The sequence below is a fragment of the Streptomyces sp. TRM70350 genome (assembly GCF_019219825.1).
Taxonomy (GTDB): domain Bacteria; phylum Actinomycetota; class Actinomycetes; order Streptomycetales; family Streptomycetaceae; genus Streptomyces.
In genome coordinates, this window is record NZ_JAHUXH010000004.1 from 345,176 (window position 1) to 386,414 (window position 41,239).

Here is a 41,239-nt window from a genome sequence, read left to right on the forward strand (position 1 = left end):
GACAGGGCGTTGCGGAGCAGGACGTAGAACGGGATCAGGAAGAGGAGGGCGGCGACGCCGGTGGCGATGTACAGGCCGGTGGAGCTCATGACGCCACCGCGGCGCGCGCCGCGTACGGTGCTGCTCGCCTTGACCGCGTTGGAGGTCACTTGGACTCGTCACCCCTTCCGAAACCCATGATCTTGCCCTGGAACAGGGTCACCACGCAGATCAGCAGGGTCAGGATCACCGCGCCCGCACTGCCCGCGCCGTAGTTCTGGTTGTCGCCGAGAGCGGTGTAGTACAGCTCGACCAGCGGCGGCCGACCCCACGTGGTCTTCTGCAGGAGGTTGAAGAACTCGTCGAAGGCTTGATACGCCGCGATGAGCAGCAGCAGGATCACGGCCGTCGACGTGGCCCGCAGCTGCGGCAGCGTGATGTACCGGAAGGTCTGCCAGCCCGGCTTGGCACCGTCGATGGCGGCGGCCTCGTACAGCTCGTCCGGGATGTTCTGCAGCGCGGCCAGGAAGAGGATCATGTAGAAGCCGGACTGCAGCCACAGCCGTGCCGTGACGATGACCAGCCAGTACCACGGCGGGTCGGGGTTGGCGAGCCAGGCGATGTTCTCCACGCCGAACCAGCCGAGGACGGTGTTCGCCAGGCCGAAGCGCACCCCGTTGAAGATGGACATCTTCCAGATCAGGGAGGCGGCGACGTAGCTGCACGCGGTCGGCAGGAAGAACACCGACCGGAAGAACGCCCGCATGAAGCGCAACCGGTTCACCATCAGGGCCAGGCCCAGCGAGAGCGCCCAGGTGGTGGGCACAATGATCGCGGCGAAGACGGTGAAGGTGACGAGGGAGCCGGTGAAGTTGCCGTTCCCCAGCATCTGCCGGTAGTTGTCGAAACCGATGAACTCGTTCGGCGTGACGGTGAAGCGCGCGTCGAAGAAGCTGAGCCAGATGCTCCAGCCGATGGGGACGTAGACGAAGATCAGCAGGCCGATGAGGAACGGCCCGGTGAAGAGCCAGAAGTTGAAGGTGCTGTTGCCCCGCAGCCCCCGCCGCGGCCCTGCCCCGGAGGACTTGGCCGGGGCGGGGCGCGCGAGGTCGCGCGTGGTGGTCGTCGACATGTCGCGGTCCGTCCGGCGGCCTATCCGAAGAGATTCTTCAGCTCGGTGTTGACGGCCTTGTCGCACTTGTCGAGCGCGGCCTCCGGGTCACCGTCCTTGCGCACACAGTCGGCGAACACGTCCTCCGTCGCCTTGATCATGGCCTGGGTCCAGCCGATGTTGTCGAAGTGCCCGTAGTCGGTGAAGAGCTTGACACCCTCCGCCGGCAGCCCCGACTTCAGCTTGTCGGCGCTCTCGGCGATCGACGTGCGTGGCGGGATGTGGAAGCCGTAGGACAGGGCCCAGTCCTCCTGGTACTCCTTCTGGTCGATCCACAGCCACTTCACGTACTCCTTGGCCTCGTCGGCCTTGTCGCTCTGGGCGTTGACGAACATCGACCAGCCGCCGTTGTAGACCGAGGGCTTCCCGGCGTCGTTGACCTTGGGGAACGGGAAGATCCCGAGGTCGTCGCCGAGCGTCTGCTGCATCGCCGGCATCGCCCACATGCCGCAGAACTGGATCGCGGTGAGGCCCTGGTTGAGGGCGGACGGGTCCCAGTAGTCGGCCGGGGCGTCGAGGAGCAGGTCGCCGCTGGTGAACAGCTTGCGCATCTTCTTCAGGCCCTCGACGACCCCGTCCGTGTGGTAGGCGATCCGGTTGTTCTCGTCGAGGGTGTCGGCGCCGGCCGCCCAGATCATCGGGCGGATCACCGCCTGCAGCGTGTTGCCGAGGTACACGCCCTTGACCTTGTCCGTGGTGAGCTTGGCGGCGATCTCGATCAGTTCGTCGAGGGTCTGCGGCACCTCGACGCCGGCCTTCTCGAAGAGCGAGGGGCGGTAGAAGAAGAACTGCGGGTCGTCGATCATGCGGACGCCGTATATCTTGCCGTCCACCGTGTGCGACTGGATGTCGGCCTGGTTGAAGTCGTCCTTGACCGGTTCCACGATGTCGGTCAGATCCAGTACCTGACCGCTCTTGACGAGCTGGATCTGCGGGTGGAACTCGAACAGGTCGGGCGCGTTGTCGGTGAGCAGGCTGGCGAAGAGCTTGCTCTCGAAGTTCGACCCGGTGATCCACTGGGTGGTCACCTCGGCCTTGTCGTAGGCGGCGGCGTACCTCTTGATGGCCTGTTCGGTCCCGGCCTCGCCGTACGCGTGGAAGTACTGCACGAGGCCGTCGCCCGAAGCGCCGCCGCCCCGCCCGTTGTTGCTCCCGCAGGCAGCCAGCCCGCCGGCGGCGGCCAGGCCCATGGCGGCCCGCAGAACGGATCGGCGGTCCCAGTTGCTGTTGCTGAATGCCGACATGGTGACGTCCTTGTCTCTTGTACGGCTTGCGGCTCGGATGCTCAAACAGCTTTGCGGTGCCGGACGTTAACCTTCGGCTAAGGCTTCGGCAAGGGGTCGAACGAAGCCTGTTCGAAACGTTGCGTCACGTTCGAGATGCCGAACGTGACGAAGCGGCGGGCCACCGAAGCGGCGGCCCGCCGAACCGTCCGAAGGGTGAACTACCGCCGGAACCAGGCCTGGTTGGCCCCGCCGGTGCAGCTGTAGAGGATCACCTTGCTGCCGTCGGCGGTCGCCTGACCGCTGACGTCCAGGCACTTCCCGGACGCCTCGCTCACGATCTGCCCGTTGCTGTTGAGCAGCCAGCGCTGGGTGACGTCACCGGTGAACTCGGCTGTGGCCGTCAGGCCCGAACTCCCCGCCGTGAGATAGCCGTCGGCGCCCTTCAGCGCGCCCCTGGCGTCGTACGACCACGACTGCTCGGCGCCGTCCGTGCAGGTGGCGATCGCGGCCCCGGACGCGTCCGCCGTCAGGCACTTGCCCGACTGCTTGCCCTGCCAGGCACCGGTGACGGCCGAACTGCCGTGGCCCTTCTGGCCGAAGACGTACGTCGTGATGGAGCGGGCCGGGAGCGTCGCGGAGACCGTTCCCTTGCGGACCGACGGCTTGGCCACCTTCGCCCAGTCCTCGGTCGCCGACGTACGGACCGCCTTGGTGGCCCGGATTGGCTTGTCGCTGTTGAAGCGCAGGTTCAGCGCCGTGTCGGTGGCGTTGTGGTTGTTGACCACGACCACCCACTTGCCCTTCTGGTCGTAGGCGCTGACCTCGACGCCGTCCGGCGTGCCGGTCACGTTGTGCATGACCGCGCCCGGCTTGACGAACTTGCTGTACTGGCCGAGCGCGTAGTAGCGCTTGGTGAAGTACAGGGTCTGGTTGCCGTTCGTGGCGTAGTTCGGGTCGTAGTAGATCAGGCCGTCGTTCCAGCCCGAGTCGTTCTTCGCGTACGGGTCGGTGCCGATCATCTCCGACAGGGCGACCCACCAGTGGAACGCGGAGTCGTGCGCGGTCGCGAAGTCCTTGTGGACGATCCTCGACAGGTTCAGGCCGCCGTCGATGGTCGGGTCGTACTCCTGCGCCCAGCCCGTACCGCCCTTGCCGAAGCAGCAGATCTCCGTCGACCAGGCCGTCTTGCCGACCGACTTCGCCGTCTCGTAGACCTTCGCGCGGTTGGCGTCGGACGGGTTGTCGTAGGTGTGGTGGGCCAGCTTGTCGACGTACTGGGCCGTGCCCGGCTCCGAGATCCAGCGGGGGACCTCGTCGTTGAACTTCACCGTGCTGGTCGACTCGTCGGCGATGATGCCGGTCCGCTGCTTGCGGGCCTGCTGCTCCTCGCCCAGCGCCCGCACGATGTCGTCGCGCTGCGGCACGTCGACGAGCATGCCCTCCTGGCCGCAGGAGTCGAAGCTGTTCGTCGGCTCGTTGAAGGGGCTGATGTAGTCGAGCCTGACGCCCCGCTCGGCGAAGTGGTCGGTGACGTCCGCGATGTACTTCGCGAAGTCCTTCTCGTGCTCCGTCTTCAGGTGGCCGCCGCAGCTCTTGCCGTTGGTCTTCCACCGGGCGGGCGCGCTGTTGACGAAGCCGATCAGGTCCTCGACGCCGTACTTGGCGGCGTAGTACAGGAACGTCCGGCCCGCCTTGTCCTTGCTCCAGTCGTAGGTGCCGTCGTCGTTCAGGAAGTCCTCCGGCGCGCGGGGAGCGTAGGTCACGCCGGTGCCGCCACCGCCGATGTTGTAGCGGTAGGCGCTGAGGTCGAGGCCGTCCGAGGAGAACAGCAGCTTGGCGACCCGGGCCTGGACCCTGGGGTCGAAGTTCTTCAGGTCGTTGACCCACCAGGCGCCGGACGCGCCGATGTTGTCGATGCGCTGGGCGGCGTGCGGGGAGACCTCGGCGGGTGGGGAGTCGGCGGCGGTCGCGGGGGGTGCGGATATCAGGGCTCCGGCGACAGCCAGTGCGGCCGCGGCTGTCGTGAGGATCGATCTGTTGGTGCGCAACGTGCATCCCTTCCGTCGTCATGAAGGTGGTGCGGTACGGCTCCTTGCGGGGGTGGTGACGCGTCGTGCTGCTTTCCTTGGGGCGCCCACGGACTGCAGGGCCTCTTCGAGCGCGAACGTCGCCGCGCCGAGGGAGACCGGGTCCGTGGGAATCGGGGAGAGGACGATCTCGGTGGCGGCCAGGGGCCGCCGCAGCGCGTGCCGGGAAACGGCTTCGCGCACTTCGGTGAGAAGGGGGTCGCCGAGCGTGGCGGCGACCCAGCTGCTGAGGACGACCACTTCGGGATTGAGGAGATTGACCAGGTCGGCGATCCCGGCGGCGAGGTAACGGGCGGTGTCCCTGACGACCTTGAGGGCCACCGGGTCGTGCGCGGTGACCGCGCGGGCGAGGGCGTCGATGGTGGCCGTCTGGTCCTCGGGGTGGAGCAGCGGACTGCCGGGGCTCAGCTCCCGCAGGTGCTGCATGATTCCGGGAGCGCCCACGTAGGTTTCCACGCAGCCGTGGTTGCCGCAGTGGCACAGCCGCCCGTCCAGGACGAGGGTGGTGTGACCCCACTCGCCGGCGCTGTTGCTGACACCGCGATGCAGACCGCCGCCCAGGACCAGCCCGGCACCCACCCCGGTCCCCAGGTTGACCACCACCGCGTCGCCACGCCCCCGCGCCGCGCCGAACCACAGCTCGGCCACCGCGCAGGCGCGCAACGGATTGTCCAGGTGGAGGGGGTAGGCGATGTGCTCGGAGAGCAGGTCGAGCAGGGGTACGTCGTGCCAGTCCCAGTTGGGCGCGTACTCGGAGAGGCCCGTGTCCCGGTCCACCTGCCCCGGCACGCTCACCCCGACGCCGAGCACGCGCGCGCCCTCGACCCCGGCCTGCGCGACCACCGAGCCGACCGCGGCGGCGACATGGCCGACCACCTGCTCCGGGCGGCTCTCACCGGGGCGCATGTCCTCGTCGGCGCGGGCGAGCACGTTCAGCGCGAGGTCGAACAGCTCGACATGGACGTACGTCTCCGCGATGTCGACGCCGATCAGCGCGCCGCCGGACGCGTTGACGGCCACGAGCCCGCGCGGGCGGCCGCCCGCCGAGTCCTCGAAACCGACCTCGGTGATCATGCCGAGGTCGAGCAGCTCGCCGACCAGCGTGGCGACGGTGGCGAGGCTCAGACCGGTCGCGGCCGCCAGCTCCTGCCGGGACGTGGGAGACTCGGCGATGATCTGGCGCAGCACCTCGTAGCGGTTCGCGGTGCGGATGTCACGTGATGTGCCGCGCTTCATCGAGTTGCCCCCATCCCTTCAGCCGGCCGGGACGACCTCGGCACCGGCGCGGCGCAAGGCTATGGGCTGCGGTTCCTTTCGACAAGGGGTTAGGAAAGGGGCTGTAGAAAGTCTGGGCGGTGGCCGTCCGGGCCGGTCGCCCCGGGCGGCGCAGGCTCAGTCCTCCAAGACGCCCCGCACGAACGCGTTGCTGAACTTCCCCGCCGGATCCAGCTCCTCCGCCAGCCGCCGGAAGTCCGCCAGCCTGGGGAACCGCTTCCGCAGCACCGCCCCCGGCATCGCGAACACCTTTCCCCAGTGCGGCCGCGCGTCGAACGCGTCCAGCGCCTCCTCCACCCGTCGCACCACCGGCAGCACCGCCGCCATGTCCTCGACCCAGGTGAAGTGCACCGCCATGCTGTCCCGCCCGTACGCGGGGCTCAGCCACTGCGCGTCGGCGGCCACCGTGCGCACCTCGCAGGTCTGCACGACCGGCGCCATGACCGTACGGATGGTGTCGAGGGCGTGCAGAACGTCGACGGCGTACGACCGCGGCATCAGGTACTCCGACTGCAACTCCGCACCGCTGCTCGGCGTGAACTCCGCGCGGAAGTGCGGCAGTCGCTCGTGCCATGGCCCGGGGACGCCGAACTGCTCGGTGCAGTTGGCCGCGGGCATCCCCGGCACCGGGTGCAGTGCCTGCGTCGCGGGCGCGGCCCAGGGGAAGCCGGGCATCGGCTGGTCGGTACGGCGCTTGACCCACACCTGCCGGAAACCGGTCTCGCGCCAGTCGGTGAACAGGCTGACGCTGTAGGCCGCCGCCATGACCGTCTCGAAGTCGAGCCCGCTCAGGGGCAGTTCCGTGAACAGGTGCTGCTCGACCTCGAACGCCGGCTCCAGATCGAGGGTGAGAGCGGTGACGACGCCGAGCGCGCCCAGCGAGGTGACCGTGCCGCCGAAGCGCTCCTCGCCGCGGGCGAGGGTGACGGTCGTGCCGTCGCCGGTGACCAGCTCGACCTCGCGCACCGCGGCGGCGAGGGGCGCGTTGCCGACCCCCGAGCCGTGGGTGCCGGTCGCCACCGATCCGGCGACCGAAATGTGCGGCAGGGACGCCATGTTGGCCAGGGCGAGGCCGTGTGCGTGGACCCGGCGGGCGAGTTCGGCATAGCGGACGCCGCCGGAGACCCGTACCGTACGGGCCGTCGTGTCGACGTCGATCTCGGGCGGCAGGGCGTCCAGGGAGAGCAGCAGGCCCTCGGGCCCTGGTTCGGCGATCTCGTTGAACGAGTGCCCACTGCCCAGCACCCGCACCCGCGCGCTGCCCGCGACGAGCGAGCACAGCGCGCCGAGGGTGGAGGGGCGGTGCAGTTCCTTGGCGGCGTACGTGATGTTCCCCGCCCAGTTGGTCACGGTACCGGTCATGCGGTCGCCCCTCCCCGCCGAAAGTTGTCCATGTCGGGTCCAGCAAAGCACCCGCGGTCGACAAGGGCCCGGGACCTGCAAGAACGAGGCGTTATGTCTGTTTCACCCCGTTTCTGGCATGCCTGCCGGACCCGGCTGCACGGCTGCGGCGGCAGTGGGCATACCGTGAGGAGTGGAACATCGCAGCACGCCGTCGCAGGGAGGAACACGAAGATGGGCAGCCGCACCGCGCTCGTCGAGGATCTGATGGAGCGCTTCCCGCAGGTGCCGCGGGAGGCCGTCTTCAAAGAGGACCTGCTCCGGGGCGGTGTCGCCTTCGACCCGTCCGCGCTGAGCGACAACGAGGGTGGTGAGGTCAAGCCGAAGTCGTACTTCATCTTCTCCTTCGACCACGGCACCCTGCCCGAGCTGGGCGAGGCGGCGCTGCGCCGGCCGCCGGAGGAGATCATCCTCACCGGAGGGCCGTACGACCTGCGCCGGACCGTCGTGTCGGTGCGGGTCAACCCGGCCTCGCCGTACCGCGTCGCCGCGGACGAGGAGGGGCAGCTCGGGCTGTACCTCGACGGCAGGCGGATCGCCGACGTGGGGGTGCCGCCGATGCCGGAGTACTACCGGCACACGCTGTCCAACGGGAAGTCGGTGATGGAGGTGGCCCCGACGATTCAGTGGGGGTACCTGATCTACCTGACCGTTTTCCGGGTGTGCCAGTACTTCGGCGCCAAGGAGGAGTGCCAGTACTGCGACATCAATCACAACTGGCGCCAGCACAAGGCGGCCGGGCGGCCGTACACCGGGGTGAAGGACGTCGAGGAGGTCCTGGAGGCCCTGGACATCATCAACCGGTACGACACCGCCAAGGCGTCCACCGCCTACACGCTCACCGGCGGGGCCATCACCAAGACCGTCGCCGGGCGCGACGAAGCCGACTTCTACGGCCACTACGCCAAGGCCATCGAGGAGCGGTTCCCGGGCCGCTGGATCGGCAAGGTGGTGGCCCAGGCGCTGCCGCGCGACGACGTCCAGCGGTTCAAGGACTACGGCGTGCAGATCTACCACCCGAACTACGAGGTGTGGGACCGGCGGCTGTTCGAGCTGTACTGCCCGGGCAAGGAGCGGTACGTCGGCCGGGACGAGTGGCACAAGCGCATCCTCGACTCGGCGGAGGTCTTCGGCGCGCGCAACGTCATCCCCAACTTCGTGGCGGGCGTGGAAATGGCCGAGCCGTTCGGTTTCACCACGGTCGACGAGGCCATCGCCTCGACCACCGAGGGCCTGCGCTTCTTCATGTCGCACGGCATCACGCCCCGCTTCACCACGTGGTGCCCGGAGCCGACCACCCCGCTCGGCAAGGCCAACCCGCAGGGTGCGCCGCTGGAGTACCACATCCGCCTGCTTCAGGCCTACCGCGCCACCATGGACGACTTCGGCCTCACCTCCCCGCCCGGCTACGGCCCCCCCGGCCCCGGCCACGCGGTCTTCTCCGTCAGCTCCTTCATGGACAGCCTGCCCGCACGGGAGGAGGCGCAGGAGCCGCAGGGTTCGTACGAACGGGCGTGATCCACCGTGCTCGCGGCGCACTAGGGGCAGGGGCTGCCCTTCGCCCGGCGCCGCGCCCACGACGCGGAGACCGGACGTGGCGGCCGAGACGTTCCTGGTCGCCTGGCGCCGGTTCGACAAGGTGCGTGGCTGTACGCCGTGGCCCGCCACATCCTCGGGTGCACGTTCGGTGGGCCCTCGCCTCGTCGGCTGCGACGGCCTGGACTCGGCCGCGGCGGCGCGGGTCGCGGGCTACTCGACGCGCACCCTCGCACTCGACGGTGACGCCGTACGCGGAGCGCCACGCGCTGCGGGCGTAGACGTGGGCGTGGCCGCCTTGTCCGGTGCTCCGGCTGGGGGTGGTGGTGTCGTATGTGGAGCGCCGCGTGCCGCGGGTGTGGACCTGGGGGTGGCCGCCTTGTCCGGTGCTCCGGCTGGGGGTGGTGGTGTCGTATGTGGAGCGCCGCGTGCCGCGGGTGTGGACCTGGGGGTGGCCGCCGCGACCGGCGTCCCGGCTGGGGGTGGTGGTGTCGTATGTGGAGCGCCGCGTGCCGCGGGTGTGGACCTGGGGGTGGCCGCCGCGACCGGCGTCCCGGCTGGGGGTGGTGGCGTCGTACGTGAGCGCCACGCGCCGCCGACCTGCACCTCGGCGCGGGCCGTCCCGACCGGCTCCCCGGCTCGTGGCTGGTGACGCCGTACGAGGAGCGCCGCCAGGTGCAGCCACCGCCGCCGACGTACACCTCGCTGCCGACCGCCCCGCCGCGCTCGCCCCGCCCGCCGTCGGCCCCACCCGACACGCCCCCGGTCGCCTGGTTCGGGCCGTCCGGGTTCGCCTCGCTGTGCTCGCCAGTCGGGCGCCGACCCGTTTCCGGTCGCCTCGTTCGCGCCGTCCCGGCCGCCGTCGGCCACCAACCCGCCCCCCAACTGCCGCTGACCGCCCCGGACCGTCGCCCCGCCCCCCGATGACCCCGCAGATTGAATACTCGGCTTGTCAGTTGTGTCGGAACCGTGAAAGGCTCTTGCCCTGCCCCGAGGTTCCCCACAACTCCCCTTGTCCCTACGGTGAGTTGACCTCGCCCGATGCAGGAGACTCATGCCCGACCTGCCGACCCCCCAGGACGCCACCGAGGCGGCGCTGTTCTCCGAGTGCTGGGACACGGTGCTGTCGTACGCCGACCTGTGCACGGCCGGATCCGCGGCCGCGACCCAGCTCGCCCGGGAGGCGTTCGCACACGGTATACGCGAGGCCCGCAGCGCCGAGTCCGAACCGCTCCGGAACCCCGGCCGCCGCCCGCCCCGACTGCCCCGGATACCCCTCCTCCTGACCGCCGTACGCACCAGAGCGGCCGACTGGGAGACGCAGGGCCACGGCCACCGGCTCGACCCCGAACTGCGCCTGTGGCTCAACTCCGACAACGCCGCCCGCTACACCGGCCCCCCACTGCGCCGCCCCCTCGCCCTGCGCGCCCTGCGCGACATGCAGGGACCCGACGCCGAACTGCTGTGGCTCGCCGAGGTGGAGGCCCTGCCGCTCCCCGTGGTCGCCCGCCGTCTCGGCCTCGACCCGGCCGGTGTCGCCGACGAACTCACCGAAGTGCGCGGCCTGTTCCGGGACCGCTGCCTGCGCAACCATCTCGACACGCCGATGGACCCGCAGTGCCGCAGTTACGCCCGCCTGCTCGACGCCGTCACCCGCTCACCGGTCGCCGACACCCCCGACGACCTCTCCCGGCATCTCGCCCGCTGTGTGCAGTGCGCGGAGGCCGCGGCCTGCCTGCGGCTGCACGGCGGCGGCCTGCCCGGCGCCCTCGCCGGCGGCGTCATCGGCTGGGGCGGCCTCGCCTACCTGGAGCGCCGCCGCCGCGCCGCCGAGGTACGGCTCGGCGCCGGCCGCCCCGACGACCCGGACGACGAGGCGGCCGGGACCGGCGCCGACAAGGCGCGTGTGCTGCGCAACGGCCTCCTTGTCGCCGCCGTCCTCGTCTCCCTGCTGGCCTTGGCCGTCACCCTGTTGCCCCAGGGCAGCACCGGCGACGACGTCGCGGCACCCGCCGACACCACCGACCGCCAGCCGGTGGCCGACCCCCGCCCCTCCCCGCCGGTCGCCACCCGCTCCCCCTCCGAGCCGGCGTCCCCCTCCCGGATCTCCCCGAACTCCCCGAAGCCGTCGGACAAGGAGGCGCCCTCCGCCTCGCCGTCCGACCACGAGGGCACCGACCCGGAACCCCAGGGCTCGTCCACCAGCTCGGCGGAGACCAGGCCGACGCCCGGAGCGAGTGAGCAGCCGACCTGCCACGTCACGTACGACCTCGTCGGCCAGTGGCCCGACGGCTTCCAGGCCGCCGTCACCGTCACCACCGAGCACGCCCTCGACAACTGGCGCGTCGCCTGGACCTTCCGGGACGGCCAGCGGGTCGGCCAGATGTGGGACGCGAGCTTCACCCAGAACGGCTCCCGCGTCACCGCCTCCGCCGCCGACTACAACAGGACCGTCCCCGCCGACGGCAGCCTCGCCTTCGGCTTCCTCGCCTCCTGGCGCGGCAAGAACTCACCGGCGTACGACTTCACACTGAACGGGCGGGACTGCGCCCAGGTCTGAGTGCGACGGCGCGAGATCCGACCGGCTCCCGCTACCCGGAGAGGCCGGCCTCGGAGCAGGCGTGCCGGAGCTTGGGGGTGCAGATCTGGTCGATGGTGTACACGCCGTCCTTTATCAGGGTCTGTTCGATGTTGTCGCGGGTCACCGCCCTCGGAGTGAGCAGGATCGACGGGATGTCCTGGGTGGTGGGGCTGTCGGTCGTCGTCGTGGCGATGTCGTCGAGTTTCTCGCCGCGCCCGAGGGCGACGGCCATGGTGGCGGCCGCGTCGGCTTCCGCCTTGAAGGGCTTGTACACCGTCATGTACTGCTCGCCCGTGATGATGCGCCGCACGGCATTGAGGTCGGCATCCTGGCCCGTGACCGGAGGCAGGTCCCGGACACCGGCACTCTTGAGAGCGGCGATGACACCGGCGGCGATCGCGTCGTTGGCCGCCAGGACGCCGTCGATCCGGTCCGGGCCCAGGGCCGAGATGGCAGCGGACATATTGGCGTGGGCGTTGTCCGTGCTCCAATCCTGGGTGGCGTACGACCTGGCGATCTTCACCTTGCCGGCGAGGACGGACATCGCGCCGCTCCGGTACCACGCTGCGTTGGGGCTGGTCGGGTCGCCGTTCATCATGACGACGCTCCCGCGGCTCGCCTTCTCGCCCATGGCCTTCATGAGCCCCTCGGCCTGGAGCCTGCCGACCTGCGTACCGTCGAAACTGACAAAGCCCGAGATCGGGCCTTCGGCGAGCCGGTCATAGGCGACGACGGGGACGCCCGCCCTGTGTGCCTCCTGGATGGCGGAGCGGAGGGCCCTGGTGTCCGCGGCGTCGAGAATCAGGACGCCGACACCCTTGGTGATCATGGAGATCACCTGTTGCTGCTGCCTCCTCGCGTCGCCCTCGGCATTGGCGTACTCCATGGTGCAGCGGCCACACAGCTCCTTCAGCCGCTTCTCGATCAGCGGCTTGTCCGAATGCTCCCAGCGGGGGACCGTTCGGCTCGGGAGCAGCAGGCCCACGGTGAAGCTGTCCGTGTCCGCATCGCCGTCTTCTCCGCAGGCGGCCAGGGACACCGTCATGAGTCCGGCGACGAGCGCGGCGACGACGTGCCGCATACGAGGCCTCATGGCAGACCCCCTCGTTCCGTTCCGGGCGCCGAGGCCGCGGGATCCGTCCCGCCCCGCCGCACAAGGATCTCGCACCACACCTGCTTGCCGCCGGCCACCGGCACCGAGCCGACGGACTCCGACACCGCTTCCACCAGGAGCAGGCCTCGGCCACCGGTCGACTCCCAGTCCACGATCACCGGTTTGGCGGGCGCACGCGGTGATGAGTCGCTCACGGAGACCCGTACCCGGTTCCCGCCGAGCATCAGGTCGAGGCGGACCGGACCCTGGGTGTGCACCAGGGCGTTGGTGACCAGTTCGGACACCACCAGCAGCACCGCGTCGGCTGCTTCTTCGACCTTCCAGCGACGCAGGGTGCGCGCGGTGAACCGGCGGGCGTGCATCACGGCGTCGGGCAGCCGCCACACCACCCAGCCCGCCCGGATCGGCCGGATCTTCATGCCGTCGTAGCGCAGCAGCAACAGCGCCACGTCGTCCTCACGACGGCCGACGTCGCCGAGCAGCGCGTCGGCCATCCGCCCCGGGTCCGCCGGATCGGCCGCAGCGAGCGCGGTGCGCGTTCGGCGCATGCCCTCGTCCAGGGGCAGGTCCGAGGACTCGACCAGCCCGTCGGTGATCAGGGCGAGCACCGTGCCGGGGGCCAGCGCGAGAGCGGTCAGGGGGAACTCCGCGTCCGCGAGGATGCCCAGCGGGGGCCCGCCCTCGGCAAGCACCTCCTCGGTGGTTCCGTCCGGATGGCGCACCAGCGGTGAGAGGTGCCCGGCCCGGACGAACAGGGTGTTGCCCTCCTCCATGTCCAGCTCGGCGTAGCAGCAGGTGGCGAACAGATCGGTCTCCATGCCGACGAGCAGGCGGTTGGCGTGCGAGACCACCACGTCGGGCGGATGACCTTCCACGGCGTACGCCCTGACCGCGGTGCGCATCTGACCCATGATCGTCGCGGCTCCGGCACTGTGTCCCTGCACGTCACCGATGACCAGCGCCACCCTCCTCTCGGAGAGGGCGATGACGTCGTACCAGTCGCCGCCGACCTGCAGTCCCCGCCTGGCGGGCAGATAGCGGGCGACTGCCGTCCCGCCGGGCAGTTCGGGCAGACGCCGGGGCAGCAGACTGCGCTGCAACATCGTTGCGAGCTCCTGCTCGGCGTCGTGTGCGTGCGCGCGCTTGAGTGCCTGCCCGACCAGCGCCGCGGTCGCCGTCAGCAGGAACCGCTCCTCGGGGACGAACTGGTGCGGCTGATCCCAGCCGACCACGCACACGCCGGCGACCCCGCCCTTGGCGGGGAGCGGCAGGACGGCCAGCCCTCCGGTGCCGATGCCCGCGAGTCCGGGTTCGAGGGCTGTGCCGGCGGGCCACAGATCCGTACGCCCGTCCCGCAGCGCCATGCGAAGCGTGGGCAGGGCGCTGACCGGTGCGTCGGGCCACTCCGAACGCCACTGGGAACGCCAGATCTCCGGCCAGGCGTCGGGCCGCGGCGGGTCGAGCATGGTGACCATGAACCGGTCGTCCCGCAGCTCGGCCAGCGCCACCCGGTCGGCGCCCAGCGGTTCACGCAGTGCTGTGACCGCCACTCGACCGACGTCATGGACCGTGGCGGCCTCGTCGAGTGCGGCAGTCAGCCACTGGATCCTGGACACGTCGTCGGGGCTGCGGCGCAGGACCGAGGTCGCAGCCACCACGCCCAGCACCTGCAGCACCTGCTCCGGCCCGCCGTCGGCGTGCGTCACCACCCGGCAACTCAGGCTCAGCCAGCGCACTCCACCAGTGGGGCGGCGGACGCGGAACTCCAGCTCCCGCCGGCCGAACGCCTGGGCGGACGGCTCCAGGACGGACATCAGTGCGTGCATGTCCTCCGGCAGGGCGTGCGAGAGCAGGGTGTCGGCCTTGCCGTCGAAGTCGTCCGGTGTGATGCCGACCAGCTCCAGGAGGGTCTCGTCCGCCTCGATCAGGCCGGTGTCCGGCACCAGGACGAACGAGCCGACACGCAGACTGCGCAGGGCGGAACTCAGCAAGGACGACGGTGCGGGCGGTCCGGTCCCGGCCTGGAGCAGCCCGGCGACCGCGTCGGCGTACCGCTCCAGGAAGCGTCGCTGCTCGGCCTCGAAGCCGTCCGGGGAAGCGCCGACGACGACGAGGCAGCCCAGCCGCCTGCCCGGTGTGCCGAGGGGCAGCGCGCCGAGCGGCGCCTGTGCCTGCGGTGGCATCGGCCCACCCTCGTGGTAGGAGGCGAGCGCCGCCGGATTCAGCCACAGGGGCCCCTCGGCGCGGTAGGCGTGGGCCGCGGGGGAGCCACCGAACAGGGGCAGACGCTCGGGCAGCTCGTACTGATCAGTTGCGCCTCCGGCCGTTTCCACCAGGCGAAGCTCCTGCTGCCCGGACTCGGACACATAGACGGCTGCCAGCGCCGCTCCGGCGAACGTCAGGGCCCGATCCCTCGTGCCGGTCTCGCACAGCGGAGGCGGTGAACGGTCATCAGACATGTCCGCAACCCACCTCCCGTCCGTGCGGGGCACCCCGCTACCAGATTGTCATATGCGAACCAACCGGACAGAATCGTCGATTTATGGAGCAGACCTCACTGAGTTCGCAGATCGCTGCAGCCGGTGTCACACTGACGACGTGGTCGTCCTGCCACTTCCGCGACCTTCCGGGCAGACCGTTGGCGTCGGCATCGCGGCCGTCCGCCGACGGGTGGACCTCTGCCGGGAGGTCTTCCGCATGAAGACCCGCATACGGGACGCGGCCCTCGCGATGACCGCGGTCTCGACGGCCGTCACCCTCGTGGCCTGCGGGCAGGACGCCGGGAACGGCTCCGACGGGGGGAACACGCGCACGATCGGTGTGATGTTGCCGGACACCACCACGGCTCGCTGGGAGACACAGGACAGGCCCCTGATCGAGAGGAAGATCAAGGAGCTGTGCGCCGACTGCACGGTCAGGCACGCCAACGCCAGGGGCGATGTGGCCACCCAACAGCAACAGATGGACTCGCTGATCACCCAGGGGGTCGATGCCATCCTGCTCGTGGCCGTGGACGCCCGATCGCTCCAGCCCGAGGTGAGGATGGCGGACGAAGCAGGTATCCCCGTCATTGCCTACGACCGGCTCGCCGAGGGCCCGATCTCGGGATATGCCTCCTTCGACGCCGAGGAGGTCGGCCGGCTCCAGGGCAGGGCACTGCTGACGGCCATGGGCGACAGGGGGGCCGGCGGCCAGATCGTCATGATGAACGGCGATCTCAGAGACCCCAACGCGGTGTCGTTCAAGGAGGGCGCACTGTCCGTACTGGAGGGACGGGTGAAGATCGGCAAGGCCTACGACACCCGCCAATGGCGGATGGAGAACGCCTACACGAACATGTCCAGCGCCATCTCCGCCCTCGGTGCCGGGAACATCCAGGGGGTCTACGCCGCCAACGACAGCCTCGCCGCCGGCTGCATCGCCGCCCTCAAAGCCAACAAGGTCCGGCCGCTTCCCCCCGTCACCGGGCAGGACGCCGAACTGGCCGCCGTGCGGCGCATCGTCGCAGGCGAGCAGTACATGACCGTCTACAAGCCCTTCGAACCCGAGGCCTCCGCCGGCGCCGCCATGGTCGTGGCCGCGGCCCGCGGTGAGAGCCTCGACCGGATGGCCGGGGACCAGGTGACACCCCCCGGTGGGCACGCGGTACCGGCTGTCCTGCTCAGCCCCGTGTCCGTGACCGTCGACACCATCAAGGACACCGTGGTGAAGGACGGTCTGTACACGATCCAGCAGATCTGCCCCCCTCGGCTCGACGCCGCCTGCAACAGAGCCGGACTCACCTGACAGGCCGGTGCCGACGCAGGACCGGTCACGGGAAGGAGATGGTCCGAGTGCCGACTCCCCCCTTGTTGGCGCTGCACGGCGTGTGCAAGCGCTTCGGCGTCGTCGACGTTCTCATCGACGTCGAGCTCGAAATACGTGGCGGCGAGGTGGTCGCGCTGCTGGGCGACAACGGGGCCGGCAAGTCCACGCTGGTCAAAGTGATCTCCGGCGTCGCTCCCGCGGACAGGGGCGTCATCGAGTGGGAGGGCCGGACGGTCCACATCAGGCGCCCCCACGACGCCCGGGACCTCGGCATCGCCACCGTCTACCAGGACCTCGCGCTGTGCGGGAACCTCGACGTCGTCGGCAACCTGTTCCTCGGCCGGGAAATCCGCAGATTCGGCTTCCTCGACGAGGTCGAGATGGAGCGCCGGACCGGCCACCTCCTGGAACGCCTGACCAAGCGCGTTCCCGATCTGCGTGCCCCCCTGGTCTCACTGTCCAGCGGCCAGCGGCAGACCGTCGCCATCGCTCGTTCGCTCCTGGGCGACCCGCGGCTGCTCCTGCTCGACGAGCCGACCGCAACTCTGGGACTGGAGCAGACCAACGAGGTCCTGGACCTCGTCGACCGGCTGCGTGACCGCGGCCTCGGTGTCCTTCTCATCAGCCACAACATGGGTGATGTCAAGGCTCTCGCGGACCGGGCCGCCGTGCTGCGGCTCGGCCGCAACAACGGCTTCTTCGACGTGAACACCACGTCTCAGGAACAGATCATCTCGTCCATCACCGGCGCCGCGGAAAACGTGCCCCGCCGGATGGCCCACCGGGAGTCAGGGTGGTGAAAGGGATGCTCAACACGGCGGACCGCGGGCGGGTCGTGGCCCGCGCCATGGAAGGCCAGGTCACCGTTCTCCGGCGCAAGCTGGGCGCCGGAGAACTGGGCCTGCTCCCCGTCGTTCTCGTCCTCGCCGTGGTCTGGATCAGCTTCCAGTCCCTCAACGAGAACTTCCTGTCACCCCGGAACCTGTCCAATCTCAGCGTGGACATCGTCGGCACGGGTCTGATCGCTGTCGGGATCGTCTTCGTGCTGCTGCTGGGTGAGCTCGACCTGTCGGTCGGCTCGATCAGCGGCCTCGCGGCGGCCATCTTCGCCGTTCTGAACGTGAACAACGGCGTACCGGAATGGCTCTCCCTCATCATCGCGGTGCTCGCGGGCACGGTGGCGGGAAGCGTCCAGGGCTTCTCGTTCGCCCGGACCCGCGTGCCCGCTTTCGTCGTCACCCTCGCCGGGCTGCTCACCTGGAACGGCCTCATGCTCTACATCCTCGGGACCAGCGGCACCATCAATCTCGACGAGAACGGGCTCGTCGCCAAGCTGACCAGCCATTACTTCACCCACGACGGTGCCGCCTACGGCCTGGCGGCAGTCGGCTCGGGCGCGGTGTTCCTCGTGTCCTACCTGGACAGTCGGCGCCGAAAGGCCGTCGGCATGCGGCACCGCTCCCTCCCCGCGATCGCCGTGCGTACGGGAGCCCTCGCGGTGATCGCGTTCGCCGCCGCGTACGTGCTCAACCAGTTCCAGGGGCTGCCGCTCGCCCTCCTGATCTTCCTCGTGATCGTGGCCGGCCTCGACATCGTTCTCCGCCGCACGCACTACGGGCGGCAGGTCTACGCACTCGGCGGCGGTGTCGAGGCGGCCCGTCGCGCCAGCCTCAGTGTGACGCGGGTGCAGACCGCGGTGCTCGCGGTCTCGGGCACCATGGCCGCCATCGGCGGTCTGTTCCTGGCCTCGCGCATCACCTCGGTGAGCCAGGGTTCAGGCACGGGCGTCCTGCTGCTCAATGCCATCGCGGCAGCTGTCATCGGTGGCACCAGCCTGTTCGGAGGACGCGGAACGACCTGGACCGCGGTGCTCGGCATGCTGGTCATCCAGTCGATCGCCTCGGGCATGGCGATCACGGACACCCCCGTCGCCGTCCAATTCATGATCACAGGCGGCGTGCTCTTCGCCGCGGCGGTCATCGACGCACTGTCGCGGCACTCGCAGGAAGCCCATGGGCGGGCCTGAAAAATCGGTGGCATCCGGGTGCGTGACTCTCTAGCGTGAGGGCTGCTTCGCGCAGCAGCCGTTGGCTGCTGCTGTCGGCCGAGCAGGAACGGGAGGTGTGACCGATGGCTGTCGTTGCGACGGGCGCTGCCCGCATCCAGGAGTTCATCAAGTCCACCTCCGTGGCCACCGGCTGACACACTCCACGCCTGCGCGCGTCGTCGTACGCGCGCCCGCCGGGGCCACCCTTGTGAAGGGTCTCCCTGTTGTCTTCGTTGTCTTCCACCTCTGCTTTCGCCGCGCTCGCTCCCTACGGCTGGGATGATGCGTGGGCGGACGAGTTCACCCCGTACGACGCCGAGGGGCTGCTGCCCGGGCGGGTGGTCCGGGTCGACCGCGGCCAGTGCGACGTGGTCACCGCCGACGGAGTGCTCCGCGCCGACACCGCCTTCGTCACACCGCACGATCCGCTGCGGGTCGTGTGCACCGGCGACTGGGTCGCCGTCGAACCCGCGGGCAACCCCCGCTACGTACGGACGTATCTGCCGCGCCGTACCGCCTTCGTACGCTCCACCTCCTCCAAACGGTCCGAGGGGCAGATCCTCGCCGCCAACGTCGACCACGCGATCGTCGCCGTGTCGCTGGCCGTCGAACTCGACCTCGCCCGCATCGAACGCTTCCTCGCCCTCGCCTGGGAGTCCGGAGCGCAGCCGGTGGTCGTCCTGACCAAGGCCGACCTCGTGCCGGACGCGGTGACGCTCGGGCACCTGGTGCAGGACGTGGAGACCACGGCGCCGGGAGTGCCGGTGCTGGCGGTCAGCGCGGTCAGCGCGGTCGGCGGGGACGGGCTGGACGTCCTCACCGCCGTCGTCTCCGGTGGTACGTCCGTCCTGCTCGGGCAGTCCGGCGCGGGCAAGTCGACGCTCGCCAACGCGCTGCTCGGGGAGGACGTGATGGAGGTGCGGGCCACGCGGGACGTCGACGGGAAGGGGCGGCACACCACCACCACGCGCAACCTGCTGCTGATGCCCGGCGGCGGTGTGCTGATCGACACGCCGGGGCTGCGGGGCGTCGGGCTCTGGGACGCCGGTACCGGGGTCGGGCAGGTGTTCTCCGAGATCGAGGAGCTGGCGGCCGACTGCCGGTTCCACGACTGCGCGCACGCGTCCGAGCCGGAGTGCGCGGTGCGGGCCGCGATCGAGGCGGGTGAGCTGCCGGTACGGCGGCTGGAGAGCTATCGGAAGCTGATCCGGGAGAACCAGCGGATCGTCGCCAAGACCGACGCCCGGGTGCGGGCGGAGATCCGCAAGGACTGGAAGCGGAAGGGGGCCGAGGGGCGCGCCGCCATGGAGGCGAAGCGGCGGGGCCGGCGGTAGGCGAGCCCTGGGTCCACAGCGGGTAGGTGTCCGATTTCCGCCAGCCGTATCCCGCGCGCCGGCGGAGACTGGACAACGTGATGGAAGAGGACACCAGGTACGAAGCCGTGCGCAGCAGGGACGCCCGGTTCGACGGCGAGTTCTTCTTCGCCGTCGAGACCACCGGCATCTACTGCAGGCCCAGCTGCCCCGCCGTCACCCCCAAGCGGCACAACGTACGGTTCTTCGCGACGGCCGCCGCCGCGCAGGGCGCGGGTTTCCGGGCCTGCCGGCGGTGCCGGCCGGACGCGGTGCCGGGGTCGGCCGAGTGGAACGTACGGGCCGACGTCGTGGGCCGGGCGATGCGGCTGATCGGCGACGGGGTCGTGGACCGTGAGGGAGTCGCCGGGCTCGCCGCGCGACTCGGGTACAGCGCGCGGCAGGTGCAGCGGCAGCTGACCGCCGAGCTCGGCGCCGGGCCCGTCGCCCTCGCCCGGGCGCAGCGGGCGCACACCGCGCGCGTGCTGATCCAGACCACCGACCTGCCCATCACGCGGATCGCGTTCGCGGCCGGATTCGCCAGTGTGCGGCAGTTCAACGACACCGTCCGCGAGGTGTACGCATCCACCCCGAGCGACCTGCGGGCCGCCGCGCCCAAGGGCCGTACCGCCCGGCGGGCGGACACGCCGAGCGCCGGGATCCCGCTGCGGCTCGCGTACCGGGGGCCGTATCACGCCGGTGCCGTGTTCGACCTGCTGGCGCGCGAGGCCGTGCCCGGGATCGAGGAGGTGAGCGGGACGCCCGGCCGCCGCACCCACCGGCGTACCCTCCGGCTGCCGTACGGCACCGGAATCGTCGCCGTCGACGAACGGACCGGGAGCTCCGGCACCGCCACCCACCCCGGCGGCTGGCTCGACGCCCGGCTGCACCTCACCGACCAGCGGGACCTCACCACCGCCGTCCAGCGACTGCGGCGGCTGTTCGACCTCGACGCCGATCCGTACGCCGTCGACGAGCGGCTCGGCGCCGATCCGCGGCTCGCCCCGCTGGTCGCCGCGCGGCCGGGGGTGCGGTCGCCCGGCGCCGCCGACCCCGAGGAGCTGGCGGTACGGGCGCTGGTGGGGCGGTCGGCGGCGGAGCGGCTGGTACGGCGGTACGGCAAGGCCCTCGACGCGCCGTGCGGCACCCTCACCCACCTCTTCCCCGAACCGGCCGTCCTCGCCGGGGCCGAGCCCCAGGGCACCCTGGGCGCGCTCACCGCGGCCCTCGCCGACGGCGTCGTACGGCTCGACCCGGGCGCCGACCGGGACGACGCGCAGGCGGCCCTGCTCGCCCTGCCCGGCCTGGACGCCGCCACCGTCGCCGTCATCCGCACCCGCGCCCTCGGCGACCCGGACGTCGCCCCGCCCGGCGTGGACGTCCCCGACAGCTGGCGCCCCTGGCGCTCGTACGCCGTACAACACCTGCGCGCAGCAGGGGAGTTGGAGTTCCCGTGAACACCCCCATGAACACGAGTGTCACCACCCCGACCCACTGGACCACCGCCGACAGCCCCCTCGGCGAGCTGCTCCTCACCGCCGACCCGACCGGCACCCTCACCTCCCTCTCCGTGCCCGGGCAGAAGGGCGGACGGACCGTCCGGGACGGCTGGCGGCACGATCCCGCGCTGTTCCGGGAGGCGACGGAGCAGCTCGCCGCGTACTTCGCCGGGGAGCTGAAGGATTTCCGGCTGCGGTCGCGCTCCGAGGGGACGCCGTTCCGGCAGCGGGTGTGGGCGGCGCTCGACTCGCTGCCGTACGGCGCGACCACCACGTACGGCGAGATCGCCGCACGGATCGGCGCCCCGCGCGCCGCCGTACGGGCCGTCGGTGGCGCGATCGGCGCCAACCCGCTGCTGATCCTGCGCCCCTGCCACCGGGTCGTCGGCGCCGACGGCTCGCTGACCGGCTACGCGGGCGGCCTGGACCGCAAGGTGCGGCTGCTCACGCTGGAGGGCGTGCTGCCTTCCGGAGCCGTCGGATAACCGATTGAACCGCCCGCCGCCCGCGTGATTGCGTGGGCGGCATGGTGCCGACCGATCGACTCGTGGCCTTCGCCGCGATGTCGTTCCTGCTGATCGTGGTTCCCGGACCGAGTGTGCTCTTCGTGATCGGGCGGGCCCTGGCGCAGGGGCGCCGGGCCGCGCTGACCACGGTCGTGGGGAACACCCTGGGCGCGTACGTCCTCGTGGTCGCCGTGGCGTTCGGCGTCGGTGCCGTCGTGGAGCGGTCGGCCGTCGTCTTCATGGCGCTGAAGCTCGCGGGCGCCGCCTACCTGATCCACCTGGGCGTCCGGGCGATACGGCAGCGGCATGCGCTGCGGGCCGCGTTCGGCGGGGCGGAGGTCGCCCACGGGCGGCTGCGCACGCTGTGGGAGGGGTTCGCGGTCGGGGTGACCAACCCGAAGACGATCGTGTTCTTCGCCGCCGTACTGCCCCAGTTCGTCGACCGCGGGCAGGGGCACGTCATCACGCAGATGCTGCTGCTCGGCCTGGTCTTCAACCTCATCGCCGTCGCCTGTGACAGCGTCTGGGGGCTGGCGGCGGCCGGTGCGCGCAGCTGGTTCGCCCGTTCCCCGGGGCGGCTCGCGGCCGTCGGCGGCGCCGGCGGCCTGACCATGATCGGCCTCGGCGTGACGGTCGCGGCGACCGGCCGCGAGGACTAGCCCTGTCGTCACATTCCCGTCTGCCCGGCGACGCCCGGCACGCACGGCCCGGACGCCCGCAAGCACACCCGATCCGCCCTCAGCCCCAGATCACCGCGCCCAGCCACGCGGCCATGATCAGCAGGCAGGTGAACAGCTCCGCGAGCACACCGGAGCCGCCCGAGCGCATCGCCGTGCGCAGGGCGGCGCGGGCCTCGCCGTGGCGGCCGAGACGGAGGCGTTCGCTGAGGTAGATCCCGGCCATGAAGCCGGGGATCGCGCCGAAGACGGGCACGACGACGAAGCCGACGAACGCGCCGAGTCCGGCGTACACCGCCATCCGGGGGGTGGCGCCGCTCTCCTCGAGCCGGCGGGGCGGCAGGGCCCAGCGCACCACCTGCGACAGCAGCAGCGCGACGGTGGCGCCGACCAGCACGAACCAGGCGACCGGCCGTGGATCCTGCAGCGCCCACCACATCACCGCGGCCCACACCAGCCACGAGCCCGGAACACCGGGCACCAGAACTCCGCACAGGCCGAACACCATGACCAGGCCGGCCAGCAGGAGCTGCCACACTCCCATCCGCCCAGCCTGCCGGAGCCCGGGGGAGCTCGCAGGCCGTCAGCGTTTCCGGGCCCGACGGTTCTCCTGCTCGGGGGGAACCGCCCGGCGATCTCCATCGCACGGACGTACGCCTCACCTCGACACCCCGTACGACGGCTCACCGGCACACCGTTCGAACACGGCCGGGCCGCGCCGCATTTTCCGAACGCCCCGTTTTCATCCGGCCCGTGCGGTGGACAATTGGGGGCATGAGCCAGCAGGGGGGAAGGCCCACCGGTCACTCCGACGACTGGTGGGGGCAGCTGTACGACGACACCACCGAGGACACGGGCCCCACGCGCACGCCCGACTCACTCGACGACCGCTTCGCCTCGGCCTCGGGCGCGGTGACGGGACCGCCGGGCGCCTCCGGCGTCCTACCGGCGCCCCGCGACGCCGGAACCACCCCCTCCATACCCACCCCACCCACCCCACCCACGCCCCACGGCCCCACCACCTCCGCCACCGGCACCGCGGCCCCCACCTTCGCGGAGCCACCCCAACCGACCCCACCCCCACCGACCCGCCTGAGCCCCGTCACCCCCACCCCGCTCCACCACGTGGGCTCCGGCCCACCCACCTACGACCCCGAACCCACCGCCCTCCCGCCCGCCGACCCCGACGACCTCGGCAGCCTCGTCGCCGACACCGTGCTGGACGGCGCCCACTACGGGGCCTGCACGCTGCGCGCCGCCTCCGTGCGCGGGGACTCCGCGCGGTACCGGGGCGAACCCCGCCGCGACTCGCTGCTCACCGCGCGGTTCGGCACCGGCGACGACGCCCTCGTGCTGGTCGCGATGGCCACCGGCGCGCGCGCCACCGCCGGGGCGCACCGCGCCGCCGCCGAGGTGTGCCGGTGGATCGGGCGGGCCGTAGGGCGCAGTCATGTGCGGCTCGCCGAGGACATCCGGGCCGGCCGGCGCGGTGACCTGAAGTCCGGCCTGCACCGCCTCACCGACCGCAGCCTCGGCAAACTCCGCGCCGGCGCCGCCGAACAGGGCCTCAGGCCCGACGAGTACGCCGCCACCCTGCGCTGCCTGCTCCTGCCCGCCGACCCCGGATGCCGTACCCGCGTCTTCTTCGGCGTCGGCGCCGGCGGCCTGTTCCGGCTGCGCGACGGCGCCTGGCAGGACATCGAGCCGCAGGTCGGCGAGGTCACCGGCGAACCCGTCCTCGGCTTCGGCTCACCCCCGTCCGAGACCTCCGGCGGCGACCGGCTCACCATGGACCTCGGCATCCCGACCCCGCCGAGCCCCTACGAACCGGCTCCCGAACCGCCCCGCGAGCCCTTCCGCTTCCGCGCCTCCGTCGCGCGGCCGGGCGACACCCTCCTGATGTGCACCGAGGGCCTGGCCGAGCCGCTGCGCGGGGAGCCGGAGCTGCCCGCGCATCTGTGTGAGCGGTGGTCGGCGGCGCAGCCGCCGGGTCTCGCCGCCTTCCTCGCCGACACCCAGGTGCGGGTGAAGGGCTACGCCGACGACCGTACGCTGGCGGCCGTCTGGGAGGCGTGAGCGCGGACCCTGTGGCGGCACGAGGAGACCGCCGCCGTGCCGTACGGATTCGGCCAGTCTTGTCGGCGGCGGTACGGCGGCCCGCCGGTGGATGTCGAGAAGCAGCGGTCACACGGGCGTAGTCGCTACGGCAGGATCGGAAGCCCCGCGTCGGCAGTTGGGGCGATCCGCGAGGGGCCGGGCCGCGCCCGGCGGGCGGGCGGGCGTCGGGTGGGGCGCCCGGGGCGGGCGCGGCCGTGGCCGAACAGCCGGTCGTTGACCATTCCACATGACTGTCCCGGTGCTCATCGGGCAAGGATCCCCGTGAACGTGTTCGAGCAGGAGGGGAACCGACATCGGCACGCGGGCGGGGGACATGAAGAGGCAGGCACGAGGGGGCGGTCCCACGGCGTTCGGGGCCTTCTCGGCAGGGACGGTGGAGGAAGAGACCGACGGCGCCACGGACCAGGCACAGGCGCCGCAACTGAGGCGCAGACTCGGGCGGGCGGACCTGAGGGCGGTCCCGGAGGCCCGCAGACAGCTGCGCGACCTGCTGCGGCACTGGGGACAGCCCGGGCGGGCGGAGATAGCGGAACTGCTCACCAGCGAACTCGTCACCAACGCGATCGTCCACACCGACGACGACGCCGTCCTGACGGCCACCGTCGAGCCCCGTGGACTGCGGGTGGAGGTACGGGACTTCGTGGCCCGCCCGCCGCGACCGCGGATGGCGAACGCCGACGAACACACGCACGGCAGGGGGCTGGTGCTGGTGGAGTCCCTCGCGGACGCGTGGGGCGTACGGCCGCACGGGGTGGGCAAGTCGGTGTGGTTCGAACTCCACGCGGACGCGGACGCCGCCTGAACGGCACGGGGTGCGGCCCGCGTCGGACCGCACCCCCGTCCCGTGCCGTCCGGCACTAGCCGAACTGCTGCTCCAGGTCCTTCAGCTTGCGCTCAAGGGAGTCGAGACGCGGGAGGGCCATGGTGTCGTCCTCCGCGGTGAGGTCGAGGGTGACCGGCTCAGCGCCGCTGCGTACGGGCTGAAGTGAGGGCCGCGCGCGGACGGGCAGTTGCTCCGCCGTGGATATGGCGGGCTCCGCGGAGATGCGTTCGGCGCCCTGCTCCACCGTGGGCAGCTCGACGTGCCGTCCGCCGCCCCGGCCGACGAACCCGCGACCGTGGCCCCGGCTGATCGCCTTGAGCTGCGCGCGCTCCAGCCGCTGCTGCTCGCGCCGCCGCAGCCGGGCCTGCTCCTTCTGCCGCTTGTCCTCGCGCACCTCGTCGACCGCCTCGTCGAGCGTGCGGACGCCTTCCAGGAGCATCAGCGACCAGGCCTTGTACGTCTCACGCGGCGCCCGCAGCCAGCGGACGATGCGGATCTGCGGCAGCGGGCGCGGAATCAGGCCCTGCTCGCGCAGCGCCGCCCGGCGGGTCTGCTTCAGGGCGCGGTCGAAGAGGACCGCCGCCGACAGGGACATGCCCGCGAAGAAGTGGGGGGCGCCGTCGTGGCCGAGGCCGCGGGGGGCGTGCACCCAGTTGAACCAGGCCGCCGCGCCCGCGAACGTCCACACCAGTATCCGCGAGCCGAGCGCCGCGTCGCCGTGGCTGGCCTCGCGCACCGCGAGCACGGAACAGAACATCGCCGCGCCGTCCAGGCCGAACGGCACCAGATACTCCCAGCCGCCGGAGAGGCCGAGGTTCTGCTGGCCGAAGCCGACGAGGCCTTTGAAGGAGAGGGCCGCGGCGACCGCGGCACAGCAGAAGAGGAGCACATAGGAGGCGGTGCCGTAAATGGCCTCCTTGCGCCTGCGGCGTTCCTCCGCGCGCTCCCACGAGTCGTCCGCGCTCGTGTCCTTCCCCGCGGAACGCTTGCCGCGCTGGAGTACCGCAACCGCCGTCAGCATGCCCGCGAGCAGTACGGCGCACGGCAGCAGCCAGTTCAGCGATATGTCGGTCAGTCTCATCTGGGGTCCCTTGCATTGGGATAGGGCGTAACGCCCGCCATGGTGGCCCAAACCCACCGGCCCTCAGGGGGTTTCGGGGCAAGAGGCCGCCAACGAAGTGCAAGGGGATGCCCGGGGCGGCGTTCTGCTCGAACTGCCGCTTGAGGGGCGGGAGTTGAGTTCGAATAAGACTACCCGTACCGGTGGTTCCACGAAAAGTTCCCGCGACACGTGAGGAAGGTGTGAATTCCCTGTCCCTGTGTGGCGCTGCGGGCATGCGGGACGCGGACGATCCTACGGGATGTGGGGGACTCAACCGGCCACAGTGGCCAGGAGTTTGCTGACGCGGTCCGCGTCGCAGGTTCGCGGGCAGGTGGCGCAGGTGTCCTCGGGGCGGAGGGTGTAGAACAGGCAGCAGCTCGCCCGGTCCCGGGTGGGCAGCTTCTCGCCGTTGGGGCCGGTGAGTTCGCGGAAGGCGGCCGAGCCGGCGTACGGCTTGGTCGCGCCCGGCAGCAGCAGCTCCAGTTCGTGGCGGGCGCGGTCCTGCTCGCCGAGGAGGTGGGCGACGTACCACAGGCCCTCGACGATCTCGTCGGTCGCCATGCCCCACAGGGCGCGGCCACGGCGGCGCATCCGCGGGCCGAACGCGGCGAGGACCGGTTCGAGGTGCTCGGCGACCGCCGCGCGCACCTCGGCCCGCAGGGCCTCCTCGTCCGGCACCACCGTGGCGCCGGGCAGGGCGGCGGCGGGGTCGCCGGGGAGGCAGGCGAAGCCGTGCGGGCGGACCGCCAGATGGCCCATGGCCAGGCCGGGGGCCGTGCGGTCGTACGCGACATGCGTCACGGGGTAGCGGGGGACGCGGCGGCTGAGGAACCACGGGACGGTGATCAGGAGGCAGGCCGGCCAGGCGTAGCGGTGCAGGCCGAAGCTGGCGATCACGTCGGGGCGGGCGCGTTGGCCGTAGTCGCGGATGACCTGGGCGTCGTCGTGGGCGAGGAAGTCGTCGAGGGTGGTGCTGTCTGCGGCGAGGGCGGCGCTGGTGATCCATCCGGGGCCGGCGGGGAAGGGCTCGGTGGGGTGCAGTTCCGTGATGCCCAGGCTGGGGACGGCCTCCGCGAGACGGGCGTACGCGTCCGCTGTGGCCGAGGCGGGCGTGGGCATGCGGGGACCACCCAATCGGAGACGTGCGGGGCTGCTTGAAGGTAAGGCTTACCTTAGCTGAAGTGGGTGGGATTTGAACGGGTGGGTTCTGCGCCTAAGGTGCTTGACGGATGAGTAACAAGCCGCCGTAATGACCCCAAGTACTGACACGTCCGGAGGAGGACCCCGTGAAGCGAGGCGCGGTGCCGTACGTGCGGGTGCCGGTGCAGCCCGCGGCTGCGGAGGTGGAACGGGGGCGGGAGCGGGGCGGTGCCGCTGGGGGTGTGCGGGGGGAGCACACGCACAGTGAGCAGCCGGTTCGGGCGGTGGTGCAGCGGGCGTCCGTGCGGGGGCAGATCCTTGACGCGTTGCGTACGGCGTTGGTGACGGGGGAGCTGCGGCCGGGGGAGGTGTACTCGGCGCCGGCGCTGGGGGAGCGGTTCGGGGTGTCCGCGACGCCCGTGCGGGAGGCCATGCAGCAGCTGGCCTTGGAGGGGGCGGTCGAGGTGGTGCCCAACCGGGGGTTTCGGGTGGTCCAGCGGGATGCTGGTGAGCTGGCCGAACTGGCGGAGGTGCGGGGGCTGATCGAGGTTCCTGTCATTCTGCGGCTGGCTCGTACGGTGTCCGCGGAGCGGTGGGCGGAGTTGCGGCCGTTGGCCGAGGCGACGGTGCGGGCGGCTTCGTCCGGGTGCCGGGCGACGTATGCGGAGGCCGATCGGGCCTTTCACCGGGCTGTGCTGGGGCTTGCGGGGAACGCGCAGTTGGTGCGGATCGCTGACGATGTGCACCGGCGGGTGCAGTGGCCGCTGGTGGCGGCTTCGCGTGGGCGTACGGAGCTGATGGCGGATGCCGCTGAGCATGCCGCGCTGCTGGATGCGCTGGTGGTGCGGGATCTGGAGGTGGTGCGGGTGCTGGTGGAGGGGCACTTCGGTGCCTGCGGCGGCCTGCTCGGCTGAGTGGGGGTTGCTGTAGCGCCTACGGTGCGGGGTGTGGGTCGGGGCCGCGCCGGGGGTGTCCGTCCTCGGAACGGCGCGGAATCGGTCACTCACCAACTCGCCCGTGTTGACGCGCCACCGCTGCGGGCGGACACCCCCCGACACGTCCCCTTCCGTGCGTACGCGAGTGCCGCCATCGCCGTGGTGGCGCGCGCGGTCCGCGTCGGCTGCGGGCAGGGCGTGTGCCGCCCAGGCGCGGGCATTCGTGCCTCCTGGCGCGGACGGGTGGGCGCGGGCGGCACCCTGCAGCGCCGGGCCGGGCAGCATCCCCGTCTCGGCCGCAGCGCGGGCGGCTGCGGGCTGTCGTGCCGCTGGGGCGGCACGGGCGGGCGTACGTCGTCCGGGCTGAGGAGCGTTCCGGCCTTGGTGCTACGCCGTTGCCGCTCCCGGTGTCGGGGGTGCCAGTTGGGTTGCGAGCCAGGTGGGGACTCCGCCCAGGAGGCGGTAGAGGCGGCGGGCCTCCTCCCGTAGGCGGGAGGCCTCCGGTTCGGGCTCTGTGTCTGCCAGGGAGGCGAGAGCCGGGGCCGTTCCTACCAGGTAGCCCAACTCCTCGCGGATGCGCAGGGATTCGGCGAAGCCGTGGCGGGCCTCCGCCAGCTCGCCCTCCCTGAGGGCCAGTCCGGCGAGGTGGCGCCAGGTGAAGGAGAGGAGGAGGGCGTTGGCGTGGGCGGTGGCGCCCGCGTGGGCGCGGCGGTAGGCGGCCTGGGCGGCCTGGGGGGAGCGGGCCAGGTTCTCTGCCAAGAGGCCTCGGCGGAAGTCCAGGAGGGGGCGGCCGGGGGCGCCGGGAGGGATCAGGGCCGCCGCCCGGCCGAGGGCCGCTCGGGCCTCGTCGGCGCGGTCGCGGACCGTGTGCAGGGTCGCCGCGTAGGCGAGCTGGCCGCGTTCACAGGCGGCCGCTCCCCGTTCCTCGGCGGTGTGGGCCAGCGCCTCGGCCGTGCGCAGGGCGTCCTCGGCCTCCTCCCAGCCCTGTTCGGTGTACAGGCAGCGTTCGACCAGCAGCGCGGCGCGTTGCAGGGCCGCCGCCGGCGTGGTCGGGGTCAGCAGGGCCGCCGCGTCGGCCCAGCAGGCCCGTGAGCGCAGCCGCCATACCGCGGTCTGGAGGGGATCGTCGTCTGCGGTCGTTCCGGTACCAGACATGGCGGTATGCGCCACGTTGCCCTCCCCGAGCACGCCATCGAGCTGTTGAGTGGTGGCCGCATTCCAGCACCAATTCAGCTGCCCGGCCAAGGGGGTGGGTGAAGGATTTCACAAAGTCGTGGGACTCCGCGGTCCCTCGGGTTTCAGCTCATGCGCAGCGCCAGGAAGAAGTCGAGCTTGTCCTCCAGGCGTGACAGGTCGCGGCTCGTCAACTGCTCGATCCGGCCCACCCGGTAACGGAGGGTGTTGACGTGCAGGTGGAGGCGGGAGGCGCAGCGGGTCCAGGAGCCGTCGCATTCGAGGAACGCTTCGAGCGTGGGGATCAGCTCGGCGCGGTGGCGGCGGTCGTAGTCGCGCAGCGGGTCCAGGAGGCGGGCGGTGAAGGCTCGGCGCACGTCGTCGGGGACGAACGGGAGGAGGAGGACGTGGGAGGCCAGCTCCTGGTGCCCGGCCGCGCAGACGCGGCCGGGGCGGGCCGCCGCCACCCGGCGGGCATGGCGGGCCTCCTCCAGGGCGCCGCGCAGGCCCTCCGCCGAGTGGACCGCCGCGCTGACGCCGAGTGTGACGCGGCCGTCGTCGTCCAGGCCGGACGAGAGGGGGGCCCGGATCGAGGTGAGGAGTGCGTCCGCGAGGACGCCTGCTTCCGAGCCGTCGTGTTCGGTGGAGACGGCCGGGAGGGGAACCAGGGCGATGGCCTCGTCGCCGGTGTGGGCCACGGCGATGCGGTCGGAGGGCTCGGGGCCGGTGGCCAGCGGGTCGACCAGGATCTCCTCCAGCAGGGACTGGGCCACCGGGCCCGCCTCGATCTCGGCGCCGTCCCACTCGACGCGGGCCACCACCACCTGCCAGTGGGGGGCCGCGCCGAGGCCGGGCAGCAGGACCGGGGCGGCGACGCGCAGACGGGCCGCGATCTCGGCGGGGGCGGCGCCCGTCTGGACGAGTTCCAGGACCTCCTGGGCGAGGCGGCGGCGGACCGTGCGGGCCGCGTCGCGGCGGTCGCGTTCGACCGCGATCAGCTGGGTGACGCCGTGCAGCAGGTCCAGGCGCTCCTCCGCCCAGTCCCCGGCGTCCGCCTCGACGGCCAGCAGCCAGTCGGAGAGGACCGTCTCGCGGACGTCCCGGGAGGCCTGCGGGGAGCGGCCGCTGCTGCGGATGGGGAAGAGGGAGTACGTCGTGGTGCCGAGGATCAGGCGGTGCGGGCCGCGTCGGCCGGTGCGGGCGGCCGCCAGGTGTTCGGCCGCCAGCTTCGCGCACGCCTCGGGGGGCAGCGCCGGGCCGCCGACCTTGGGGCCCGCGATGAGGCGGCCGGTGGGGGAGAGGACCCAGGCGCGCAGGTCGAGGTCCGAGCCGAGCAGGTCGAGTACGACGTCCGGGCCGCCGCCCGCCGGGCCCGACGTCATCATGCGGCGGTGCCGGTCGACGACGGCCGCCAGGTCACCGGCGCGCTCGCCGGAGACCTGGCGTACGACGTGCTCGGTGATCGTCGCGAAGGCCACCGACTCGTGCACCGCGAAGAGGGGGAGGCGGTGGCGGGCGCACGCCATGACCAGGTCGTCGGGCACGTCGCCCAGCTCCGCCTCACCGGCGGCGAGGGCCGCCACCCCGGCCTGGACCAGGATCCGTACGAAAGGCTCGGAGTCGGCCGCGTCCCGGCGCCAGGCCAGGCCCGTCAGCACCAGTTCACCGCCGGAGAGGTAGCGGCTGGGATCCCGCAGGTCGGTGGTCATCACGCCCCGCACGGTGCGGTCCAGCTCGTCCTCGCCGCCGAGCAGCTTGAGGCCCAGCGCGTCGGTGTCCAGCAGTGCGCGCAGCCGCATTCTCGTCGCCGCCGTTCTTTGTCTCGAAATCTACGATGGATCTTGACGGGTCCGTGGGTGAGTGGCCCGTGCGGTGGCCGGTTGAGCGGTGCTCGCCGTCTCCCGTGCTGTGTCCCAGGTCACGCGCGCTGTGCCGGACGTTTCCCCAGGAAAACCAGGAGGTTACTGATGACCTCCGTTCATACGAATCTACAAGATGACCGCGCTGGCCAGCCAACTCCTTCATGGTTTCGGTGACTGACCCCGTTGGAGCAAGGCGCTGTGTACTGACGTCAATCCGCGTTAACAGCACATGAACGAGCCGGGCCCGCCGCACACGGATTGGCTCAATCTGTACGACCCACGAGACGAAGAAGAGAGCCGGTCATGGACTTCCTTCGCCCCGCCAGCTGGGAGGAGGCGCTCGCCGCGAAGGCCGAGCACCCCACCGCTGTGCCGATTGCGGGTGGCACCGATGTGATGGTCGAGATCAACTTCGACCACCGCCGGCCCGAGTACCTCATGGACCTCAACCGCATCGGCGATCTCTCCGAGTGGGAGGTCGGCGAGGACTCCGTGCGGCTCGGGGCCTCCGTCCCGTACTCCAGGATCATGGACCACCTGCGCGCCGAGCTGCCGGGCCTGGCGCTCGCCTCCCACACCGTCGCCTCCCCCCAGATCCGCAACCGCGGAGGCGTCGGCGGCAACCTCGGCACCGCCTCCCCGGCCGGTGACGCCCACCCGGCCCTCCTCGCCGCCGGCGCCGAGGTCGAGGCGGAGTCCGTACGGGGCTCCCGGCGCATCCCGATCGACGAGTTCTACACCGGTGTGAAGCGCAACGCGCTGGCGCCGGACGAGCTGATCCGCGCCGTGCACATCAAGAAGGCGGACGGGCCCCAGCAGTACTCGAAGGTCGGCACGCGCAACGCCATGGTCATCGCCGTGTGCGCCTTCGGGCTCGCGCTGCACCCGCAGACGCGGACCGTGCGGACGGGGATCGGTTCGGCCGCTCCCACGCCCGTCCGGGCCAAGGCCGCGGAGGAGTTCCTGAACGCCGCTCTGGAGGAGGGCGGCTTCTGGGACAACGGAAAGATCATCACCCCGTCGGCCGCCAAGCAGTTCGCGCAGCTGTGCTCCGCCGCCTGCAACCCGATCGACGACGTCCGGGGCACGGCGAGCTACCGCCGGCACGCGGTGGGCGTCATGGCCCGCCGCACGCTGACCTGGACCTGGGAGTCGTACCGCGGCGCACGAGGCACCGCCTATCGGAAGGGGAGCGCTGCGTAATGCGTGTCAACTTCACTGTCAACGGTCGTCCGCAGGAAGCCGACGAGGTGTGGGAGGGCGAGTCCCTGCTGTACGTGCTGCGTGAGCGGCTCGGTCTGCCGGGCTCCAAGAACGCCTGTGAGCAGGGCGAGTGCGGGTCGTGCACGGTCCGGCTGGACGGTGTGCCGGTGTGTTCGTGTCTGGTCGCCGCCGGGCAGGTCGAGGGTCGCGAGGTCGTGACCGTCGAGGGGCTCGCGGACTACGCCAAGCAGCGCTCCTGCGGGACGGGCGCGTGCGGTACGTCGCTGCAGGACGCTCAGCTGGGGGTCCCCCCGGGCGAAGCCTGGGGGAGGCAGGCCAAGGGCACCGACTCGCAGACCGGCGAGGGCAGCGAGCTGTCCCCGATCCAGCAGGCGTTCATCGACGCCGGCGCCGTGCAGTGCGGCTTCTGCACGCCGGGCCTGCTGGTCGCCGCCGACGAGATGCTGGAGCGCAACCCGAACCCCACCGACGCGGACATCCGCGAGGCGCTGTCGGGCAACCTGTGCCGCTGCACCGGCTACGAGAAGATCATGGACGCGGTCCGCCTGGCGGCCGCCCGCCAGTCCGAGGGGGTCTGACCATGCCTGCGAACGGCGCTCCTACGAAGATCACGCAGGGCACCCGGACCAAGGGCGGCATCGGCGAGTCCACGCTCCGCCCGGACGGCACCCTGAAGGTCACCGGCGAGTTCGCGTACTCGTCCGACATGTGGCACGAGGACATGCTGTGGGGGCAGATCCTGCGCTCCACGGTCGCGCACGCCGAGATCGTCTCGATCGACACGTCCGAGGCGCTCGCGATGCCGGGCGTGTACGCCGTGCTGACGTACGACGACCTGCCCACCGAGGTGAAGAACTACGGTCTGGAGATCCAGGACACCCCGGTCCTCGCACACGGCAAGGTACGCCACCACGGTGAGCCGGTCGCCATCGTCGCCGCCGACCACCCGGAGACCGCCCGCCGCGCCGCCGCCAAGATCAAGGTCGACTACCGCGACCTGCCCGTCATCACCGACGAGGCCTCCGCCCTCGCGCCGGACGCGATCCTCGTCCACGAGAACCGCGACGACCACCACTCCGGCCACGTCCCGCACCCGAACATCGTGCACCGCCAGCCGATCATCCGCGGCGACGTGGAGGAGGCCCGCAAGCGGGCGGACGTGATCGTCGAGGGCGAGTACACCTTCGGCATGCAGGACCAGGCCTTCCTCGGCCCCGAGTCCGGTCTCGCGGTGCCCGAGGAGGACGGCGGCGTCCACCTCTACATCGCCACCCAGTGGCTCCACTCCGACCTGCGCCAGATCGCGCCCGTGCTCGGCCTGCCCGAGGAGAAGGTGCGGATGACGCTGGCCGGCGTCGGCGGCGCGTTCGGCGGTCGTGAGGACCTGTCCATGCAGATCCACGCCTGCCTGCTGGCGCTGCGCACCGGCAAGCCGGTGAAGATCGTCTACAACCGGTTCGAGTCCTTCTTCGGGCACGTCCACCGCCACCCGGCCAAGCTCTACTACGAGCACGGCGCCACCAAGGACGGCAAGCTCACGCACCTGAAGTGCCGGATCGTCCTGGACGGCGGCGCCTACGCCTCCGCCTCCCCGGCGGTCGTCGGCAACGCCTCCTCGCTGAGCGTCGGACCGTACGTCGTCGACAACGTCGACATCGAGGCCATCGCCCTCTACACCAACAACCCGCCCTGCGGCGCCATGCGCGGCTTCGGCGCGGTCCAGGCGTGCTTCGCCTACGAGGCGCAGATGGACAAGCTGGCGAAGAGGCTGGGCATGGACCCGGTGGAGTTCCGGCAGCTCAACGCCATGGAACAGGGCACCATCATGCCGACCGGGCAGCCGGTCGACTCCCCGGCCCCGGTCGCCGAACTGCTGCGCCGCGTCAAGGCGATGCCGATGCCGCCGGAGCGCCAGTGGGAGAGCAGCGAGGGCGCGGACGTACGGCAGCTGCCGGGCGGTCTGTCCAACACCACGCACGGCGAAGGCGTCGTACGGGGTGTGGGCTACGCGGTCGGCATCAAGAACGTCGGCTTCTCCGAGGGCTTCGACGACTACTCCACCGCCAAGGTGCGCATGGAGGTCGTGGGCGGCGAGCCGGTCGCCACGGTCCACACGGCCATGGCGGAGGTCGGCCAGGGCGGTGTCACCGTCCACGCGCAGATCGCCCGCACCGAGCTGGGCGTCGCGCAGGTGACCATCCACCCGGCCGACACGCAGGTGGGCAGCGCCGGTTCGACGTCGGCCTCGCGGCAGACGTACGTCACCGGTGGTGCCGTGAAGAACGCCTGTGAGCTGGTCCGCGAGAAGGTGCTGGAACTCGGGCGCCGCAAGTTCGGCTCCTACCACCCGGCCTGGGCGACGGCCGAGCTGCTGCTGGAGGGCGGCAAGGTCGTCACCGACGGCGGCGAGGTGCTGGCCGACCTGGTGGACGTGCTGGAGAACGAGGCCGTCGAGGTCGAGGAGGAGTGGCGGCACCGGCCGACCGAGGCCTTCGACCTGCGCACCGGCCAGGGCAACGGCCACGTCCAGTACTCCTTCGCCGCGCACCGCGCCGTCGTCGAGGTCGACACCGAACTCGGCCTGGTCAAGGTGATCGAGCTGGCCTGCGCCCAGGACGTCGGCAAGGCGCTGAACCCGCTGTCCGTCATCGGCCAGATCCAGGGCGGTACGACCCAGGGTCTCGGTGTGGCGGTCATGGAGGAGATCGTCGTCGACCCGAAGACCGCGAAGGTGAAGAACCCCTCCTTCACGGACTACTTGATCCCCACCATCCTCGACACGCCGACCATCCCGGTCGACGTGCTCGAACTCGCCGACGAGCACGCGCCGTACGGGCTGCGCGGCATCGGCGAAGCCCCCACCCTCTCCTCGACTCCGGCCGTGCTTGCGGCGATCCGCAACGCGACGGGGCTGGAGCTGAACCGTACGCCGGTACGTCCGGAGCACCTGACCGGAACCGCGTGACAGACCCTCCGGGCGGCGCACGGAACGTCACACACTCCGCGCCGCCCGGAGTGAACCAGATCGTTCGTCTCGGGCCGTCCCCCGGGTCGTGCGGCCGAAGCACCTTCCCAAATCCCGCAGCCGCAACGGCGGTCCCCATGCGGGTGCCCCTATGAACCTTGGGAGTAGGCCCACATGACCCAGCAGTCACTGGAGCCGAAGACCGTCTCGGAGGACGCGGGTGCGGGAACCCGCGTCCCGGCCGGACGCTCTTGGCTCGACCGGTACTTTCACATATCCGACAGAGGATCCACGGTCGCGCGTGAGGTGCGCGGCGGCATCACCACCTTCATGGCGATGGCGTACATCCTCCTTCTCAACCCGCTGATCCTGTCCGGCAAGGACGCGGCGGGGGACACGCTCGGCCAGAAGGCGCTGATCACCGCGACCGCGCTCGCGGCGGCCCTCACCACGCTGCTGATGGGTTTCGTCGGCAAGGTGCCCCTCGCGCTCGCCGCGGGCCTCTCCGTCTCCGGAGTCCTCGCCTCCCAGGTCGCCCCCCAGATGACCTGGGGCCAGGCGATGGGCATGTGCGTGATGTACGGCGTGGTCATCATGCTGCTGGTCGTCACCGGCCTGCGTGAGTTGATCATGAATGCGATTCCGCTGCCGCTGAAGCACGCGATCACCATGGGCATCGGCCTGTTCGTGGCGCTGATCGGCTTCTACAAGGCCGGTTTCGTGCACCAGGGCGAGGGCACCCCGGTCACCCTCGGCCCGGCGGGCGAGCTGGCCGGCTGGCCGGTGCTGCTGTTCGCCGTGACCCTCCTCGCCATCTTCATGCTCCAGGCGCGCGGCATCCCCGGCGCCATCCTGATCGGCATCGTCGGCGGCACGTTCCTCGCCCTGATCCTCAACGCCCTCGACGTCATCGACCCCGGGCAGTGGGCCGGCGGCGCTCCCGAACTGCACGGCAGCGCGGTCTCGATGCCCGACTTCTCGATCTTCGGCAACGTCGAGTTCGGCGGCTGGGCGGAGGTCGGCGCGATGACCGTCGGCATGATCGTGTTCACGCTGGTGCTCGCCGGTTTCTTCGACGCCATGGCGACCATCATCGGCGTCGGCACCGAGGCCAAGCTGGCGGACGACAGGGGCCGGATGCCGGGCCTGTCCAAGGCGCTGTTCATCGACGGCGCGGGCGGCGCGATCGGCGGCGTCTCCGGCGCCTCCGGGCAGACCGTGTTCGTGGAGTCGGCGACCGGCGTCGGCGAGGGTGCCAGGACCGGCCTGTCGTCGGTGGTCACCGGTCTGTTCTTCGCCGCCTGCCTGTTCTTCACGCCGCTGACGGCGATCGTGCCGGGCGAGGTCGCGGCCGCCGCCCTGGTGGTGATCGGCGCCATGATGATGATGAACGCCCGGCACGTCGACTGGTCCGACCGCGCCACCGCGATCCCGGTCTTCCTGACCGTCGTGATCATGCCGTTCACGTACTCGATCACCGCGGGTGTCGCCGCCGGCGTCATCTCCTATGTCGCCATCAAGATCGCCCAGCGCAAGGCCCGGGAGATCGGCGTCTTCATGTGGGCGCTGACGGTGATCTTCGTCGTGTTCTTCGCACTCAACCCCATCGAGAGCTGGATGGGCGTCCACTAGCGCCGCCCCACACAACCGCTGTGAAGGAGACCGAGAGATGCTGGACATCGCCGACGAGCTGCACCGGTGGGTCGAGCAGGGACGCGACTTCGCCGTGGCCACCGTGGTGGCCGTGAGCGGCAGCGCCCCGCGTCAGCCCGGCGCCGCCCTCGCGGTGGACGCCGACGGCACGGCCATCGGCTCGGTCTCCGGCGGCTGTGTGGAGGGCGCGGTGTACGAGCTGTGCCAACAGGCGTTGCAGGACGGGGAGCCCGTCCTGGAGCGTTTCGGCTACAGCGACGACGACGCCTTCGCGGTCGGTCTGACCTGCGGCGGCGTCATCGACATCCTGGTCACCCCGGTCCGGGCGGGCGATCCCGTCCGGTCGGTGGTGGCGTCCGCGGTGGCCGCCGCGTCCCGGCGCGAGCCCGCCGCGGTGGCCCGGATCGTCTCCGGCCCGGCGGAGCTGACGGGCGGCCGCGCGCTGCTGGTCCGCTCCGACGGGTCGTACGACGGGGGCTTCGGCGCCCATCCCGAACTGGACCGCACCGTCGCGGCCGAGGCGGGCGCCTTCCTGGACGCCGGGCGCACCGGCACCCTGGAGATCGGAGAGCAGGGCTCCCGGTGCGGAGCACCGCTCACGGTCCTGGTCGAGTCGTCCGTCCCGGCCCCCCGCATGATCGTCTTCGGCGCGATCGACTTCGCCTCGGCGCTGGTCCGCGTCGGCAAGTTCCTCGGCTACCACGTCACGGTGTGCGACGCCCGCCCCGTCTTCGCGACGCGGGCCCGCTTCCCCGAGGCGGACGAGATCGTCGTCGAGTGGCCCCACGAGTACCTGGAGCGCACCGGCGTCGACGCCCGCACGGTCCTGTGCGTGCTGACCCACGACGCCAAGTTCGACGTACCCCTGCTGAAGCTCGCGCTGCGGCTGCCGGTGGCGTACGTCGGCGCCATGGGCTCGCGCCGCACCCACCTCGACCGCAACAGGCGGCTGCGCGACGTCGGCCTCACCGACCTGGAGCTGGCCCGCCTGCGCTCGCCCATCGGCCTGGACCTGGGCGCCCGTACGCCGGAGGAGACGGCGCTGTCCATCGCCGCCGAGATCGTGGCCAACCGGCGGGGCGGCAGCGGCGTTTCGCTGACCGGCGCGCACACGCCGATCCACCACGACGTGCCGTCGGCACCGGCGGGGCGGATCGGGTCGGTGGCCTGACGAGCGCTGTTCGGTCGACCGTGTGGGGGGCGCCGTGAGCGCGGGTCACCGCCCCCGGAGCAGGCGGTTCGCCGCCCGGCCGAACATCCAGCGGGCGGCCCGCTCCAGGGCGCCGTCGAGGAAGGGCGGCAGCAGGCGTACGCGGATTTCCTCACGCCAGACCACATGGGCGCGCCCGCCCGGACCCGGGTGGACCTCGATCTCCGCCCAGCCGCGCACCGCCCGGCCGCGTTTCTCCAGACGGCACCGGCCGGGGGCGTCGTCGGTCGGCGGCTGCCAGACGGTGACCTCCATCCGGTCGTCGAAGGCCAGCGGACCGAGGCCGGAACGGGCCACGAACACCGTGCCCTCGTGGGTCGGCGGAGCGGTGAGCACGGTGACCCGGGTCAGCGGGACGACGGCACCGTGCCGGGGCCAGTCGGTGAGCCGGCGCCAGGCCTCGGGCGGGGGGAGGGGAGCCGTGCGTTCGAGGAGGAAGGTGGCCACGGGAGGATCTTAGGCAGGCCGCACCCCACCGGTCGGCGGGCGCGCTACCGGTAGACCTCGCCCGGTTCGGCCCTCCCCGGTGCCAGCAGCTGAGGGACCGTCACGAACACGTACCCGCGTTCCTTCAGCGCGTCGATGATGCCGGGCACCGCCGGGACGGTCCCCTGGTAGATGTCGTGCAGCAGGATGATGCCGTCCCGGCCCGCCTGGTCGAGGACGCGCTGCCGGATGAGTGCGGAGTCGTCGGTCGTGTAGTCCTTGGCGGTGACGCTCCACAGGACCTCGGCGAGACCGAGTTCGCGGCAGATCTCGTGCACGGTGTCGTTCGTACGGCCCTGGGGCGGGCGCATGAGGGTGGGGCGGCGGCCGGTGAGGCGCTCGATCTCCTCGTTGGGGCGCTGAAGTTCCTCGCGGATCTCGTCCGGCTTCAGCCGGGTGAGGATCCTGTGGTCCCAGGTGTGGCTGGCTACCTCGTGGCCCTCGTCGGCCATCCGCCGGACCAGCTCCGGGTACTTCTCGATGTGCCGCTTGCCGAGCAGGAAGAAGGTCGCCGGGACCTGTTTCTCCTTCAGGATGTCGAGCAGGCGCGGGGAGTTCTCGCTGGGGCCCGCGTCGAAGGTGAGCGCGATGCACTTGACCCTTCGGCAGTCGACGCTGCCGAAGGCGGCGGGCTCCTCGCCGGAAGCGGCCTGGGCGCGGACCGCGCTGGGGGCGGTGGTGTCGAGGCTCGTGCAGCCGGTGAGGGCGAGCGGCAGGGAGAGGGCCGCCAGCAAAGTCGCGGCGGCACGGAACGCCGCCCCCCGTCCTTCCGTCTTCCTGGTCGGCTCGGACGGCTTGAGGGGCGAGAACGGTGTGGTTCTGCGCCGGATTCCAGGTCGGAGAAGCATGCGGCGACTATACAATGTGTGTATAGACGGTGTTTATAGTGGTGCCCGTCGATCTTTCCGAGGGCTTCGGAGTGTTTGAGGTGGTCCCACTCTGGCACCCGGCCACACATGACCACCGCCTACGCCGTGGTGATCCCCACGCTGGTCCGTGACACCCTCGCCGACTGTCTCGCCGCGCTGGCCGCCGCGACCGGCCCCAAGCCGCGCGAGATCGTCCTGGTCGACGACCGGCCCGTGCCGGATCCGGGCCCGCTGGAGCACCCGCTGAGCGTCCTCGGCGATCTGCGAAACCGTACGACCGTGCTGCACGGCGGCGGCCGCGGACCCGCCGCCGCCCGCAACACCGGCCTGCGCGCGGTCGCCTCGCCCTGGGCCGCCTTCCTCGACGACGACGTGCAGGTCGGCCCGCACTGGTGCGAACAGCTCACCCAGGACCTGGCCGCCGCGAGCCCCGACACGGCGGGCGTACAGGGCGTCATCGCCGTACCGCTGCCCGGGCGCCGCCGCCCCACCGACTGGGAGCGCGAGACGGTGGCCCGGGCGCGGGCCCGCTGGGGCACCGTCGACATGGCCTACCGCACCGACGCCCTCAAGGAGGTCCGCGGCTTCGACGAACGCTTCCTGCGCGCCCACCGGGAGGACGTCGACCTGGCTCTGCGGCTCCTCGACGCCGGGTGGGGCATCCGGCAGGGGCGGCGCACCACACGGCACCCGGTGCACCCCGTGGGCCGCTGGGCCTCGCTGGCCGCCCAGCGCGGGCATGCCGACGACGCGCTCATGCTGCGGCTGCACGGCTCCGGGTGGTGGTCGAAGGCGGCCGCGCCGCGCGGCCGTGTCCGCGTCCACCTCGCGGTGACGGCGGCGGGCGCGGCGGCGTGCGTGCTCTCGGCGGCCGGGCGTCGTACGGCTGCCGCCGTCGCCGGGTCGGTCTGGGCCGCGGGCACCGCCGAGTTCGCCTGGGCACGCATCGCGCCCGGACCACGCACCCGGGACGAGGTGACCACCCTGCTGGTGACGAGCGTGCTCATCCCGCCGACGGCGAGCTGGCACTGGCTGCGCGGACTGTGGCGCCACCGGGGCGCGCCCGCGTGGCGGGAGGTGGTGCTGTGAGCCGGGTGTGCGGCGGGCTTGCGGGAGGTGGTGCTGTGAGCCGGGTGTGCGGCGGGCTTGCGGGAGGTGGTGCTGTGAGCCGGGTGTGCGGCGGGCTTGCGGGAGGTGGTGCTGTGAGCCGGGTGTGGGGCGGCTTTGCGGGAGGTGGTGCTGTGAGCCGGGTGTGGGGCGGCTTTGCGGGAGGTGGTGCTGTGAGCCGGGTGTGGGGCGGCTTTGCGGGAGGTGGTGCCGTGACTAGGGTGAAGGGCGGGCGTGTTGGAGGAGGTGCCGTGATCCGGATGCGCACCGGCCCGGCGGCAGATGGCGTCGTGATCCGGATGCGCACCGGCCCG

The 41,239-nt window shown here is 71.6% G+C and carries 33 protein-coding genes (1 of these 33 only partly in view); 18 read left to right on the forward strand and 15 right to left on the reverse strand.

Translation table 11 applies throughout. The annotated features are described in order from the left end of the window. The 6 genes from KWI83_RS09495 to KWI83_RS09520 all read right to left on the reverse strand — a co-directional run. On the reverse strand, window positions 1-89 hold the start of the coding sequence (locus KWI83_RS09495) for a carbohydrate ABC transporter permease (protein ID WP_218513900.1). It extends 727 nt beyond the left edge of the window; 89 of the gene's 816 nt are visible here — the first part of the coding sequence; the start codon lies at window positions 87-89; the stop codon falls past the left edge of the window. 56 nt (window positions 90-145) lie between these two features. After that, on the reverse strand, window positions 146-1,111 hold the full coding sequence (locus KWI83_RS09500; RefSeq protein ID WP_218513854.1) for a carbohydrate ABC transporter permease: 966 nt from the start codon (window positions 1,109-1,111) through the stop codon (window positions 146-148). A 20-nt stretch (window positions 1,112-1,131) separates the two neighbouring features. Continuing rightward, window positions 1,132-2,394 carry an ABC transporter substrate-binding protein gene (locus KWI83_RS09505; RefSeq protein WP_218513855.1) on the reverse strand — a complete coding sequence of 421 codons (1,263 nt, stop codon included), beginning with the start codon at window positions 2,392-2,394 and terminating at the stop codon, window positions 1,132-1,134. Window positions 2,395-2,594: 200 nt separating this feature from the next. Then, the gene (locus tag KWI83_RS09510; RefSeq protein WP_218513856.1) at window positions 2,595-4,424 is read right to left on the reverse strand and encodes a glycoside hydrolase; all 1,830 of its coding nucleotides are present in this window, start codon (window positions 4,422-4,424) and stop codon (window positions 2,595-2,597) included. Between the two features lie 18 nt (window positions 4,425-4,442). Beyond that, window positions 4,443-5,699 carry an ROK family transcriptional regulator gene (locus KWI83_RS09515; protein ID WP_218513857.1) on the reverse strand — a complete coding sequence of 419 codons (1,257 nt, stop codon included), beginning with the start codon at window positions 5,697-5,699 and terminating at the stop codon, window positions 4,443-4,445. A gap of 156 nt (window positions 5,700-5,855) precedes the next feature. Further along, a complete protein-coding gene (locus tag KWI83_RS09520) occupies window positions 5,856-7,100 on the reverse strand; it encodes a D-arabinono-1,4-lactone oxidase (protein WP_218513858.1) in 1,245 nt (414 codons plus the stop codon). 213 nt (window positions 7,101-7,313) lie between these two features. Here KWI83_RS09520 and KWI83_RS09525 point away from each other — a divergent pair, with 213 nt between their 5' ends. Next, window positions 7,314-8,657, forward strand: a complete 1,344-nt coding sequence (locus tag KWI83_RS09525) for a radical SAM protein (RefSeq protein WP_218513859.1) — start codon at window positions 7,314-7,316, stop codon at window positions 8,655-8,657. Between the two features lie 1,072 nt (window positions 8,658-9,729). Further along, window positions 9,730-11,235 (forward strand): cellulose-binding domain-containing protein, encoded by a 1,506-nt coding sequence (locus KWI83_RS09530; protein WP_218513860.1) that lies wholly within the window; start codon window positions 9,730-9,732, stop codon window positions 11,233-11,235. A gap of 31 nt (window positions 11,236-11,266) precedes the next feature. On the opposite strand, the gene KWI83_RS09535 is transcribed toward KWI83_RS09530, so the two are convergent. Both KWI83_RS09535 and KWI83_RS09540 read right to left on the reverse strand, forming a co-directional pair. Next, window positions 11,267-12,349, reverse strand: coding sequence for a sugar ABC transporter substrate-binding protein (locus tag KWI83_RS09535; RefSeq protein WP_218513861.1), 1,083 nt, complete (start codon window positions 12,347-12,349; stop codon window positions 11,267-11,269). After that, window positions 12,346-14,829, reverse strand: coding sequence for a SpoIIE family protein phosphatase (locus tag KWI83_RS09540; protein WP_218513862.1), 2,484 nt, complete (start codon window positions 14,827-14,829; stop codon window positions 12,346-12,348). Before KWI83_RS09540 ends, KWI83_RS09535 begins: the two co-directional genes overlap by 4 nt. Window positions 14,830-15,067: 238 nt before the next feature. Between KWI83_RS09540 and KWI83_RS09545 the strand changes: the two genes are divergently transcribed. From KWI83_RS09545 to KWI83_RS09575, 7 genes are all read left to right on the forward strand, one after another. Continuing rightward, window positions 15,068-16,156, forward strand: coding sequence for a substrate-binding domain-containing protein (locus KWI83_RS09545; protein WP_218513863.1), 1,089 nt, complete (start codon window positions 15,068-15,070; stop codon window positions 16,154-16,156). 38 nt (window positions 16,157-16,194) lie between these two features. Then, complete coding sequence (locus KWI83_RS09550; protein ID WP_218513864.1) at window positions 16,195-16,977, forward strand: ATP-binding cassette domain-containing protein; 783 nt, start codon at window positions 16,195-16,197, stop codon at window positions 16,975-16,977. 5 nt (window positions 16,978-16,982) lie between these two features. Beyond that, the gene (locus tag KWI83_RS09555) at window positions 16,983-18,203 is read left to right on the forward strand and encodes a sugar ABC transporter permease (RefSeq protein WP_218513865.1); all 1,221 of its coding nucleotides are present in this window, start codon (window positions 16,983-16,985) and stop codon (window positions 18,201-18,203) included. A gap of 254 nt (window positions 18,204-18,457) precedes the next feature. Then, complete coding sequence (rsgA, locus tag KWI83_RS09560; RefSeq protein ID WP_374106285.1) at window positions 18,458-19,558, forward strand: ribosome small subunit-dependent GTPase A; 1,101 nt, start codon at window positions 18,458-18,460, stop codon at window positions 19,556-19,558. 80 nt (window positions 19,559-19,638) lie between these two features. Beyond that, window positions 19,639-21,033, forward strand: coding sequence for a DNA-3-methyladenine glycosylase 2 family protein (locus KWI83_RS09565; RefSeq protein ID WP_218513901.1), 1,395 nt, complete (start codon window positions 19,639-19,641; stop codon window positions 21,031-21,033). Between the two features lie 8 nt (window positions 21,034-21,041). Next, window positions 21,042-21,560, forward strand: a complete 519-nt coding sequence (locus KWI83_RS09570; RefSeq protein ID WP_218513902.1) for a methylated-DNA--[protein]-cysteine S-methyltransferase — start codon at window positions 21,042-21,044, stop codon at window positions 21,558-21,560. Window positions 21,561-21,601: 41 nt separating this feature from the next. Next, entirely contained in the window at window positions 21,602-22,240 is a 639-nt protein-coding gene (locus KWI83_RS09575) for a LysE family translocator (RefSeq protein WP_218513867.1), read from the forward strand. 79 nt (window positions 22,241-22,319) lie between these two features. Here KWI83_RS09575 and KWI83_RS09580 read toward each other — a convergent pair whose 3' ends face one another. After that, window positions 22,320-22,802 carry a DUF456 domain-containing protein gene (locus KWI83_RS09580; RefSeq protein WP_218513868.1) on the reverse strand — a complete coding sequence of 161 codons (483 nt, stop codon included), beginning with the start codon at window positions 22,800-22,802 and terminating at the stop codon, window positions 22,320-22,322. Window positions 22,803-23,032: 230 nt separating this feature from the next. Between KWI83_RS09580 and KWI83_RS09585 the strand changes: the two genes are divergently transcribed. Both KWI83_RS09585 and KWI83_RS09590 read left to right on the forward strand, forming a co-directional pair. Beyond that, complete coding sequence (locus KWI83_RS09585) at window positions 23,033-24,334, forward strand: protein phosphatase 2C domain-containing protein (RefSeq protein ID WP_218513869.1); 1,302 nt, start codon at window positions 23,033-23,035, stop codon at window positions 24,332-24,334. A 355-nt stretch (window positions 24,335-24,689) separates the two neighbouring features. Beyond that, on the forward strand, window positions 24,690-25,178 hold the full coding sequence (locus KWI83_RS09590; protein ID WP_218513870.1) for an ATP-binding protein: 489 nt from the start codon (window positions 24,690-24,692) through the stop codon (window positions 25,176-25,178). 55 nt (window positions 25,179-25,233) lie between these two features. Here the strand turns inward: KWI83_RS09590 and KWI83_RS09595 are convergent, their stop codons facing one another. Then, the gene (locus KWI83_RS09595; protein ID WP_218513871.1) at window positions 25,234-26,280 is read right to left on the reverse strand and encodes a DUF2637 domain-containing protein; all 1,047 of its coding nucleotides are present in this window, start codon (window positions 26,278-26,280) and stop codon (window positions 25,234-25,236) included. A 291-nt stretch (window positions 26,281-26,571) separates the two neighbouring features. Then, window positions 26,572-27,420, reverse strand: a complete 849-nt coding sequence (locus KWI83_RS09600) for a (2Fe-2S)-binding protein (protein WP_218513872.1) — start codon at window positions 27,418-27,420, stop codon at window positions 26,572-26,574. A gap of 167 nt (window positions 27,421-27,587) precedes the next feature. Between KWI83_RS09600 and KWI83_RS09605 the strand changes: the two genes are divergently transcribed. Continuing rightward, window positions 27,588-28,355, forward strand: a complete 768-nt coding sequence (locus tag KWI83_RS09605; RefSeq protein WP_308122010.1) for a GntR family transcriptional regulator — start codon at window positions 27,588-27,590, stop codon at window positions 28,353-28,355. A 408-nt stretch (window positions 28,356-28,763) separates the two neighbouring features. On the opposite strand, the gene KWI83_RS09610 is transcribed toward KWI83_RS09605, so the two are convergent. Further along, a complete protein-coding gene (locus tag KWI83_RS09610; RefSeq protein WP_218513873.1) occupies window positions 28,764-29,531 on the reverse strand; it encodes a hypothetical protein in 768 nt (255 codons plus the stop codon). Window positions 29,532-29,674: 143 nt separating this feature from the next. Next, window positions 29,675-31,348, reverse strand: a complete 1,674-nt coding sequence (locus tag KWI83_RS09615; protein WP_218513874.1) for a PucR family transcriptional regulator ligand-binding domain-containing protein — start codon at window positions 31,346-31,348, stop codon at window positions 29,675-29,677. 366 nt (window positions 31,349-31,714) lie between these two features. On the opposite strand from KWI83_RS09615, the gene KWI83_RS09620 reads away from it, so the two are divergent. The 5 genes from KWI83_RS09620 to KWI83_RS09640 all read left to right on the forward strand — a co-directional run bounded on the left by KWI83_RS09620 (window position 31,715) and on the right by KWI83_RS09640 (window position 38,424). Further along, window positions 31,715-32,614 carry a xanthine dehydrogenase family protein subunit M gene (locus KWI83_RS09620; protein WP_218513875.1) on the forward strand — a complete coding sequence of 300 codons (900 nt, stop codon included), beginning with the start codon at window positions 31,715-31,717 and terminating at the stop codon, window positions 32,612-32,614. After that, window positions 32,614-33,213, forward strand: coding sequence for a (2Fe-2S)-binding protein (locus KWI83_RS09625; protein WP_218513876.1), 600 nt, complete (start codon window positions 32,614-32,616; stop codon window positions 33,211-33,213). Before KWI83_RS09620 ends, KWI83_RS09625 begins: the two co-directional genes overlap by 1 nt. Window positions 33,214-33,215: 2 nt before the next feature. Beyond that, window positions 33,216-35,600: a xanthine dehydrogenase subunit D gene (gene pucD / locus KWI83_RS09630; RefSeq protein ID WP_218513877.1), complete on the forward strand. Its 2,385-nt coding sequence runs from the start codon at window positions 33,216-33,218 to the stop codon at window positions 35,598-35,600. A 174-nt stretch (window positions 35,601-35,774) separates the two neighbouring features. Continuing rightward, the gene (locus KWI83_RS09635) at window positions 35,775-37,232 is read left to right on the forward strand and encodes an NCS2 family permease (protein WP_218513878.1); all 1,458 of its coding nucleotides are present in this window, start codon (window positions 35,775-35,777) and stop codon (window positions 37,230-37,232) included. Window positions 37,233-37,269: 37 nt separating this feature from the next. Continuing rightward, a complete protein-coding gene (locus KWI83_RS09640; RefSeq protein WP_218513879.1) occupies window positions 37,270-38,424 on the forward strand; it encodes an XdhC family protein in 1,155 nt (384 codons plus the stop codon). A gap of 45 nt (window positions 38,425-38,469) precedes the next feature. Here the strand turns inward: KWI83_RS09640 and KWI83_RS09645 are convergent, their stop codons facing one another. Further along, window positions 38,470-38,910: an SRPBCC family protein gene (locus tag KWI83_RS09645; protein ID WP_218513880.1), complete on the reverse strand. Its 441-nt coding sequence runs from the start codon at window positions 38,908-38,910 to the stop codon at window positions 38,470-38,472. 44 nt (window positions 38,911-38,954) lie between these two features. Then, window positions 38,955-39,797, reverse strand: a complete 843-nt coding sequence (locus KWI83_RS09650) for a polysaccharide deacetylase family protein (RefSeq protein ID WP_218513881.1) — start codon at window positions 39,795-39,797, stop codon at window positions 38,955-38,957. Between the two features lie 108 nt (window positions 39,798-39,905). Between KWI83_RS09650 and KWI83_RS09655 the strand changes: the two genes are divergently transcribed. Then, complete coding sequence (locus KWI83_RS09655; protein ID WP_218513882.1) at window positions 39,906-40,907, forward strand: glycosyltransferase family 2 protein; 1,002 nt, start codon at window positions 39,906-39,908, stop codon at window positions 40,905-40,907. The last annotated feature ends 332 nt before the right edge of the window (window positions 40,908-41,239 follow it).

Bases quoted from the DNA above. Each gene is read 5' to 3' on its own strand.
- KWI83_RS09500 (WP_218513854.1), bottom strand. From the start codon at position 1,111: ATGTCGACGACCACCACGCGCGACCTCGCGCGCCCCGCCCCGGCCAAG.
- KWI83_RS09505 (WP_218513855.1), bottom strand. From the start codon at position 2,394: ATGTCGGCATTCAGCAACAGCAACTGGGACCGCCGATCCGTTCTGCGG.
- KWI83_RS09515 (WP_218513857.1), bottom strand. From the start codon at position 5,699: ATGAAGCGCGGCACATCACGTGACATCCGCACCGCGAACCGCTACGAG.
- KWI83_RS09520 (WP_218513858.1), bottom strand. From the start codon at position 7,100: ATGACCGGTACCGTGACCAACTGGGCGGGGAACATCACGTACGCCGCC.
- KWI83_RS09525 (WP_218513859.1), top strand. From the start codon at position 7,314: ATGGGCAGCCGCACCGCGCTCGTCGAGGATCTGATGGAGCGCTTCCCG.
- KWI83_RS09530 (WP_218513860.1), top strand. From the start codon at position 9,730: ATGCCCGACCTGCCGACCCCCCAGGACGCCACCGAGGCGGCGCTGTTC.
- KWI83_RS09535 (WP_218513861.1), bottom strand. From the start codon at position 12,349: ATGAGGCCTCGTATGCGGCACGTCGTCGCCGCGCTCGTCGCCGGACTC.
- KWI83_RS09540 (WP_218513862.1), bottom strand. From the start codon at position 14,829: ATGTCTGATGACCGTTCACCGCCTCCGCTGTGCGAGACCGGCACGAGG.
- KWI83_RS09545 (WP_218513863.1), top strand. From the start codon at position 15,068: ATGAAGACCCGCATACGGGACGCGGCCCTCGCGATGACCGCGGTCTCG.
- KWI83_RS09550 (WP_218513864.1), top strand. From the start codon at position 16,195: ATGGTCCGAGTGCCGACTCCCCCCTTGTTGGCGCTGCACGGCGTGTGC.
- KWI83_RS09555 (WP_218513865.1), top strand. From the start codon at position 16,983: ATGCTCAACACGGCGGACCGCGGGCGGGTCGTGGCCCGCGCCATGGAA.
- KWI83_RS09565 (WP_218513901.1), top strand. From the start codon at position 19,639: ATGGAAGAGGACACCAGGTACGAAGCCGTGCGCAGCAGGGACGCCCGG.
- KWI83_RS09570 (WP_218513902.1), top strand. From the start codon at position 21,042: ATGAACACGAGTGTCACCACCCCGACCCACTGGACCACCGCCGACAGC.
- KWI83_RS09575 (WP_218513867.1), top strand. From the start codon at position 21,602: ATGGTGCCGACCGATCGACTCGTGGCCTTCGCCGCGATGTCGTTCCTG.
- KWI83_RS09580 (WP_218513868.1), bottom strand. From the start codon at position 22,802: ATGGGAGTGTGGCAGCTCCTGCTGGCCGGCCTGGTCATGGTGTTCGGC.
- KWI83_RS09585 (WP_218513869.1), top strand. From the start codon at position 23,033: ATGAGCCAGCAGGGGGGAAGGCCCACCGGTCACTCCGACGACTGGTGG.
- KWI83_RS09590 (WP_218513870.1), top strand. From the start codon at position 24,690: ATGAAGAGGCAGGCACGAGGGGGCGGTCCCACGGCGTTCGGGGCCTTC.
- KWI83_RS09595 (WP_218513871.1), bottom strand. From the start codon at position 26,280: ATGAGACTGACCGACATATCGCTGAACTGGCTGCTGCCGTGCGCCGTA.
- KWI83_RS09600 (WP_218513872.1), bottom strand. From the start codon at position 27,420: ATGCCCACGCCCGCCTCGGCCACAGCGGACGCGTACGCCCGTCTCGCG.
- KWI83_RS09610 (WP_218513873.1), bottom strand. From the start codon at position 29,531: ATGTCTGGTACCGGAACGACCGCAGACGACGATCCCCTCCAGACCGCG.
- KWI83_RS09615 (WP_218513874.1), bottom strand. From the start codon at position 31,348: ATGCGGCTGCGCGCACTGCTGGACACCGACGCGCTGGGCCTCAAGCTG.
- KWI83_RS09620 (WP_218513875.1), top strand. From the start codon at position 31,715: ATGGACTTCCTTCGCCCCGCCAGCTGGGAGGAGGCGCTCGCCGCGAAG.
- KWI83_RS09625 (WP_218513876.1), top strand. From the start codon at position 32,614: ATGCGTGTCAACTTCACTGTCAACGGTCGTCCGCAGGAAGCCGACGAG.
- pucD (WP_218513877.1), top strand. From the start codon at position 33,216: ATGCCTGCGAACGGCGCTCCTACGAAGATCACGCAGGGCACCCGGACC.
- KWI83_RS09635 (WP_218513878.1), top strand. From the start codon at position 35,775: ATGACCCAGCAGTCACTGGAGCCGAAGACCGTCTCGGAGGACGCGGGT.
- KWI83_RS09640 (WP_218513879.1), top strand. From the start codon at position 37,270: ATGCTGGACATCGCCGACGAGCTGCACCGGTGGGTCGAGCAGGGACGC.
- KWI83_RS09650 (WP_218513881.1), bottom strand. From the start codon at position 39,797: ATGCTTCTCCGACCTGGAATCCGGCGCAGAACCACACCGTTCTCGCCC.
- KWI83_RS09655 (WP_218513882.1), top strand. From the start codon at position 39,906: ATGACCACCGCCTACGCCGTGGTGATCCCCACGCTGGTCCGTGACACC.